This window comes from Paenibacillus sp. A14, from assembly GCF_036864815.1.
GTDB lineage: Bacteria > Bacillota > Bacilli > Paenibacillales > Paenibacillaceae > Fontibacillus > Fontibacillus sanfengchensis.
Genome location: NZ_JBAGJD010000008.1, coordinates 115,344 through 173,014, shown reverse-complemented (window position 1 = coordinate 173,014; position 57,671 = coordinate 115,344). Strand labels below are relative to the sequence as shown.

The 57,671-nt window shown below is 48.5% G+C and carries 51 protein-coding genes, 1 tRNA gene and 1 pseudogene (2 of these 53 cut by a window edge); 13 read left to right on the top strand and 40 right to left on the bottom strand.

From position 1 onward, the window contains the following. From V4U88_RS20305 to V4U88_RS20295, 3 genes are all read right to left on the bottom strand, one after another. Window positions 1–1,208 carry the 5' portion of an ABC transporter substrate-binding protein gene (locus tag V4U88_RS20305; RefSeq protein ID WP_334075072.1) on the bottom strand. The gene continues 154 nt to the left of window position 1, outside the view, so the window shows 1,208 of its 1,362 coding nt (coding positions 1–1,208); it begins with the start codon at window positions 1,206–1,208; the stop codon falls past the left edge of the window. A 335-nt stretch (window positions 1,209–1,543) separates the two neighbouring features. Beyond that, window positions 1,544–2,578: a LacI family DNA-binding transcriptional regulator gene (locus V4U88_RS20300; RefSeq protein WP_334075071.1), complete on the bottom strand. Its 1,035-nt coding sequence runs from the start codon at window positions 2,576–2,578 to the stop codon at window positions 1,544–1,546. 252 nt (window positions 2,579–2,830) lie between these two features. Beyond that, window positions 2,831–3,637, bottom strand: coding sequence for a copper amine oxidase N-terminal domain-containing protein (locus V4U88_RS20295; RefSeq protein WP_334075070.1), 807 nt, complete (start codon window positions 3,635–3,637; stop codon window positions 2,831–2,833). A 181-nt stretch (window positions 3,638–3,818) separates the two neighbouring features. Here V4U88_RS20295 and V4U88_RS20290 point away from each other — a divergent pair, with 181 nt between their 5' ends. Next, entirely contained in the window at window positions 3,819–3,998 is a 180-nt protein-coding gene (locus tag V4U88_RS20290) for a hypothetical protein (protein ID WP_334075069.1), read from the top strand. Between the two features lie 745 nt (window positions 3,999–4,743). Here the strand turns inward: V4U88_RS20290 and V4U88_RS20285 are convergent. The 6 genes from V4U88_RS20285 to V4U88_RS20260 all read right to left on the bottom strand — a co-directional run bounded on the left by V4U88_RS20285 (window position 4,744) and on the right by V4U88_RS20260 (window position 15,464). Then, window positions 4,744–7,158, bottom strand: coding sequence for a glycoside hydrolase family 3 C-terminal domain-containing protein (locus V4U88_RS20285; RefSeq protein ID WP_334075068.1), 2,415 nt, complete (start codon window positions 7,156–7,158; stop codon window positions 4,744–4,746). Between the two features lie 131 nt (window positions 7,159–7,289). Then, on the bottom strand, window positions 7,290–8,306 hold the full coding sequence (locus V4U88_RS20280; RefSeq protein ID WP_334075067.1) for a glycosyltransferase family 2 protein: 1,017 nt from the start codon (window positions 8,304–8,306) through the stop codon (window positions 7,290–7,292). Window positions 8,307–8,322: 16 nt separating this feature from the next. After that, entirely contained in the window at window positions 8,323–8,934 is a 612-nt protein-coding gene (locus V4U88_RS20275; protein ID WP_334075066.1) for a hypothetical protein, read from the bottom strand. Between the two features lies 1 nt (window position 8,935). Next, a complete protein-coding gene (locus V4U88_RS20270; RefSeq protein ID WP_334075065.1) occupies window positions 8,936–11,386 on the bottom strand; it encodes a beta-glucosidase family protein in 2,451 nt (816 codons plus the stop codon). Window positions 11,387–11,464: 78 nt separating this feature from the next. Next, entirely contained in the window at window positions 11,465–14,389 is a 2,925-nt protein-coding gene (locus V4U88_RS20265; RefSeq protein WP_334075064.1) for a glycoside hydrolase family 3 N-terminal domain-containing protein, read from the bottom strand. Window positions 14,390–14,582: 193 nt separating this feature from the next. Further along, complete coding sequence (locus V4U88_RS20260; protein ID WP_334075063.1) at window positions 14,583–15,464, bottom strand: LysR family transcriptional regulator; 882 nt, start codon at window positions 15,462–15,464, stop codon at window positions 14,583–14,585. Between the two features lie 178 nt (window positions 15,465–15,642). On the opposite strand from V4U88_RS20260, the gene glf reads away from it, so the two are divergent. Next, complete coding sequence (glf, locus tag V4U88_RS20255) at window positions 15,643–16,746, top strand: UDP-galactopyranose mutase (protein ID WP_334075062.1); 1,104 nt, start codon at window positions 15,643–15,645, stop codon at window positions 16,744–16,746. Window positions 16,747–16,973: 227 nt separating this feature from the next. Further along, complete coding sequence (locus V4U88_RS20250; protein ID WP_334075061.1) at window positions 16,974–18,521, top strand: flavocytochrome c; 1,548 nt, start codon at window positions 16,974–16,976, stop codon at window positions 18,519–18,521. Window positions 18,522–18,607: 86 nt separating this feature from the next. Here V4U88_RS20250 and V4U88_RS20245 read toward each other — a convergent pair whose 3' ends face one another. The 11 genes from V4U88_RS20245 to V4U88_RS20195 all read right to left on the bottom strand — a co-directional run bounded on the left by V4U88_RS20245 (window position 18,608) and on the right by V4U88_RS20195 (window position 28,638). Beyond that, the gene (locus tag V4U88_RS20245; protein WP_334075060.1) at window positions 18,608–19,585 is read right to left on the bottom strand and encodes an aldo/keto reductase; all 978 of its coding nucleotides are present in this window, start codon (window positions 19,583–19,585) and stop codon (window positions 18,608–18,610) included. 17 nt (window positions 19,586–19,602) lie between these two features. Further along, the gene (gene gtfA / locus V4U88_RS20240; RefSeq protein WP_334075059.1) at window positions 19,603–21,072 is read right to left on the bottom strand and encodes a sucrose phosphorylase; all 1,470 of its coding nucleotides are present in this window, start codon (window positions 21,070–21,072) and stop codon (window positions 19,603–19,605) included. Between the two features lie 11 nt (window positions 21,073–21,083). Then, window positions 21,084–22,043, bottom strand: a complete 960-nt coding sequence (locus tag V4U88_RS20235) for a carbohydrate kinase family protein (protein WP_334075058.1) — start codon at window positions 22,041–22,043, stop codon at window positions 21,084–21,086. Window positions 22,044–22,064: 21 nt separating this feature from the next. Continuing rightward, window positions 22,065–23,144: a Gfo/Idh/MocA family protein gene (locus tag V4U88_RS20230; protein WP_334075057.1), complete on the bottom strand. Its 1,080-nt coding sequence runs from the start codon at window positions 23,142–23,144 to the stop codon at window positions 22,065–22,067. A 21-nt stretch (window positions 23,145–23,165) separates the two neighbouring features. Then, window positions 23,166–24,005 carry a carbohydrate ABC transporter permease gene (locus tag V4U88_RS20225; RefSeq protein ID WP_213508147.1) on the bottom strand — a complete coding sequence of 280 codons (840 nt, stop codon included), beginning with the start codon at window positions 24,003–24,005 and terminating at the stop codon, window positions 23,166–23,168. Between the two features lie 28 nt (window positions 24,006–24,033). After that, window positions 24,034–24,918, bottom strand: coding sequence for a carbohydrate ABC transporter permease (locus tag V4U88_RS20220; protein ID WP_334075056.1), 885 nt, complete (start codon window positions 24,916–24,918; stop codon window positions 24,034–24,036). Window positions 24,919–24,996: 78 nt separating this feature from the next. Continuing rightward, window positions 24,997–26,295, bottom strand: coding sequence for an ABC transporter substrate-binding protein (locus V4U88_RS20215; protein WP_334075055.1), 1,299 nt, complete (start codon window positions 26,293–26,295; stop codon window positions 24,997–24,999). A gap of 263 nt (window positions 26,296–26,558) precedes the next feature. After that, window positions 26,559–27,632, bottom strand: coding sequence for a LacI family DNA-binding transcriptional regulator (locus tag V4U88_RS20210; protein WP_334075054.1), 1,074 nt, complete (start codon window positions 27,630–27,632; stop codon window positions 26,559–26,561). Between the two features lie 424 nt (window positions 27,633–28,056). Further along, window positions 28,057–28,194 (bottom strand): hypothetical protein, encoded by a 138-nt coding sequence (locus tag V4U88_RS20205; protein WP_334075053.1) that lies wholly within the window; start codon window positions 28,192–28,194, stop codon window positions 28,057–28,059. Between the two features lie 30 nt (window positions 28,195–28,224). Then, window positions 28,225–28,356, bottom strand: coding sequence for a hypothetical protein (locus V4U88_RS20200; protein WP_334075052.1), 132 nt, complete (start codon window positions 28,354–28,356; stop codon window positions 28,225–28,227). A 212-nt stretch (window positions 28,357–28,568) separates the two neighbouring features. Then, window positions 28,569–28,638 (bottom strand) — tRNA-Glu (locus tag V4U88_RS20195). Window positions 28,639–28,692: 54 nt separating this feature from the next. Between V4U88_RS20195 and V4U88_RS20190 the strand changes: the two genes are divergently transcribed. Beyond that, entirely contained in the window at window positions 28,693–29,820 is a 1,128-nt protein-coding gene (locus V4U88_RS20190) for an SDR family NAD(P)-dependent oxidoreductase (RefSeq protein ID WP_334075051.1), read from the top strand. A gap of 626 nt (window positions 29,821–30,446) precedes the next feature. Here the strand turns inward: V4U88_RS20190 and V4U88_RS20185 are convergent. After that, window positions 30,447–33,386 (bottom strand): glycoside hydrolase family 3 protein, encoded by a 2,940-nt coding sequence (locus V4U88_RS20185; RefSeq protein ID WP_334075050.1) that lies wholly within the window; start codon window positions 33,384–33,386, stop codon window positions 30,447–30,449. A gap of 165 nt (window positions 33,387–33,551) precedes the next feature. On the opposite strand from V4U88_RS20185, the gene V4U88_RS20180 reads away from it, so the two are divergent. The 3 genes and pseudogenes from V4U88_RS20180 to V4U88_RS20170 form a co-directional block, all read left to right on the top strand. Further along, window positions 33,552–33,749, top strand: a complete 198-nt coding sequence (locus tag V4U88_RS20180; protein ID WP_334075049.1) for a hypothetical protein — start codon at window positions 33,552–33,554, stop codon at window positions 33,747–33,749. 175 nt (window positions 33,750–33,924) lie between these two features. Then, window positions 33,925–34,926: a LacI family DNA-binding transcriptional regulator gene (locus V4U88_RS20175; RefSeq protein WP_334075048.1), complete on the top strand. Its 1,002-nt coding sequence runs from the start codon at window positions 33,925–33,927 to the stop codon at window positions 34,924–34,926. A gap of 91 nt (window positions 34,927–35,017) precedes the next feature. Then, a pseudogene (locus tag V4U88_RS20170) lies at window positions 35,018–35,125 on the top strand (CPBP family glutamic-type intramembrane protease); the annotation flags it as partial. A gap of 508 nt (window positions 35,126–35,633) precedes the next feature. On the opposite strand, the gene V4U88_RS20165 reads toward V4U88_RS20170, so the two are convergent. The 5 genes from V4U88_RS20165 to V4U88_RS20145 all read right to left on the bottom strand — a co-directional run bounded on the left by V4U88_RS20165 (window position 35,634) and on the right by V4U88_RS20145 (window position 40,911). After that, window positions 35,634–37,004 (bottom strand): helix-turn-helix transcriptional regulator, encoded by a 1,371-nt coding sequence (locus V4U88_RS20165; protein ID WP_334075047.1) that lies wholly within the window; start codon window positions 37,002–37,004, stop codon window positions 35,634–35,636. 303 nt (window positions 37,005–37,307) lie between these two features. Then, complete coding sequence (locus tag V4U88_RS20160; protein ID WP_334075046.1) at window positions 37,308–38,564, bottom strand: hypothetical protein; 1,257 nt, start codon at window positions 38,562–38,564, stop codon at window positions 37,308–37,310. Between the two features lie 26 nt (window positions 38,565–38,590). Beyond that, entirely contained in the window at window positions 38,591–39,004 is a 414-nt protein-coding gene (locus V4U88_RS20155) for a DUF6985 domain-containing protein (RefSeq protein WP_334075045.1), read from the bottom strand. 367 nt (window positions 39,005–39,371) lie between these two features. Beyond that, entirely contained in the window at window positions 39,372–40,355 is a 984-nt protein-coding gene (locus tag V4U88_RS20150; RefSeq protein ID WP_334075044.1) for a BtrH N-terminal domain-containing protein, read from the bottom strand. After that, the gene (locus V4U88_RS20145) at window positions 40,348–40,911 is read right to left on the bottom strand and encodes a PadR family transcriptional regulator (RefSeq protein ID WP_334075043.1); all 564 of its coding nucleotides are present in this window, start codon (window positions 40,909–40,911) and stop codon (window positions 40,348–40,350) included. The genes V4U88_RS20150 and V4U88_RS20145 overlap by 8 nt, the downstream gene beginning before the upstream one ends. A 202-nt stretch (window positions 40,912–41,113) precedes the next feature. Here V4U88_RS20145 and V4U88_RS20140 point away from each other — a divergent pair, with 202 nt between their 5' ends. Continuing rightward, window positions 41,114–42,226, top strand: a complete 1,113-nt coding sequence (locus V4U88_RS20140; protein ID WP_334075042.1) for an SMI1/KNR4 family protein — start codon at window positions 41,114–41,116, stop codon at window positions 42,224–42,226. 205 nt (window positions 42,227–42,431) lie between these two features. Here the strand turns inward: V4U88_RS20140 and V4U88_RS20135 are convergent, their stop codons facing one another. The 8 genes from V4U88_RS20135 to V4U88_RS20100 form a co-directional block, all read right to left on the bottom strand. After that, window positions 42,432–43,781, bottom strand: coding sequence for a sodium-dependent transporter (locus V4U88_RS20135; protein WP_334075041.1), 1,350 nt, complete (start codon window positions 43,779–43,781; stop codon window positions 42,432–42,434). Between the two features lie 181 nt (window positions 43,782–43,962). Further along, complete coding sequence (locus V4U88_RS20130) at window positions 43,963–44,670, bottom strand: DNA alkylation repair protein (RefSeq protein WP_334075040.1); 708 nt, start codon at window positions 44,668–44,670, stop codon at window positions 43,963–43,965. An 80-nt stretch (window positions 44,671–44,750) separates the two neighbouring features. Beyond that, complete coding sequence (locus V4U88_RS20125) at window positions 44,751–46,523, bottom strand: sensor histidine kinase (RefSeq protein WP_334075039.1); 1,773 nt, start codon at window positions 46,521–46,523, stop codon at window positions 44,751–44,753. Beyond that, window positions 46,520–47,200, bottom strand: a complete 681-nt coding sequence (locus V4U88_RS20120; protein ID WP_334075038.1) for a response regulator transcription factor — start codon at window positions 47,198–47,200, stop codon at window positions 46,520–46,522. The genes V4U88_RS20125 and V4U88_RS20120 overlap by 4 nt, the downstream gene beginning before the upstream one ends. An 81-nt stretch (window positions 47,201–47,281) precedes the next feature. After that, on the bottom strand, window positions 47,282–47,767 hold the full coding sequence (locus V4U88_RS20115; protein WP_334075037.1) for a DedA family protein: 486 nt from the start codon (window positions 47,765–47,767) through the stop codon (window positions 47,282–47,284). Beyond that, window positions 47,767–48,297 (bottom strand): CDP-diacylglycerol--serine O-phosphatidyltransferase, encoded by a 531-nt coding sequence (pssA, locus tag V4U88_RS20110; RefSeq protein WP_334075036.1) that lies wholly within the window; start codon window positions 48,295–48,297, stop codon window positions 47,767–47,769. Before pssA ends, V4U88_RS20115 begins: the two co-directional genes overlap by 1 nt. Window positions 48,298–48,765: 468 nt before the next feature. Beyond that, window positions 48,766–49,626 carry a hypothetical protein gene (locus V4U88_RS20105; protein ID WP_334075035.1) on the bottom strand — a complete coding sequence of 287 codons (861 nt, stop codon included), beginning with the start codon at window positions 49,624–49,626 and terminating at the stop codon, window positions 48,766–48,768. Between the two features lie 76 nt (window positions 49,627–49,702). Next, complete coding sequence (locus V4U88_RS20100; RefSeq protein ID WP_334075034.1) at window positions 49,703–50,623, bottom strand: copper amine oxidase N-terminal domain-containing protein; 921 nt, start codon at window positions 50,621–50,623, stop codon at window positions 49,703–49,705. A gap of 232 nt (window positions 50,624–50,855) precedes the next feature. On the opposite strand from V4U88_RS20100, the gene V4U88_RS20095 reads away from it, so the two are divergent. From V4U88_RS20095 to V4U88_RS20085, 3 genes are read left to right on the top strand one after another with little or no spacing between them, the layout of a single operon-like run. Continuing rightward, the gene (locus V4U88_RS20095; protein ID WP_334075033.1) at window positions 50,856–51,791 is read left to right on the top strand and encodes an ABC transporter ATP-binding protein; all 936 of its coding nucleotides are present in this window, start codon (window positions 50,856–50,858) and stop codon (window positions 51,789–51,791) included. A gap of 39 nt (window positions 51,792–51,830) precedes the next feature. Continuing rightward, window positions 51,831–52,574, top strand: coding sequence for an ABC transporter permease (locus tag V4U88_RS20090; RefSeq protein ID WP_334075032.1), 744 nt, complete (start codon window positions 51,831–51,833; stop codon window positions 52,572–52,574). 21 nt (window positions 52,575–52,595) lie between these two features. Continuing rightward, the gene (locus V4U88_RS20085) at window positions 52,596–53,450 is read left to right on the top strand and encodes a MerR family transcriptional regulator (RefSeq protein WP_334075031.1); all 855 of its coding nucleotides are present in this window, start codon (window positions 52,596–52,598) and stop codon (window positions 53,448–53,450) included. Between the two features lie 300 nt (window positions 53,451–53,750). On the opposite strand, the gene V4U88_RS20080 is transcribed toward V4U88_RS20085, so the two are convergent. Together V4U88_RS20080 and V4U88_RS27070 are read right to left on the bottom strand one after the other, a co-directional pair. Beyond that, window positions 53,751–54,368: a hypothetical protein gene (locus V4U88_RS20080; RefSeq protein WP_334075030.1), complete on the bottom strand. Its 618-nt coding sequence runs from the start codon at window positions 54,366–54,368 to the stop codon at window positions 53,751–53,753. 175 nt (window positions 54,369–54,543) lie between these two features. Next, window positions 54,544–54,627, bottom strand: a complete 84-nt coding sequence (locus tag V4U88_RS27070; protein WP_225038886.1) for a putative holin-like toxin — start codon at window positions 54,625–54,627, stop codon at window positions 54,544–54,546. 217 nt (window positions 54,628–54,844) lie between these two features. Between V4U88_RS27070 and V4U88_RS20075 the strand changes: the two genes are divergently transcribed. Beyond that, window positions 54,845–55,156 carry a hypothetical protein gene (locus V4U88_RS20075; protein WP_416367270.1) on the top strand — a complete coding sequence of 104 codons (312 nt, stop codon included), beginning with the start codon at window positions 54,845–54,847 and terminating at the stop codon, window positions 55,154–55,156. Here V4U88_RS20075 and V4U88_RS20070 read toward each other — a convergent pair. From V4U88_RS20070 to V4U88_RS20060, 3 genes are all read right to left on the bottom strand, one after another. After that, window positions 55,143–56,219, bottom strand: coding sequence for a hypothetical protein (locus tag V4U88_RS20070; protein WP_334075029.1), 1,077 nt, complete (start codon window positions 56,217–56,219; stop codon window positions 55,143–55,145). The genes V4U88_RS20075 and V4U88_RS20070 overlap by 14 nt on opposite strands. A 267-nt stretch (window positions 56,220–56,486) precedes the next feature. Continuing rightward, window positions 56,487–56,774 carry a hypothetical protein gene (locus V4U88_RS20065; RefSeq protein ID WP_334075028.1) on the bottom strand — a complete coding sequence of 96 codons (288 nt, stop codon included), beginning with the start codon at window positions 56,772–56,774 and terminating at the stop codon, window positions 56,487–56,489. A gap of 27 nt (window positions 56,775–56,801) precedes the next feature. Beyond that, a complete protein-coding gene (locus V4U88_RS20060) occupies window positions 56,802–56,987 on the bottom strand; it encodes an aspartyl-phosphate phosphatase Spo0E family protein (RefSeq protein WP_334075027.1) in 186 nt (61 codons plus the stop codon). Window positions 56,988–57,102: 115 nt separating this feature from the next. On the opposite strand from V4U88_RS20060, the gene V4U88_RS20055 reads away from it, so the two are divergent. Continuing rightward, window positions 57,103–57,372, top strand: a complete 270-nt coding sequence (locus V4U88_RS20055) for a helix-turn-helix domain-containing protein (protein WP_334075026.1) — start codon at window positions 57,103–57,105, stop codon at window positions 57,370–57,372. Window positions 57,373–57,441: 69 nt separating this feature from the next. Here the strand turns inward: V4U88_RS20055 and V4U88_RS20050 are convergent, their stop codons facing one another. Then, on the bottom strand, window positions 57,442–57,671 hold the end of the coding sequence (locus V4U88_RS20050; protein WP_334075025.1) for a CDP-alcohol phosphatidyltransferase family protein. Its footprint extends 310 nt past the window's final position; only the last 230 of its 540 coding nucleotides appear in the window; the start codon falls outside the window, past its right edge; the stop codon is at window positions 57,442–57,444.

Genomic DNA, 57,671 nt, shown 5'->3' with positions numbered 1-57,671 from the left:
GAAATATGTTCGCGGATCATATCAATGTCTTCCTGATTGGCGTAAATGCTCTCCATATAATCCTGGCCGGGATATTCCTCGGTAGGAGGGATATCGAAAGTTTCTTCATAGATTTGGTACACGATGCCCGGATCTTTCACACCTTTCGGAATGAATTTGGCGGACGCCGCCGTATTCGCATACGTTTGCTTCGGCGAGCCTTGCGGTCCGTTCGGAACCGGCACCACGCCGACCTCGAAGGTCAAGTCCTTCAGCTGCCATTCCGCCGCGATGAACATCGCCACATTGCCGTCCAGGAAGGTGTTCGTTTCCTCCCAGTTTGTTTTGTTGCCGGATTTCACCCGGACAACCTTATCCACGTTGTACAAGCGGTTCACAAATTCCGCCGCCTCGATCGTTCGCGAATCGGACAGCATTTCCTTGCCGTTCTCGTCATCGACGATTTTGCCGCCATTCGCGGCCGTAAAGTGCTTCACCGCATCGATGGCCCAGCCGGAGTAGCCCCACACATCCGTTTTCCCGTCATTATCGGTATCCTTTGTGCCTTGTTTGGCGACCTCCAGAAATTTGTCCCAGTTCCATTCTCCCTTATTGTAAAGCTCTTGCAGATCCGGAAGCCCGAGCTTCTTGAAAATATCGCGGTTGTAGTGGATGCCCAGCGCGGCGGTAACCGGATTGTCGAAAGCGTACTCCCCGCCCCCCAGGGCAGGGGATTTGACCATCAAGTCGCCTTTGCTGTTGATATTGTTCTTGTCGGTCGTGAACTCGCTGAGCGGAAGCAGCTGGCCCTTCATAATAGCGGGGAGCGCCGACTTATATTCCATTTGGACGATATCGGCGAACGGTTCGCCGGCCAGAACGCTCGTCGTAAATTTATTCATATACTCCTGGAAAGGAACGTTGACGAATTCAATTTTACAGTTGTATTTCTTCTCAACCTCGGCGATTTTCTCGAGGCGAGCCTTCTCCCCGGCGGTTGTCCCGGCGGGTTTCAGATCCCACCAGGCCGCTACCTTGATCACGCGGCCGCCCAAGTCGACGGCGGGTTCCCCGGTAGGTTCGGGTTCGGCCGTATTTTGCGGAGCCGTGTTCCCCGGTTCCGGGGTCGGCGCCGGTGAGTTTTCAGCCGCTTTGTTACCGCCGCCACAGGCGGAAAGCACAAAAATCAAACAGAACAAAATCAAAGAAAGCCCTTTCATTTTTCTCATGGATGAAACCTCCCCATTGTTCTATAGACCTTGTCTTGCCTTACCTCAAGCCTTGTCTTGCGTGTAACCCCGCTTGTCTTGCATCAGGATTTTCAAGTTTTCGCCGCTGTTTGTTTTTCTCAAATTTGCTAATAGTACAGAAAACTATGATAACAATTTGAATGAAATCATCACTCCTTGTTAGCTGCGTTTGCAAATAATATACCTCTACCTACAAACCACGTCAATAAAATTATGCTAACGCTTACATATTTATGCTAACTTGTACTGGCCGAAATAAAAAAAGCCCCGGCAATGCGCACATTGCCAGGGACTCCTATCCTAACAGCCTGTCTCTAAATTTCCGGTTCTTTTTGCGTTTTCTCCTTGAGGATAATCTCTGCCTGAATCAGCAGCTTCTCCGCGTTGGAATGCGGGTTGGCCATTCGCCAGATCAGCTTGTCGACCGCCCTCGCGCCCAACATCTCCTTGTCCACATCGACCGTGGCGAGGAGAGGCAGCGAGGCGTCGGTGTTGTCAAAGCCCGTAAGCTGCACGTCCCGGGGAACCTCGATTCCCTGCCTCTGCAGTGCCTCCATAACGAACTGCGCCGTCGTATCGTTGGCGCAAACGAATATCTCCGGCAACCGATGCTTTGCTATCACCCGGGGCACCGCATCGTGAATTTGAGCGATCTCCGGTCCGGTCAATTCGGGAATTTGCCGATGCTCCAGCTTGTAATCCTCCAGCACGGAACGAAATCCCAGCCAGCGCTCGTAATAGCTGGGGGCGTCCCCGATTTGTCCGACAAACTGAAAATTCCTGTACCCTTTGCTGATGAGCTTGATCATCATTTCCCGCATCGCGGACACATTGTCCGTAAACACCGAGTCGCATTGAAACGCCGGATCCTGGTGATCCACCATGACGACGGGAATTTCGAGCCTCCGGATCTCGAGCAGAATCTGCGTGGATACGGAGCCGACCGTAAGGATGCCGCCGATCGCTTTGGGATTGAGCAGCGAAAACATCGAATCGTCCGAGGGCTCCGTCAGCGTGAGTATATCCACCCCCTTCTGGTTCAGGCGGGCGGAGATCCCGTTAAATACCGGCCCCCAGTACAGGGAGTCGGTATTTTGATAGCGCACATTCGGAAAAAGCACCAGAATTGCGCCGGGCCGGGCTTCCCCTTCAACGTCCGGGGCTTGATTCCAGGCGGAAGAGCCTGATTTGCCCCCGTCTTTGAAGTAGCCGAGCTGACCCGCCGCCTTCAGGATCATCTCTCTCGTCTGCGCGCTAACCCCCGGTTTTCCCGAGAGCGCCCGAGATACCGCAAACTTGGAAACCCCGGTGAAATCCGCGATTTCCTGGATCGTTACTTTTTTCATCATATCTACCTACTTGAGTACAGATTTAATTGCTTCTTGCTTTAATAGATTTAAAGTCATCATTTGTTAGGTTCAGTTAGGTCAATTTCATAATAACATGGTTGGACAATAAACCCAAATCCCACTTGCGGACGAGCGCCGGGAAAGAACAATTTTTGATTATTTTATCATAAATCCCAACGATTCCGAATCGTAAGTCGTAGGCCGAATGCTCTGTAACGGGGTCCCATTTTAGTATGAATTCACTATTATCATTTACTGAGAAAATTCCCTTGCGACCGTTATAATATAATTGACTTCTTCCGCCGGAAAGGTTCGGGTTACAGCAATCTCTTGATCCTTCTTAATACGGGGAATAGCCGGATAAAAAGGACGACTGTATGAATCGGTAGCAAAACCTCCATAGTTTCCGCCAAAATCCACCAAAGGGTGAATATCCGCTTGGCCTTTCTCTATGTCCTTTCCGGATATATTAATAGCGTTGATGGTAAGTTGAAAAGTTTTATTCTTTTTCTGAGAAATCGTGAAATTATTTATACGAAACCTACCATCAGGATTATCGCTGTATAAGTCGTTCCCCTCAAAACTTTTAAAAGGTTCTCCGACAATGACCCGTTCGTCATCAATCACCAAGAGCTCCAGCTTTTTGTCCCAATGATACTTCATATCTGTTTGATCTAAAAATAGGCGAATCGGCAAAAACATAGCTCCCTCTTTCAGCACAGGAACCGTGTCCATCAACAGTTCTTCGTTATTTACCTTTGCCTCTTCCGACCCCACTGTAAACTGAAATTTTTGATCTAACCACTCTAAACTTGCTGTTTTCGTTGAGGTCTGATAAGTCACCTTTCCTCCGAACAGATCTTCATACGCCCTGAGCGGAATAAGAAGACGATGATTTTTATCGACAAATGGACCTGACGGTTTGGTGTAAAGAATGACGAACTTGTCTACTTTCAGATGAACCCCTGATTTTGATGGAAGTGCGTCTGCCGATGAATCCAATACTAAAAGGTTCGACAGCAACATTAGGCCCAAGATCATGGTAATAAATTTCTTCACAAATTCATCCCTCGGATTCAAATCGCCCTATTCGATCTCAGCCTATCCGGCATCGAGTTCGGCGCAGTGTTGGTTTTTTCATTCGTTATATATAAGCTTACTACTTAGGGCCAACAGAAGGAAACGACCCTTTTTTGTCGAAATTAGTCTAGGAAGATATCCTTAGAAAGGAGGTGTAATCATGGATAAAGCGATTGTACATAAACTTGTGGATGAAGTCATCAATGAAGTAACGGCGGCAAACCGGGAAGCTCTCGAGGCCGAAGGCATTTCCAAGTCCAGCGTCGAACTGTCTGTCCGCATGTCGGCCATGACGACGATTCGAATTCTTGAGAAACTGGAACTGATTGAGAAAGGCTGATCCCCCCCTTGCTGATGCCGACCTCCCGGGACCAAGTAAGTTCCCGGGTCGGCCGGTGATCCCCTAGCACCCCTCAGAATGTTACCAAAGTTGCCGGCAGCGAAAACTTCGACCGGGGGGCGGACCGGGCCAGACCGGGAACACGCCGGGGCCTTGGCCTAGGGCCGGACGAACTCCACGCGAGCACTTTAGCTCTAACGGACATCATAGACGCTATTCCGTGGAAATCCGTACTTTCGGAATCCTAACGGAACTAATAGCGCCTATTTGTCTACTTTCCCGCCGAATGACCTCATTTTACCAAAATAGCGGTTGCTGCGTCCGTTAGAATCCCAAGTCGCCCTAAATGGACGAAATAGCGGCTATGGCTTCCGTTAGAGTGAGAAAGCTTCGGCCGGGCCGAAACCGGTGCCGTTCCCACTGTCGGCTCAACATCGCCCCGGCTGCCTTTATCCCCCAACTATCGGCTCGGCACTCCCCCGGTTACCTTGATCCCCGCACCGCCCCCAGGCTCTCACTTGTTCTCCCCACCGGGCAGCAGCAAGCGCTATCCTCGCCCGATCCTCACGGCTCGCCCGGCCTCTTCCCGGAGCCGGCAGCATAAAAACGGACTTTCAGTCCGTTACTTCGACGAAATTCTCTACCGAAACAACCTCCCGAAAGCCCGCTATATACATATATCAACTCCGGCACGACCCGCCGCCAATGTTCCAGCCAGTGTGCGAGAGGGGTTCAGGGACCCCCGTTAAGCCCTCTCCGCCCTCAGTTTTAACCGCCTCTGTCTCAAAAAGTGGCGCAAGCCTTGGAAGAAGCGGCCGTTGACCATCATCAGAATGCCGTCCACCATCGGCATGTTCACGGCACCGCCCGTCATTCGGGCAATACCGCGGAACGGAAGATGATAGATGGACATCATGATCAGGTTCGCCGTACTCCGCTTGCCGATCTTTCGCAAAAACCAGTAGGCAAACACGATGCCATGGTAAGCCAGTCTGGCGATCGCCCCCTTGGCGTATTGGCACTGCTCGATCGTGTCGTTGTAGCCGAGCGGTCGGGACCGGTCCCAGTCGGCCACCGGAACGGGCCGGCCGATCAGCTTTTCGAATTCCAAGGCGCCGACATGCCGCACATTCCCTGAGTAATAGGAAGGCAGCTTGTCCTTGTCATAGGGCAAAGGCGCTCCCGTTCCTTCCACAAAAAGCGTATCCTCCAACCGGATATCCGCGCTGGAGGCTCCGATCATCATGCGATATTCCGCCTCTTCGACCTCCCAGGAATCGGTCTTTACGTTGAAATACCGGAAGGTTTTATCATCGAAAGGGATCGTGACCGTCTTGGATTCTCCGGCGTTGATAAACACTTTGGCAAATCCCTTCAATTCTTTGGCGGGTCTAAAGATCTCCCGCGAGTTGCAGCCGACATAAAGTTGAGCCACCTCCATGCCGGCCGTGGCCCCCGAATTGGTTAGTTTAAAGGTGACGCCCGTCCGGCTCACCCGGATATCCGAATATTCGAAAGTGGTGTAGCTGAGTCCGTAACCGAACGGAAAAAGCACGTCCACCTTCGCCGTATCGAAATACCGGTAGCCGATGAAGATGCTTTCCCTGTATTCCGCGGTAATTTCATTGCCGGGGAAATAAGGGGCCGATGGCGTATCTTCGTAACGGAGCGGGTACGTTTCCGCCAATTTCCCCGAGGGATTCACGTCGCCCGAGAGAACCCGCAGAATGGCCCGGGCCCCGGCTTGTCCACCCAAATACCCATGCAGTAATCCTTTCACTTTGCCGATCCAGGGCATCTCGACGGCGGAGCCGCAGGACAGGATCGCCACAATATTGGGGTTCACCCGATGCAGGGCGTCCAGCAAATCGATCTGGTTGTCCGGGATCCTCATATTTTGCCGGTCCAACCCGTCGGCTTCCGTCACTTCATCCAAACCGATATACAGCAGAACGACGTCCGCCTTCGCGGCCAGGGCGCAGGCTTTTTCGATTTCCTTCGGATTTTTCTTTCCGTAACGTTCGAATCCTTGCTCATAACCGATGCTGATAATGCCCGATTCCTCAAAACAGTCCATCGTATGATCAAGAATTGTGGGATTCACGATGGAGGAACCCGCCCCCTGGTATCTGGCATGCTGGGCAAACTCCCCGATCACCGCCACCTTTTTGCCGAATTTGAGCGGGAGAATGCCGTCTTCGTTTTTAAGCAGTACGATCGACTCTTCCGCCACCTTCTGGGATACGCGGTGATGATGCTCCACATTGAAGTCGATATGAGGTCTGCGATAAACTTCCTCCGTCGTAAAAATAAGCTCAAGCAGTCGGTCCACACACGCATCCAGCACTTCTTCCGAAAGTTCACCGCCGCGGACGGCAAGGACGATGTCCCGATTCGTCTCTCCCCCCGTCGTCGGCATTTCCAGTTCGTTGCCGGCCAGCAGCCCGGCCACCCGATCGTTGCTCCCGCCCCAATCCGTGATGACCGTCCCCTGATACCCCCACTCACCGCGCAAAATATCTCGCATCAAATGCAGGCTTTCGTTGGTGTACGTACCGTTCAGCTTGTTATAGGAAGACATGATCGACTTGGTCTTGCCCTCTTTCACGGCGATTTCGAACGCCGTCAGGTAGATTTCCCGCAGCGTCCGCTCATCGACGATCGCGTCGATCGACATCCGTCTTTGCTCCTGGTTATTTACGGCAAAGTGCTTCACGCAAGCGGAAATGCCCTGCGACTGAATGCCCCTGATATAGCTGGCCGCCATTTTTCCCGCCAGATAAGGATCTTCGCTGAAATACTCGAAGTTTCTGCCGCACAGCGGATTCCGCTTCATATTCACCCCGGGTCCGAGCAGAACATTTACCTTCTGGGTAATAGCTTCTTCTCCAAGATACTCCCCGACCTTTTCCCCGAGCTCCGGATTCCAGCTATTGGCCACCGTGGCCGCCGTAGGGAAGCAGGTCGCGGGCACACCGGCATTGAGCCCCAATTTATCCGCTGCCACAGCTTGTTTTCGGATTCCATGCGGTCCATCGGCAAGAAACATGCTGGGGATGCCCAGACGCTCGATATCCTGGGATTGCCAGAAATCCTTCCCCGACATTAAGGATGCCTTCTCTTCCAAGGTCATGCTCGCAATGAGTTCTTTATACTTCATCTCTATTCCTCTTTTATGGTCTAGGCGGTAAGTTCAAGGATGACCGCGTATAAAACATTCTACTATAGATTCCGGGGACATTCTAATATAAAGAAGCAGGAAACCTCATTCGGCTCCTGCTTCCCCAAGGGTTAATTGAACCCTACCAATCTTTGCGATAATTTGTAAGCACCGACAGAAATACTGCGGCCGGCACGTCCCGGCAAACTGATCAATCCGCCCATAATGCCATACTTCAGATGACGGTAGAGTCTTACATCCTTTTCCTTGATATACTTCCACAGCTCTTTTCGCTTCTGCAAATTTTCAACGGTGCCCGAACGGATCAACAGAATGGCCGAGACGACCGTTACTATCTCCAAATGCTTGAGCATATAGCGGCGCAGGTTTTCGTTCTCGACCTGCTCGAGATCCACCTGCTCGATCATCAGCTTGTTCACCTTCAACTGCTGATCGATTCTCTTAATCATGATGCTTTCCTGCACGGACTGGTCTTCCCGGCCGATATAGTACCGGTAGAAATCCACATTGAGATAGTACATCGTCTTCACATGCTCAAGCGGCGTATACACAAACAAATTATCGACGTAAAAAGTATGCTTCGGCAGCTCCAGACCGCAATCCCGCAACAACTGGGTCCGGTAGATCACGGAATGCATCAAAATGTACTGGCCTTTCCGGAAAGGCTTGACTTCATCCCAGGTGAAAACCTTCCCTTCCGGCAGAACATCGTTGTATTTCATGATCTTTCTGTACTTCGCGCCTTCTTTTTCGTACACAAAATTGCTGATCAGCATATCCACCGTTTTATGTTGGCTCGCCAGATCGGATAAGGCTTTTACTATTTTCAGATACGCGCGAATATCGACCCAATCATCACTGTCAACGACCTTAAAATACAATCCGGACGCATGCCGAATTCCCGCATTCACGGCGGCTCCATGACCGCCGTTTTCCTGATGGACCGCCTTCACGATCGTGGGATATCGCTCCGCGTACTCATTGGCGATGTCGGCGGTCTGATCACGGGAGCCGTCGTTCACGACAATCAACTCGACACTGTCCCCGCCGGGAAGCAGGGATTCGATGCAGTATCTCATATAATCCTGCGAATTATAGCAAGGGATAACAATAGATAATAGTTTCATATTCACACTACCTGTTCTACTTTTCGGATTCTTGTTTGAAAATAATTTTGAAAATCGGGAAAAATACCCAGAAGGAAATAGCGCTATTGATGATCATCGTGATCACGTCCGCGGTCGTTTCGCCCACGGAGCCCATCCCCCATGTGTTCATAAACAAGTTGTAAATCGGCGCTTTATAAAATCCTTGCGCGGCGGCTGCGCCGATCGTAATCACGATATAGGCGACGACATACCAGAAGGCCGCCTTCCAGATGTTGCTGTTCGACTTGAACGTGATGCTTCTTTGCGCGAAGAAATTAAGAATCTGCGCGATCGCGATCGTGATCTGCACGGCCAGGAAATAGGCCAGACCGCCCCCGCCGCCGGAAGAAAGCGAGCCTGCGGCATAATCGAACACATAATAAGGACTTCCGTCGAAGTTATGGCCGAACTGCAGCACTTGAAAATTCGAATGGATCAGGGCAGTCCCGGCAAACAGGCTTTTGAACACCGGCATAAGTACGAGCTGCAAGACGGTAATTCCGTTGCTCAACATAAAGAATACCAGAAATTGAGCCGTATTGGGGTGCTTTTCTTTGTACCTCGCCCAGAAGCCGAGCGGGCCCGATGTCGATTTTGGGTTGTTCATCCTATCTCTCCTTCGCTGCCGAAACACGCTGTTCTTTCTGTTTCGCAGCTTTCAGCATCTTGCTTCTTTCCTTTAAGAAATGGCGCAGGCCTTTAAAGAAACGACCGTTGACCATCATCAGAATCCCGTCGAGCATCGGTAGGTTCACGACGCCGCCGGTCATTCTGGCGACTCCCCGAAACGGCATATGGTAGACGGACATCATAATGATATTGGCCGTGCTCCGCTTGCCGATTTTCCGAAGAAACCCATAGGCGAATATCATAAGCCGGTAAGCCAGCCGTGCGGCCCAGCCTTTGGCATATTGGCACTGGGCGATGGTGTCGTTGTAGCCCAGCGGTTTCTTCCGATCCCAGGTCGATACCGGCACCTTGCGCCCGAGCAGCGTCTCAAACTCTTGTTTGCCGACCTTGTCGGCCCGGCCGGTATAGTAGGAAGGCAGTTCGTTCTTATCGTATGGCACCGGCGCCCCGGTCCCCTCCACAAAAAGGGATGCCGCAAGGCGGATATCCGCGCTGGATGCGCCCACCATGATTTGATAGTCCGCTTCCTCCACTTCCCACCGGTTGGTGTTTATATTGAAATAACGGAACGTTTTGTCGTCGAAAGGAATCTTTACGGTCCGCGTCTCGCCCGCGTTCAAGAATACCTTAATGAATCCCTTCAGCTCTTTCCGCGGCCGGAATACCTTACCGCCGCTGCACCCGGCATATAGCTGGGCAACCTCCATCCCCGCCCGGTTTCCGGTGTTCGTGATGTTGAAGGTAACGCCATCCCGGTCTACCCGGAGATCGGAGTACTCATAGGTGGTATAACTTAGTCCGTATCCAAACGGAAAAAGAACCTCTACATTCGCCGTATCGTAATAACGATAGCCAATGTACAGACCTTCTCTATACTCCACGCTGACCTCTCTGCCCGGAAATTGGTGGCAGGCCGGCGTATCTTCATACCGGAGCGGATAGGTCTCCGCCAGCTTCCCGGAAGGATTCACTTCGCCCGTCAAAACACGCAGAATCGCTTTGGCCCCGGCTTGACCGCTAAGATAGGCATGAACCAATCCTTTCACTTTGCCGATCCAGGGCATTTCAACCGCGGCCCCGCAGGACAGCACCACCACAATGTTCGGGTTGACTTGGTGCAAGGCGTGCAAAAGCTCGATCTGATTGTCCGGAATCTTCATGTTTTGTCGGTCCAAACCTTCCGCTTCCGTCGCTTCATCCAGACCGAGGTAGAGCAGAACCACCTCCGCCTTCTCCGCCAGGGCGCATGCTCTTTCGAGCTTTTTCCGGTTCTTTTTCCCGTACCGTTCAAAACCGGGTTCATACCCCAGGCTGACGATGCCGCATTCCTGCAAGCAGTCCAGCGTACGGTCCAACCGGGTCGGATTAACGATCGAGGAGCCGGCGCCCTGATATCTGGCTTCTTGGGCAAATTCCCCGATAATCGCCGCTTTTACGCCCGGGTTCAGCGGCAGGAGGCCATCCTCGTTTTTCAGCAGCACGATCGATTCTTCGGCCGCTTCCTGAGCCGCCCGATGATGCCGGTCGACATCAATTCCCCTCGGCCCGGCCCCTTTGTATACCTCTTCGGTCTTAAAAATCAGGTCCAGCAGCCGATCCACGCATTCGTCCAAGACCTCTTCCTTGATTTTTCCGCTCTTGATCGCTTGAATGATCTCTTCGTTGGTCTCTCCTCCGGTCGTCGGCATTTCCAGTTCATTGCCGGCGAGCAGGCCGGCCACCCGGTCATTGCTTCCGCCCCAGTCCGTCACGACCACGCCGTCGAAATTCCATTCCTCGCGCAGGATTTCACGCATCAAATGAAGATGCTCGTTCGTATATTCGCCGTTTAACATATTGTAGGAGGACATGACCGTTTGGGTCCCGCCTTCCTTCACGGCGATTTCAAATGCGGTCAAGTAAATTTCCCTCAGTGTTCGTTCATCCACGATCGTATCGATGGACATCCGCCGCTCTTCCTGGTTGTTCACGGCAAAATGTTTCACACAAGCGGAAATGCCGTGCGCTTGAATGCCTTGGATATAGGCCGCGGCCATTTTGCCGGCATGATACGGATCCTCGCTGAAGTATTCGAAGTTTCTGCCGCACAAGGGATCCCGCTTCATGTTGACGCCCGGGCCGAGCAGGACGTTTACTTTCTGGGCGACCGCCTCCTTGCCCAGATAATCGCCGATCTTCTTTCCGAGCTCCACATTCCAACTGTTCGCAACGGCCGCCGCCGTTGGAAAACAGGTGGCCGGAATGCTGGGATTCAGGCCGAGGTGATCCGCCGCGGCCGCTTGCTTGCGGATGCCGTGCGGCCCGTCAGCCAGAAACATGCTGTTGATGCCGAGCCGCGGAATATCCTGGGACTGCCAGAAATCCTTGCCCGACATGAGAGAAGCCTTCTCCTCCAAGGTCATTTGCTCTATCAAGTATTTGTGTTTCATCTCCCGATACCCCATCTTGCTTTTGAGCGGTAGCCTCACAGGCTACCGCCAAAGCATTTTCTATTTATTTTCCCGCTCTTACAACGCTTGCGTCTCGGTTACTTCCTTCTTTGCCTTGCTTCTCCTATGCGTCACTTTAAAGAATCCGAAGGTCAGCAGAGCCAAGAGAACGAGGTTCACGAGTCCGAGTCCCAATACCCAGAACGGATAAGGCGTTACATTCATTTCGAAGGCGTTGCTGTTCGCCACGGTATACAGAATGTTGTGGCTCGCTTTTCTCATCGCCTGTTTACCGGTATTGGTCTCCGTGCTCAATTTCGTTGGTTTTTCCCCGATCGTCGTCAGCATCAGATCGTTCCCCGCCCGAATCGCCCGGTCCGTATCCATATGCGGGAACAGATCCCAGTCCGTGATGACCATGCCTTTAAAGCCCCATTCATCGCGCAGTACGGTTGTGAGCAGTCCATAGTGCGCGCCCGCCCAAGTCGTTCCGAGTCGGTTAAAGGACGACATGACCGCGGTGGACTTCCCTTCCTTGACGGAAATTTCAAAAGGCTTCAAATACAGTTCGCGGATGGCTTGTTCATTCGACCAGACTGCAACCCCATCCCGGTTGGTCTCTTGGTCGTTCAAGGCATAGTGTTTGATATAGGAATATACACCTTTGGTGAAGGCCCCCTGTACGGCGGCAGCCCCCATTTTGCCCGAAAGCAGAGCGTCTTCCGAATAATACTCAAAGTTTCGGCCCGAGAACGGCGTCCGGTGAATGTTCATGGCCGGTGCGTACAATCCGCTTACCCCGTAAACAATCGCTTCGTTCGCCATGTACTCGCCCATTTTGTGCGCAAGGTCCACGTTCCATGTCGAGGCAAGGACCACCTCGCTCATAAACTGTACGCCGTTGATCCCGGTCAAGAGCGCGTTGACGCCCGCCGGACCGTCCAGATCCGTGGTCGCCGGTTTCTTGATCGACTCGATGGCCTGTGTCGCATATCCGCCAAAGCCGATCAATTGGGCCATTTCATCAATGGAGAGCTGCTCCAGCAACTGGACCCATTTCGGATCGTTATAATCCAGCCCCGCTACATCTTTCAGCTTCAGTCCATGGTCGGCAAACACAATATCCTGATCTTCTGGATTGTCGACAGGCTGCTTGTTCTCCAATGCCTGGATCAGCTCCGGAGAAGCTTCCTTGTCCGCGGTCCGTTCTTTAGGCATCGTGCCTTCCCAATCCGCCCGGGACACGTAGGTCAAGTCGCCTCTGGCTTCGTCAAACACATTCGTGGCTACCGTTTGATCCGTAGCGCGCTTATTGTCCTGGTTGTAAACGCTCTTGTCCTTCACTTCGTACGTTCGGGTATCGATGACGTCATGGGCGTTGCTCATCAGTTTGATGCCGTATACACCGGCCTCGAGGACATACCCTTTCTCTTTCCGGTCATCGTAGGAAGCCATCTCCTCCACCGGAATGTCGAGCTTGATCGTCTCGGATGCGCCCGGTTCAAGAACTTCCGTCTTATCAAACGCGCCCAGTACCACATGGGACTTCTCAATCCCGCCCTCGTAATAAGGCGGCGTGTAGTATAGCTGTACAACGTCTTTACCGGCTTTATCGCCGGTGTTCGTCACTTTTACCTCAACGGAAATCGTATCGTCCGAAGTCTGATAGTTCGTCATTTCCTGTTTAAAGTTCGAATAGCTTAAACCGTAACCGAACGGATACTGCACGGCTTTTTGGTAGGCGGCTTCATCCACCTGACCCGTCTTGTTGTCGACGTACCGTGTCTCATAGTAGCGGTAACCTACGTAAATTCCTTCGGCATAGTTGAGAAAAGCGTGGTACTTTTCGCTCTCCTTGCCGAACTTGTCGACCGCTTTGTGCTTGGTATTGGAATATCTGAAATTACCCGCATTAAAAAACGCCGGGGAGGTGGTGACATCATAAGCATAGGTGTCTACCAAACGGCCGGACGGATTCACCACGCCCGCCAGGATGCGGCCCACACTGTTATTCCCCGTTGCGCCGGGACCGCCGATCAGGATCGCCGCATCAATGCCTTCTTTCTCCAGGAAGCCCAGTTCCATCGCATTGCTGGAGTTGATCACCACAACCACCTTCTTGAAGTTGCGGGAAGCGACCAGATCGATCATTTTCTCTTCCGCTTCCGACAGCTTCAGATAGTGACGGTCCTTCGATCCGCCGTACTCCGAGGTTTCGAACGGAAGGTCGCCGCCCTCGCCGCCGGAACGGGACAATACGATCAGCGCCACATCGGAGAATTCCTCCGCCTTCTTCAGCAAATCCTCGCTAAACTCGCTGGTGGCCGGCTCGCTTAAGGTGTAGTCGCCGCCATCCAGATTAAAGTTGTCCTGTTTCTTCTTTTCCGGCGCATGCGTGTTATAGAAATCCGTCAACTCGCTGTTGACTTTGAAGCCCGCGTTCTCCAATCCCTGCTGGATGCTGACATTTGCGCTTTCATCACCCGATCCGGATCCGCTTCCTCCGTATACCATGCGGACGGACGCCTGGCCAAAAACGTTTACATTTTTCTCGCTGGCGCTATTCTGGTCGAGTGGAAGGACATTCCCCTTATTTTCCAGCAGGACGATCCCTTCATCCTCGATTTGTTCGACAACAGCTTTCGATTCCGCCGTTACTTTGGCTTTCTTATCTTCATCGATCTTGACTTTGGTCAAATACTGGTTAATGACGACCTGATAGTGACCGATGCCTACGTTAAGGGCAATGACGATAACGAGCCCCAAACTGAGACACGCCAGCCAAAACCTCCGCCAGCCTTTTTTCTCGGCCTGATTTCTTCTTGCCCAAACAAAACCGAATGCGGCGATGAGCACCGCAAGAATGATGACCGATACGAGCAGAATTTTCAGCGTTTCCGCGATGGATACCATTGAAACGGTTACAACAGTACCGATCAGCAGCGCCAAAAAGACAACCGCCCATACCCCGAATGATTTTTTGTTTCTACCAGACTTACTCACTTTGTTCCCCCTCCTATGTAAGACGCACATTTCCCGGCACAATCATGTTCGATCGCTCCCGTTGTATGTGCTTTCATGACTGCAAATTAAGGGTACCGTATAACTTTTGAAATAACTATCAACCAATCGTTAGGGGGAGGTAACTTTTAGTTTAGTATGCAAAAAAGCCGTTTTGATGGCCCCCTCCGGCCCATCAAAACGACTTGCATTTCTCTTTCACATAGTTTTGAAACAACGCGACCGCCTTGGATTGGACCCCTCTTTTTCTGTAGACCAGATAGATATCCTGCGGGATCTTTTCCTTCAGCCTGATCCATTTTAAGTTGTCATTCCGAAGCGATTCCTCAACAAAATCGATGGAAACCGCCACAGCTCCGTATTGTTCGCACAGCCGGTGGGCGGAGATCAAATTGCCGAATTCATGGACGACCTTAGGCGTAAATCCATATTCCAGGCATTTTTCGATAAACCCGCTTTCTTTCCCCTGACCCGCTGATTTCGTAACTAATTCTTCGTTAGCCAGCTCGAGGATCGAGATCTCATTCTGCCGGGCGAGCGGGTGTTCTTTGGAGACGACGACAACCACTTCGCCGCCGGCGAGCCGCTCGAACTCACATTCCTCCACTTCCGCTGTCCCGATGACCAGGCCGACATCCACTTCCTCCTCGAACATTTTGGAGATCGGATAATCATCCGGGTATTCCTTCAGTTTAATCTGGATATCCGGATGGTCTTTCGAGAATCGATACAATAGGTCGACCGGGAGCACGGAGGTGATCGAGTAGGTGATCAGAACGTTCAACAAACCTTTGCGGCCGCTGATAATGCTGATTTCTTTTTTGATATCTTCAATCAGGTAATGGATATGCTTGGCCCGGGCATGCAGCAATTCGCCCGCCTGGGTGGCCTCCATCCCCCGAGGGCCTCTGTAAAACAATTCAGCTTCCAGTTCCAGCTCCAATTGCCGGATCGTTTTGCTGATTCCCTGCGGTGTTATGTACAGGTCCTTCGCGGCCGCGGTAACGCTCTTCTTCTCATAGACTTTAATGAAATATTCCAGTGCCTCTGTATTCATGCTGGTTGAACCCCCTGATTCCATACCCTCCGAACCTGCGAACCGGATGGTATGGTTTAGTATAACATATTGGAAGGTTGGGGTGGTTTGTAGTTGATCGCGTTCGTTTTATGCTAAGATGTGAATGTGTTTCTGGATGCCGGCACAGACAATCACGAAAAATAAGGAGTTTCCCACCATGTACGATTACTTAATTGTCGGTGCAGGCTTGTTCGGCGCCGTATTTGCTTATGAAGCGGGATTGAGAGGCAAAACCTGCCTGGTCATCGATAAAAGAGACCATATCGGCGGAAATGTCTATACGGAGGAAATCGAGGGGATTCAGGTTCACAAATATGGAGCCCATATTTTTCATACGAACAGCAAAACCATTTGGGATTATGTGAATCGCTTCGCGGAATTCAACCGTTATACCAATTCTCCGATCGCCAATTACAAAGGGGAAATCTATAATCTTCCCTTTAATATGAATACCTTCAACAAGCTGTGGGGAACAGCTACTCCGGAGGAAGCCCAGCGAAAAATTGATGAGCAGCGAAAAGCGGCTGGGATTACGGAGCCCCAAAATTTGGAGGAACAAGCGATTTCTTTGGTCGGAACCGATATTTACGAGAAACTCATTAAGGGTTACACGGAAAAACAATGGGGAAGATCCGCAAAAGAACTGCCCGCGTTTATCATCAAGCGTCTGCCCGTCCGGTTCACGTATGACAATAACTACTTTAACGACCGCTATCAAGGCATTCCGGTCGGCGGTTATCGGGCCATCATCGAGAAGATGCTTGCGGGAGCGGACATCGAGCTGAATGTCGATTTTTTTGCCGTCAGAAGCGAGCTTGAACAGCGGGCCAGAAAAGTCGTTTATACCGGTATGATTGACCAGTACTACAACCACCGATACGGTGTACTCGAATATCGAAGCTTGCAGTTTGAAACGAAAGTGCTGGATACAGCCAACTTCCAGGGAAATGCCGTGGTTAACTACACGGACCGGGAAACGCCTTGCACCCGCATTATCGAGCACAAGCATTTTGAATTCGGCACGCAGGATAGAACGGTCATTACGGAGGAATATCCGACGGAGTGGAAGCCCGGTGATGAGCCGTATTATCCGATCAACAACGAGAAGAACAATGAAATCTACCAACAATACAAAGCGCTAGCCGAGGAGGAACGGAATGTCATTTTCGGCGGACGGTTAGCCACGTACAAGTACTATGATATGCATCAAATCATCGGAGCTGCTTTGGCGGCGGTCGATCGGGAGTTTGAAGAAAGCTAGGCCCGTCGGTAACAGAAGCGGGGCTTATTACTTGAAAAGCAAGACTCGCCAGGCCCTACGCTTGGCGCGGTCTTGCTTTTTTCTTGCACAGACAAACTTCACAACGGTTGTGAAATACTTCACAATAAATAAGATAAACCAGTGGTATAGTGAAAACGGTGAATTCGGAGAGCCGGATGCTCCCGGGTAGCCTAAATAACTAGAGATATTAAAGTGGAGGGTTCAACATGAAAAGGAAAGCATCAGCATCGCTCATCCTCATCCTCTCGCTTATGCTCGTGATCGCGGGTTGCGGCGGCGGAAACCAGAATCAAAAGGAGAGCCAAAACCAAGGTGGCGCGCAAAAGGAAGCCACCGCACAGGAAACGCAGAAGGCAGAAGCCGTTTCGGGCGCATCCGAGAAAAGCTACACCCCGTTCGACCAACTGAAGGACAGCTACGATATCATCATCGTCGGGGCGGGCGGAGCCGGAATGTCGGCCGCGCTGGAGGCTAAAGCCAGCGGCATGAACCCGGTGATTTTCGAAAAAATGCCGGTAGCCGGCGGGAATACAACGAAATCCTCGTCAGGCATGAACGCATCGCAAACCAAGTTCCAAAAAGAGCAGGGCATTGAGGACAGCAATGATCTGTTTTACGAGGAAACTTTAAAAGGCGGCCACGGCACCAACGACAAAGAAATGCTCCGCTTCTTCGTGGATCATTCCGCGGAAGCGATCGATTGGCTGGACTCTATCGGAATCCGCTTGAACAATCTTACGATTACGGGCGGCATGAACGAAAAACGCACGCACCGTCCGGAAGACGGCTCCGCGGTAGGCCAATACCTCGTCAGCGGTTTGGTGAAAAATGTGCAAGAGCAAGGCATTCCGCTCTTTGTGAACGCCGATGTCAAGGAGATTACCCAGCAGGACGGAAAGGTGAACGGCGTCAAAGTTCTTTTTAACCAAGCGGACGAGAAAACCATTACCGCAAAAGCCGTAGTGGTGACTACCGGCGGATTCGGCGCCAACATGGACATGATCTCCAAAGTCAGACCCGATTTGAAAGGATATGTAACGACGAACCAAATCGGCAGCACCGGGGACGGCATTCAAATGATTGAAAAATTGGGCGGAACCACGGTCGATATGGATCAAATCCAGGTTCACCCGACGGTACAACAGGAAAAATCCTATCTGATCGGGGAAGCGGTTCGCGGGGAAGGCGCGATCCTCGTCTCCAGCGAAGGCAAACGGTTCACCAACGAACTGGATACCCGCGATAAAGTGACCGCCGCCATCAACGGGCTTACTGAAAAATCAGCTTATCTTGTCTTCGATTCCGGCGTTAAATCCCGCGCCAAAGCGATCGCACAGTACGAAAAAATGGGCTTTGTTATCCAGGGAGACACCGTGGAAGCCCTGGCCAAAGCCATGAATGTTCCGGCCGATCAGCTGCAAAAAACGCTGGATACCTGGAACAGCGCCGTGAAGAATAAAAAGGATGCCGAATTCGGCAGAACGACCGGGATGGACAATGATTTGTCCGGCGCACCATACTACGCCATCAAAATCGCCCCCGGCATTCACTACACGATGGGCGGCGTGAAAATCAACACGAATACGGAAGTATTGAATAAAGAAGGCAAAGCGATCCCGGGCCTTTTCGCCGCGGGCGAAGTGACCGGCGGCCTGCACGGCCAAAACCGGATCGGCGGCAACTCCGTGGCCGAGATCATCATTTTTGGCCGCCAAGCCGGCATTAAATCGGCGGAGTTTGTGAAGGGGAAGTAAGAAAACAAGAACAAACGATGCAACAAAACAAAACGCTTGGGCCGGGTAGGCCCAAGCGTTTATCGTTTTTGATTTGTTATTTCAAGTCAAGGCAAGCCTACACCTCGAGAACTAACGTATAAGGTGTACCATTCATCACGGCTTAATACGATGTTTTCGGCTTCCGCACACGCCCGAATTCGCGAGGGGTTGGTTGTCCCGATGACCGGTTGGATGGCGGCGGGGTGTTTCATCAGCCATGCAAGCACGATCGCTTCCGGCGAAGTTTGCTTCTCTTCCGCCAGCCGTTTCACCAGCAAAGCCGTTTTCTTTACATTTTCGTCTTCATTCTCCAGGCTGGCTCCTGAGTATAAGCCTTTGGCCAATGACCCCCAAGCTTGAAGCTGAATGTTTTCCAACTGGCAGTATTCGAGCGTGCCCTCGGGAAAAATATTGCCCTTCGCCGCATCTTGATTTACATGGATGCCGGTTTCAAGCCAACCGATTTTGTGCAAGCTCAATTCCAATTGATTGACCACCAGTTTTTCACTGCAATGGGCTTGCAATAAACGAATTTGCCCGGCGCTCATATTGGAAACGCCAAAATAGCGGACTTTTCCCGACGCTTTGAGCTGATGAAAGGCCTCCCCTACTTCCCGCGCGTCCATGAGCGCGTCCGGTCGATGCAAGAGCAGAATATCCAGGTAGTCAATCCCCAGTCTGGAAAGAATCCCGTCCACACTCTCCAAAATGTAGGCCTTGGAAAAATCATAACGCGCCGGAATGCCACCCGCTTCATCCGGAAAGCGAATCCCTAATTTGGACTGAATGATCATTTTTTCTCTTAACTCCGGTTTTTCCTGCAACACCTGACCAAAGACGGTCTCGGCTTTTCCGAACGCGTAAATATCCGCATGATCGAACATATGGATTCCGCTGGCCAAAGCCGTTTCCACCGCTTCATGCGCCTGTTTTACATGTTCGGTTAGAATGGGATCCCGGCTCCAGCCTCCGCCAAGCCCCATACATCCAAAAATAAGCCGGCTTGCGTTCAATCCGTGATGATGAATTGGCAATACTGTCATCTTTAGCACATCCTTTGTTATACAAAATATTGTTTCATAGCTCCATGTTCATCCGTGTAATCGATCACCGACTGATTCGTTTTAAGATCAACGAACAAGGTGCACCGCGTTTCATCCTTTTGCCAGGAAAGCCGGATTTCATCCGCCGCGGAGTCAAGCACTTGGAACTCCCCGTTAAACGCCTCATGTTCATTGCGGAACCGGATCAGCTTCAACAATCTCTGAACCGCCGCTTTTTCCAAAGCCTGTTCGATTTCCCCAAGGGTAAAGTTGTGGCGGTTAATTTCCCGCCCTTCCCCGGTTTTTTTCACATTTTCCAGATCGTTTTCCCCGGCCAGCAGTCCGACATAATAGACCTGGGGTACGCCCGGCGTAAAGAACTGCAGCGCCCGGGCAGCCAAATAGGCATCGTCATCGCCATTCAGAACGGAATAATACGAACACCGAATTTGATGAACATCAAAACCATCCTCGGCTTTATGCTCGTCCGATAAAATCAGACTGAGATTCGCCCCTCTTTCCAGACAGGTATCGACTAATTTTCTCGCCTCTCGGGTATCCAGCATATCGTCCAAATCCGGCTTGACCGGAATGCCGTCATGGCAGTCCAACATCGTAAACTGTTTAAGCGGCCGAGTCTTCAAGTATTGCTTCAGCGATTCGCCGGATTTATCGATTAACGCCTCCAGTATGCGATAAGGCAAAATGAAATCGTAGATCCAATAGCCGTGTTCCGCCAGCTTGTACTGGATAGAGTAATGAGCGTGCACTTCCGGAAGCAATTCAATGTCCAGGGAATCGGCAAGCTCTTTGATCCAATCGAGAAATTCATAGATTTCCGGCTCCACGAAGAAGCAGCTCGTCCCCAATTTTTTAATGACATAACCGACAGCGTCGAGACGCACAATTTTTACATGATGCCTTTTAAAATGCATAAAGAAGTCGGTAAACAACTGCTTGACCTTCGGCGAGTTGATGTCCAAATCGATTTGTTCGGAAGGATCGGTTTTTCCAAATGTCGTCCACACCTTTTCTTCCCGGCCGGTTTCCTCGATGGTAAACGTTGAATACGGCAGCGGTCTGCGCAAGAACATTTTTTCAATATCCGCTTGTACCGGTTCTCCGTCTCGCCAGATCTTATCCAGCGTAATAAAATAATCAGCGTACTCGGACTTCCGGCCTTTTTGGAGAAAATCCTGAAAATACTCCGACTGCCGCGAAATATGATTCACCATCAAATCGACCAATACGTCAGACTTCTCGCCAATCGCCTTCACATCGTCCCAGGTACCGAAATTCGGATCAATTTCCAGATACGTAAGCGGAGCAAACCCCCGGTCTCCCGAAGAAGGAAACGGCGGAAGAATATGGACCCCGCCTTTAAAAACATCCGGAAAATACGTGGAAAGAACGCGGTTGAGCGTCTTTAAATCACCTCCTAACGAGTCCGGATACGTGATCAGCTGTACTTGGTTTTGGACGGTCACTTTTTCTCCTCCTATAATCCATACATGTTTTTTATGACTTCCAGCCTTGGCAAATCGACAATGGCGCCGGTATATTTCAACTTATAGGCGCTGACCGCAAACCCCAGGGCCAAGGCTTGTCTGATTGTATACCCTTTTACCGCCGCCGCGTAAAATCCCGACCAAAAAGCGTCTCCCGCGCCCGTCGTATCCGCCACCTCGGTGGCCAAGGTGTCGAAGCGGACGGTTTCCGTACCGTTGGAAACCATGGCGCCGTCTTTTCCCAAGGTCAGGATGACGAGTTTCGCGCCAAGCTTCAGAAACGTTTCCAGATAACGTTCTGGTGTTTGTTTTCCAAACAATCTTTCCGCATCGTCCTCGGAGGGTTTTATAATATCCACCTTCCCGATGATCGACTTCACATATCGGACGCCATCCTCACCGTCTTCCCACAACATCGGATGATAGTTCGGATCAAAACAGACCAATAAATTATTCATTTTGGCGGTTGTTATGATTTTTTCTATCGTGTCTCTCGCCGGTCTTCTGGATAAGGGCCAGCAGGAAAAATGTACAATTTTTGAGTTTTTCAAACCCTCTTCAAGCTCCGGGGTGTAAGACAGATGATAATCCGCGCCCCGGTAAAAAATAGGAATCGGTGTGGATCGACTTTTGGTTACGACAACCATGCTTGTGGAATAATCCTCCGCCCTTTGGACATATCCCGTATCGATTCCGGCGTTTTCTAATTCATGAATTAGAAAAGAGCCTAGCCCATCTTCCCCCGTAGTCGAGGCAACAACCGCCCGTATCCCCAATTTCTTCGCGTTCATCGCGATATTGGAGGGCGACCCGCCAAAAAAACGATGATAAGTACCGCTTGTAGAATCATCATTATAATCCGCGGAGATCATATCGATCAGAATTTCTCCCGCCATGAACAGATCGTTTACGTTGTTTTTAAGCTCGATGCGATGATCAAAATTAAACATGTCAGTCCCCCCGGAATCCGCCTACTTCGCCCATATTCTTGTTGAAGTTCTTACTTCTTGGTTCGGATTTTTAAGCACCGTGTCCATCATCAAAGAAATATAAGTATCTTGCAGCGCTTCTTTTAAAGAATAAAACTCGGTTCCCGTGGCCAGGTATTCACCCATCCGATCCAGGCATGTGGACACGGCAATTTCATCATCATTCAATCGAGCATTCGCAAACGGATTCCTGTACACGAACTCTTCACCCAACATGATTCCGTTGTGGGACCATTCCTGATTATTGTATTTACCTAAGTCGATACGGTTTAATTCCTGCGTTACCGGCACGTTGTCGGACGTAAGGTACCGAACGGTCAAGTCGTCGATCTCGCCTCTTACGCCTTGCACGGTCAGTTGGCGGGTACGGATAAACGAGTGGTATTGCGCCGGGTCGGAAAAATCAAAAAACGCGACTTTCCCGTGGTCGAATTCCAAAGTCAAACGGTCCCTGGTACAGGAAAAAATCTTCCCGTCAAAGTCCATACCTTCACGTCCGTAGGTTTCCGTCACATCGAAGGAAAACCTTTTCCCATAGATCATGCAGTTTTCAAATCCTGCGTTCAAATACTTCCTGATAATGCTGACGCCATGATACCCATGCAGGGACGATAGATTGATATTGCTGATTTCCCCGAGTTTACCGTCCTGGATCACTTTTAACCAAGCGGCATATAACGGTTGTACGAAGTATTGTTCGGCGATTTGAATTCTGGCGTTATACTGATTGGCTTGTTCCCACAGCTCTTCCAAGGCCTCCACCGTTTCTCCCGGCGGGGTCTCGCACAAGACGGGGATCCTCTTTTTAAATATATCGATTAGATAATCGGTAACAATACCTCTTTTGACGGATAACACCACGAAATCGGGCTCGTCCTTCATTAGCTCGTCCAGCGACTGGACGACGTTAACTCCAAACTTCCGCGCGAACGCTTCCCCTTTTTCCCGGCTGCGGATCAGCACCCCGGTTAATTCGAACCTCTCGGGAAGGGCCTTTGCGATACGAATGTAAAATTCGGCTCTCCATCCTGAACCGATAAGACCAAATTTAATTTTACTCATCCTCATTCTCCCTTTGCTGTTTTATCCTTTAATTCCCCCGGAGGTTAAGCCGGCGATGATTTTCTGCTGGAAGATTAAAACCAACACGATAAGCGGAACCGTGACCACAATCGATGCCGCCGCCATGTCACCCCATGGCAGTTCATAATTGCTGGGAAACAACGCGATCCCCACCGGTACCGTGCGCATGCTGTCATCCGTCATAAAAGTTAAACTATAAATGTACTCATTCCAGGAATTGATAAAAACCAACAGGCCTACCGAAAAGGTGGCGGGTTTAATGAGCGGCAGCATAATTCTGAAAAAAGTTTGCAGTCTGGAACAGCCATCGATGGTTGCCGCTTCTTCGAACCCCTTCGGCAGTTGACTGAAGAAGTTCGTTAATAACCAGATCGCCATAGGCAAGGCAAATGTGGTATAAGGGATAACTAACCCGGCATAAGTATTTAGCAGATTCATATTTTTCAAGATTAAAAATAATGGGCTGACTGTGGAGATCGTCGGAAACATGGAAATCGTCAGGATCGACAGCAGGATGACTTTTTTCCCTTTAAAGCGCAGTCTCGCCAAAGCATAGGATGCCGATGCGCCGATTAAAATGCTTACAACGGTGGTGATCGTCGCAACAACCGCACTGTTCAATAAATACCTGGCAAACGGATGTTTCTGGAATACATTAAAATAGTAATCTACGTTCATTGTGCTGGGTATCCATTTGGCCGGAATCGCCGATATCTCCGCAAGCGGTTTGATTGACGTTAAAAATTGCCAGATATAGGGCAGCAAAATGAAGGCTAAAAACAATAAAACCAGCACATATAACAAGCTTGACTTAAACGTTCTCGATACCTTAAGATCCACCGTAACCTTCCCCCTTTCCGAATATATATTAGGCAAGATTTTTGCCGATCGATTTCATATAAATTAAGCTAATGGCAAACACAACTAAGAAGATCAGAACGGACAGCGCCGAACCATAGCCGAAATTCAGGAACTTCATGAGGTGGGTGTAAGCATATAAAGATACGCTTTCCGAACCGTTTGCCCCGCCGGTCATGACGGAAACCAAATCGAATACCCTGAACGCGTCGATTGTTCTGAAAAGAAGAGCGACGAGCACGGTGCTCTTGACCATCGGTAAAGTAATTTTTACGAATGCCTGAAAAGAATTGGCGCCGTCGATTTTTGCCGATTCATACAAATCGCCGGGAATCATTTGCAGCCCCGCCAAGATAAGCAGCGCCATAAACGGAGCCGTCTTCCAGACATCCGCAATCACCAGCGCCATAAATGTACCGCTTTCCGTACTTAACCAAGCTCGGTAGCCATCGATCAGCCCAAGTCTGTAAAGCACATCATTAAACAAACCGTACTGGTCGTTATATATAAATTTCCACATCAGGGCCGATACGGTAGTCGGAATCGCCCATGGAATAAGAATCGCCGCTCTAACCAGCCCTCTGCCTTTAAACGTTTTGTTCATAATCATCGCCGCAGCAAAGCCCACGACTAATTCAAAAAAAACGGTCGCTATCGTAAATTTAGAGGTAAAAAAAATCGAAGCTCCCGCTCTCCCGTCCCGAAATATATCCGCGTAATTTTTAAAACCGACAAATGGATATCCTGAGCCCGGGTCTGTTAACACCATTTCATGCAGACTTAACCAAAAAGTCCTTAAAATCGGATAAACCGCAATGACCAATAAAATAATTAGCGCAGGGAACATCATCAGCCAGGCATCTCTAGTTTCCTTTCTTTGCTGTAAACTCTTCATCCCCTCATTAACTCCTTCTGATGACATGGGCTGCGGAACATCCGCTGCCATCCCGCAGCCCATGCCGGTTTAATTTCTTTATTTGCTCAATGCTTCAAGATCGCCTTGAATGTTGTCCAAAGCCGTTTTTACATCGATATGATCCGACAGTGCCGCATGGATGTTAGTTTGAATCGAATCGGAAACTCTGGAATATTGAGGAGACATCGGTCTTGCCTTCCCATTCATAATAATGTTATAGAAATCCGCGTAGAATGGATTCGCTTTCAAAACTTCGGGGTCTTGATAAACTGCTTTTAATACCGGTGGTTGCGCTGCGATCAAATTCATCTTCTTCTGTACGCTTTCGCTGGACAAATATTTGATAAAGTCGACGGCAGCTTCTTTATGTTCATCATCAATGTACTTATTGATTACCAGATTCAGACCGCCCAAGGTGGAATGCCCCTCAGTTCCCTTAGGACCAACCGGTAAAGCGGTAACGCCCACTTTATCCTTGACTTTGGAACCTTCCTTGTTGGCTTGGCTCCAGAATCCGGACCAATCCCGGATAAACAGCGCTTTGCCGTCCAGGAATACCTGTTCGCTTTCCGGTTCCGTATAAGTCGTTACCCCTTCGGGAGCATAGTTTTTGACCATATCAAGCATGATTTGGGTCGCTTCGATATTATTCTCCGAATTGACAACCGGTTTGCCTGATGCATCCAGGACCTCTCCGCCGTTGTTGGCTACATATTCAACCCAGTTGCATACCAACGCTTCGGACAGCGCCGCTTGAAAAACCCCTGTGTATTGAATATCGTTCTTCCCCTGCACTTTGCTTTGCAGATCCATCCAACCTTGATACGTAGTAGGCGGCTCTACCCCCAATTGATCGAGTACGTCTTTACGGTAAAAGAGAGCGCTTGCATTTGTGAACCACGGAAAAGCGACAAGCTTATCGTTGTATGTCGCCGTTTCAATCGTACCCGGCAAATATTTATCCTGCGTTGCCTGATCAAAATACGGGGTTAGATCGGTTAACCACTCGGCCGCCGCAAACTCCGCCACAAAGACCACGTCCAAAGCCATCACGTCCACGCTTTTATCGCCCGAGGCCAGTTTATTGACAAAATCATCGTGGACCACATTAGCGTCCTGCGGCAAGATTTTCGTTTTGACGACGTATTTATCTTGGCTTGCGTTATATTCATCGACAAGCGTTTGCGCCGGCTTTCCGATCCCTTGGTCAAACGAAAAAGTGATGGTCACCGGGTCCTTGGCGTTTGTTGATTCCGACTCCGACTCAGCCGAATTCCCGCCGCAACCTGCCAATGAAAAAACGAGAGAAGCTGCAATCAACGGCATCCATAATTTTTTTCCTTTTAAAATTGTCATGAAAAAACCCCCATTGAAGTAAAATTGTTAGTTCTCAACAAATAGAAGCGCTTTCTTAAATGACCAAAAAAATTATTCCCCCTTTAAATCATTCTTTAGGAAAACCTTTTCCCGTTAGACAAAAAAATCACCACACATTTTTACCTCTAATTCCCCCTTGTTTTAGTTAAAGTCTAGCTTTTTACTCCACATCGGGAAAACCTTTTCCCGATGTGGATATATTATACCCCGGAATTTTAGTGAAAATCAATAGAAATTATCCATTATATTTTTCGCACACTAATTCTTCTGATAATTTTATGGGGAATAAATTGGGTTTTCGGTATGGCTTGCTGTTTATGATGAATCAGCTTGAACAGGGTCTTGACCGCTTTAAGCCCCTCATCAAAATACGAAATCCGTACCGTTGTCAATTCAGGACTGAAGTACTTTCCGAACTCCAAGTCGTCAAACCCCATAATGGAAATATCGGCGGGCACCGAAACTTTTGCCGATTTTAAAAATCGTATGGCTCCGATCGCCATCACATCGTTGCACGCCATTACAGCGGTTGGCAGGGCACTATTTTCCTCATATATTTTTCTCATGCAATCATACCCGGAGTCGAAGGAAAAATTCCCATGTTCGATATAAGAAGCCGGAACTTCAATGTTGTGTTCTTTTAGAGCCAGCCTATATCCCTTTAAACGTTTCTGTCCGGATGAATAGTCGTTTTCCGGCCCGCCTATAAACGCTATTTTTTGATGTCCGTTTTCAATTAAAAAGGAAACCGCATCATACACGGCCTTCACATTGTCATGAGTGACCGTGTGAACGATATCTTCTCCTTCCGAAGCTTCTTGTGTCACCAATACGATAGGGTATCCTTGCCTTTTCATTTCTTCTACCAAAGCAGAATTAACATCAACGCCCGCAAACAAAACGCCATCTACCTTTTTATCGGCCAAAACGCCTAACAATTCAACTTCCTTCTCCTGCTGTCCCCCCGATTCACAAACCATTAAAGTATACCCTTTCTGTTGGCAAAAGCTGTTGATCCCCCTGGTCAATGCCCCGAATACCGGATTCGAAATGTCGGGAACGATGATCCCGATGATGTTTGTTTGATTCGTGATTAACCCTCTTGCCAAAGAATTAGGCTTGAAATTTCTTTTTTGAATCACATCATTGACTCTTTTTTTCAGCTCCGGACTGACCGCTTTGGAATTATTGATGACCCTTGAAACGGTCGCGACCGAAACCTGCGCCTCTTTGGCAATATCTTCAATCGTAACTGACATGACACCACTCCTAAAAACTCGCTTATCGTCTTGTCGCCCGGATGATTCCGAACGCAATCTAAACCTAATCTTGCCAATATTTTAACATTAAATCAACATTTATTCTTCTCCCCTCCAAAAACCAATGTCGAATGATTCATTTACGTTCCCTGCCGTCACTTTTATTATTTCCGGAATGCAGATGAATAGTGCCGTGAAGAATAAAAGAACCTCAAACGCCGACTTCAACTCAAACGTTTGGGGTTCTCGTTTGGGGTTCTTTTATGTGATGGCTTAAAGCCTACGCTGTCTAAAGATTCTCAGAAAAATGATTATTATTTTGAATCCAAAGCCTCCACATCACTTCTGAATGCTTCTTTATACTGTTTAAACAGACCGGTATCATACTCGTAGCTCTTATCCTCAGCTTTAGGCGGGTTCTCTTTCAGCTTGGCATACAGCAGCGTGTCGATTTCGCCGGAAAGCTTGGTCCATACCTGTTTTACATCACGAAGTCAATGTCCAAAGTCTCTCCGGTGCTGCCTGCCCCGCTGCTCGCATACCAGCTTAAGTTGACGAAACCTTCATTCCAGATATCGGAGGTAACAAAGTTCTGGATCTCGCTGAGTTTGGACTCCATGGTAGGGCGGCTCCTTTGGCCAGCGAAGTTTCAAGCGATTTCTGAATCGCTTCGGTCAGTTTTTTCTTCATCGGTCTTTTCCTTGCCCGCACATCCGGTAAATACCAGAGAAATCGCCAAGATCAAACCGATCCATAGACTCCCTTTTGCCTTTTTAAACACGGTCGACTACTCCCTCTCTGTTATACATTTCCTTATTTATTACCGGGTTCATTTTCTAAATTTTGGACATAATCTGGGCAAATAGCACAAAAAAAGCCCTCCATTCGATAGAACGAATGAAAGGCTTCTCCGAAGCATGAAATAGAAAGGTGAGGAGGAGTGGGACCTCCATCTCCCCCTTAGCGGGGGGGTGTTTTGATTAAACTATCACCCTACACAGGAAGGATTGGATACCTTCATCTCCTGCGTGAAAGGCAGGCGCCTTAATTAAGCCACTGTGTGGGAAAATTTTAACATATGCTATGATGGATGTAAATCTTTTCTCAAGGTGGTAAGATGAAGAACCCCGGAATGACAACCGAAAAAACCGAAAACGGCCGCAAACCTAGATGTTATATATGCAAAGAACCGAATCCGATCGTACACGACCACTATACCCGATTGTGCCGGGCCTGCGGGGAATTTAATGAAATGAAACGGACGGCCGTGCACCGATTGGATGCGTTCACCGCGTTGGTGACGGGCGGCCGCACCAAAATAGGCTACCATACGGCACTGCGTCTGCTTCGGGACGGTGCGCGGGTGATTTTGACGACCCGTTTTCCGTATGATGCCCTGCAGCGTTATATCCAAGAACCCGATTTCGACCATTGGAAGGATCGCATTCATATTTACGGGCTGGATTTTCGCCAGATCGAGAGAGTCGAGAGGTTTGCCCACTATATCGATCAAGAGTTCCCCTATATCGACATCATTATCAATAATGCCGCGCAGACGGTAAGAATGACGCCGGAAGAATACGAGACGTTGACGCTCCAAGAAGCGAAGCTTCAAAATCAACTTTCGGGTGGAGAGGAACGACTGCGGTTGCCCGACGGGATGGTTCTTCCCCGCATCGCCCTTCAGATCGGCAGCGAAGAAGCGGCGAAGCCGCCGATTCCGCAAATGCTGGAACCGGAGTCAAGCCCGGCGCTCTCCGTATCGCAATTGCAGAATTCGTGGACGGCGGAGTCCCATCAGATCTCTGTAATGGAGATGCTCGAAGTGCAGTTGATCAATGTGACCGCTCCTTTTTTGATCAATACCAAACTGAAGGAGGCCATGATGCGAAGCCCCCACCGCAACCGCTTCATCGTGAATGTGTCCGCCGCGGAAGGCCGGTTCCAGACGAAAAGAAAAGGCGGTTACCATGTTCACACCAACATGGCGAAGGCCTCGCTGAATATGATGACCCTCACCATGTCTAAAGAGTACAAGAAGGAGCGCATTTTCATGACTAGCGTGGACCCCGGTTGGGTTTCCAACCAATTTCCCGAGAAGGTGCAGACCCGCAAGGCGATCGAATTGCCTCTGGACTTCGAGGATGCCGCGGCCAGAATCTGTGACCCGATCTATGAAGGCAAAGACGCGGATCGCCCTTGGACCGGAGTATTTCTGAAGGATTACAGACCGGTGGATTGGTGAAGCGGAATGGCCCTAGCTTCCCGCACGCCGAAATAGCGGCCTTTTGGGACGCTGCTATTTCGGTCTAATTCGGCTCCGCGAGAGAAATAGCGGTCAAGAACGGCCTTATTTCGCTGCGACGAGCCCCAAAAGCAGGGTTATACCCGATTTTCCCCAAAATAAGGCCCCAAAAGGACCGCTATTTCCTACCGCACCGCAGGTTCTACAGTTAGGAAGTCTAACGGCCGTGAGAGCCGTTATGTTGCGATTGAATCACGTATTGGGATTTTAACGGTCGTGTGGACCGTTATTTACCTTCATTTTGACCAAAACAGCCATACTTATATGAAATAGGGGCCGTGGCGGCCGTTAGAATTTGGAGTCAGCGCAAACAGGGCAAATAACGGCTGTGGCGACCGTTAGCATGGTTTAGAGGCGGAGATGACGATCTAAGTTCGACATGTTGCTTGCCGAAGCGGCGGATTGGCCCCAAATGGGCAGCATCAAGGAAGGTTTGATGCAACGTCATTGGGCCCTTATCCCGAGGACGCCCAACCGCCGCACACCCCACACCCCACAAAAAGAACCCCGGACGGATTCCAAAAGAATCAGCCCGGGGTTCAATCATCCCTTATTCAGCAGGAGCTTTATGAAAATTGGATCTCGCTGATCGAGACCGCTCCCGCCAGGACGAGATACACGTCCTGCCGTCCGGCTACGCCGCTCAGTTCGCACGCGTAATCCTTCCACTCCCGAGAACCGCTCGTCGCGTTCGTGTGCATGGCCAGCTTGCCCGCAAGCGCTCCTTGCGGCGATCCCAGGCGCACCTCGACGGCGGAGTCCGCCGCGCCGACGGCCGCGCGCACGCGCAGCGCCCCTATGCCGCATCCGAATTCCGCGTCCGTAAATGCGATCCACCCGCTCGCGCTTTTCAGCTCAACCGCGCTGCCGCCTTCCGTGCCCTCCCCGATCAATACACCTTCGTAGTCGTCGTAATTGATCGCCTGGGTCGGCCGCTTCAGATCACGCGGAGGAATCGTCTCGCCGTCCACGGTCAGGCCGGCCGACAGCGGCAGATTCTCCGAGGAGGCACCGGCCATAAGCGTATAGGTGCCGCTTTCGATACAGTAACGCTCGCGCGTCACATCCCAGATCGCCAGCTGCGAGACCGGAATGGCGAATTCGACCTCGGCCGTCTCGCCCGGCTGCAGCATCACCCGGCGGAAGCCGAGCAGCTGTTTGCGCGGACGTTTTACCCGGGAACGGTTGGCGCGCCCGTAGATCTGCACTACTTCCTCGCCCGGGAGCTTGCCGGTGTTCGTAACGCGGCAGGTCAGGCGAATCTGCGCCTCCGAAGAACCGGAGGCATTCAGCCGCTCCTCGGCAAGATTCAGTTCGTCATAACGGAATGTCGTATAGGACAGGCCGTGGCCGAACGGATACAAGACTTCTCCCTCAAAATATTGATAAGTTCTTCCGCCCTTGATAATATCGTAGTCCATAAACTCCGGCAGCTGGTCCACGGATTTGTACCAGGTCATGTTCAGACGACCGGCCGGATTCGTATCGCCGAACAACACGTCCGCCAGCGCATGGCCCAGCTCTTGGCCGGCATGGGACGTATACAGGACCGCCGGCACGTTGGCGTCGACCCAGTTCAGTGCGAACGGATAGCTGCCCACCACGACGACAACCGTATTCGGATTCGCCGCATACACTTCCTGAATCAGCTTCTCCTGGGACTGTGGCAACGTGATATCCGGGCGGTCGATCGTTTCCTTGCCGTTGATCAGCGGATGGTTGCCGACGAACACGATGGCCAGTTCGGCCTCCGCCGCCGCTTCCTTGGCTGCTTGGAGCCTATCCGTCACTTTCTCCAGCTCGAACTCGTCAGCATGGATGACCTTGACTTCCGCCCCCAAGACTTCGGCCGCCCCCGCGACATTGATCTCGTTCGCCGTTTCCGCCGCCCGGCCGTCGCCGACCAGCAGTTCGCCCGTCTCCCCGTTCACCGTCAGCGGTGTTCCGTTCCAGGTCGAGAACGTCACGCACGCCGGTGCATCTTCATTTTTTTCCTTCGGTTGCACCAGGAATACTTCCTTCGTGAACCACTCCCAAATCACATCCGCCGAGGCCTTGACGATCTTGTCATCCGTGGTCCAGTAACGGCTATTCTCTTCCGCGATCAAGGTGTGGCTGCCCCAGCCCCAATCCGTTATCTCGAACACCGCGGCTTCTTCCGCCTGCTCGGCCGTGGCCGCAAGCGCCGCATGCTCGCCGGCCCGGACCGTCACGTAGCGGCCGGTCTTCTTCGATTTCAAGCGGACGCGGTCCGTTCCGGCGGCAAACCGGGTCTCGGCCTGCTTCCCGGCCGCCGACAATTTCTCACGGATGCCCTGCAGCGGCGTAATCGTGTAAGGCAGCGATCCGCTGTACCAGTCACGGTAGACAATGTCGCCAAGCGGTCCGATCACGGCCACCTTGCCCAGCTTGTCTGCCCGCAGCGGAAGCAGGCCGCGGTCATTCTTCAGCAGCACGGCCGCTTTCGCGGCGGCTTCCCGCGACAGCTCCGCGTGCTCCGGCCGCAAAATGACGGATTCGTCGATCGCGGCGTACGGATTTCCCTCCTCCGGATCGAACTCGCCGAGCCGGAAGCGAACGCGGAACGTGTTGCGCAGCGCGATGTCCAGGTCGCTCTCCGAGAGCAGCCCCTCTTCCAGAGCCTCGCGCAGCGCCTGCTTGATCACGGCCGAGTCATCCGTGATGCTGTCGATGCCGCCCTCCTTCACGGAGCGGGCGACCGCTTCTTTGTACGTATCCAGGTAGCCGTGATCCCGGACGGTCCCCGTCACATCAAAAGCATCGCTCACGACGAAGCCGTCCATCCCCCACTCCTGCTTCACGATCGCTTTGACATCCGGGCTCAGATTGGCCGGCACGCCGTTGATGGCATTGTAAGCCGTCATCATCGACTGCGCGCCGCCTTCTTTGAACGGAATCTCAAATGCTTTCAAGTAATATTCCCGCATGTTGCGCGGATCAATGCTGACCGAAGCGTCACCCCGGCCCACCTCATTGTTGTTGGCAATAAAATGCTTCAGCGTGGCAACCGCCTTCAAATAAACGGGATGGTCCCCTTGTATCCCCTGAATGAGTGCGGACGCCAGCTTCCCGGTGAGAATCGGGTCCTCCCCGTAGGCTTCTTCCGTGCGTCCCCAGCGCGGATCGCGCTCCAAATCCACCGTCGGCGCCCACAGCGTCAACCCGTTGATTTCGGGATTCCGGCGATAGAACCCTCTGGCTTCATCACCGATAACGCTGCCGATCCGTTTCATCAGCTCCGTGTCCCAGGTACAGCCCAGGCCGATCGGCTGCGGGAATCCGGTCGCCTCCCCAAGCCAGGCCATGCCATGAGCCGCTTCCGTTCCGTATTTATACGCTTTCACACCAAGCCGCTCGACAGCCGCCTGGTACTGAGGCATCAATTCCACTTTTTCTTCCAAAGTAAAACGGGAAACCAAATCATTTACCCGTTCCTTTAACGGTAAGGATGTATCTTGAAATGGATAGCCAGTTTGTGCTGACATCGTTATCATCTCCTTCAGGCGTATTTTAAGCCAGATCGGATTTAGGGGATACCCGCAAAATTAGAGGCGTTTTCATATAGAATTCATTGGTGAAGATTGGAGAAAAGATAGGTTTGGAAATACTATGCTTATACCATGCACCATGCCCGAGAGGAGGTGAACCCGATGGACAAACAAACCGAGAAAACCAAACAACGGCTTGAGCAGGCACGGGCCAAAGATTCGACCGATGAAGGGCGTAAAGGCGCGTTTATGACAAAAGACGCGTGGAACCAGGACGGCAATCCTGCCGCGGCTGTAGACGAATTCGGCCCGGAGATGGAACAGGAGCCCCCGCCTACGCTCAACGGCAAGCCGCTGTAACCCGCACGAATGAGGGGCATTTCCCGCCCCTTTTCCCCGTATTTTCATATACTCTTCTCGAACCTCCCTCCCCGCCTTGTTGACAAAACGAAAGTGACATTCTAAGATGTGGGGTAATCGTTTACGTTGTATCGCGGCGTAAGAACAAATTATGTAGTCTGTGGGGTCAAAAGAAATGAAACCAACCATTAAGGACGTTGCGGCGAAAGCAAACGTCTCTATTGCGACGGTATCCCGAGTTTTGAACAATTTGCCCGGGTACTCCGATAAGACCAGGCAAAAAGTGTACCAAGCCATTGAAGAGCTCGGGTATCAGCCGAACGCGATCGCCCGCGGTCTCATCAATAAACGCACGCATACCCTCGGCGTCATGTTTCCGAGCGTTTCCAGCGATTTTTCTTCCGAACTTCTCCGAGGGGTGGAGGATTTCGCGCAGGATAACGGTTATAGCGTGATCGTGTGCAATACGGATTTCGACGGCAAAAGAACGCTGAAATATTTGCAGGTCCTGCGGGAAAAGCAGATCGACGGGCTGATTTTTTCAAGTGAAGTGTTGAAAAAAGAGTATTACGAAGTCCTGGAAGACATGCAAATCCCCGTCGTCCTGGTCTCCACCGAGAGCAAGTACCGGGTCCCTTATGTCAAAGTCGATGACTTCCAGGCGTCCTTTGATGCCGTGGAGTACCTGATTCATTCGGGTCATCGAAAAATCGCCCTCATCAGCGGGACGAAAAGCGATAAGATCGCCGGAATTCCAAGGATGAAAGGATACAAGAAAGCGTTGGAGAAGCATGGAATCCCTCTAAACCCAGCCTATATCGCCTACGGAGATTTCATGTTTGAGAAGGGCTGCGAGGCGATGGAGACTCTTTTGCAGAACAACCCCGACTTTACCGCAGTCTTCGCCACCAGCGACGAGATGGCCGTTGCGGCCCTTAACACCGCTGCAAAGCATGGTATCCGGGTTCCCGAGGATCTGTCCATTCTGGGTTATGACGATCTGAAACTGGCCCGGATGGTCGTCCCTCCCTTGACCACGGTTCGTCAGCCGCTTTACGACATGGGGACCATCGCCACCCGGAAGCTGATTCGCATGATCGAAACCGGAGAAATGGAGAGCAGCCAAATCATCGCTCATTCCATTGTGGAGAGACAGACGGTGAAACCGGTTCTCTAGGATACGGTGGCCGGGTGGTCTCATTATTTTGGCTGATATTGGGGAGAGTCTCTTGCAGAAGCGCCTTTTCATCCCGGGGCTGTGAAGCGGCGGCGTTATTTTTGCGTTTGCCTACGAACGTACGGGTTCCATCTGGCCTTCCATTATCATTCACGGGGTAACCAACGGAATTATGGTTGTGTTGACGGTTATCGGGTAGGGGGAAACTAGCTCTAATCAGACATCATAGTAGGAGAAAATGAGAAAACGCCGCTTCAACTTAGGGCCTAGCGCACTTCCGACACTTCCAACTCCAAAAGATGCAAATCTGCAGGCATTTAGATCGATTCACGAGGGGATGCGAAAAAAGATGCTAATCTGCAGGTATTTCTAGCGATTTTAGAGAAACGAGCCGGTTTCGTCGAAAATTCCTGCAGATTTGCAGGAATTTTCAAATTTGGGGTCCGGACAAGAAAAAAACATGCAGATTTGCAGGAATTCGATGTTATCCAGGTTGTCTGATGGGCACCAGCCGCAAAAAATAAAGCCTATTAGACAAAGGCATGTCTAATAGGCTTTGGGTTGATGGAGTCATAATATCATTTTACACGCCACCATGCTGGTGGCCAGAAGTTGTAACAACTGTTGATGTAGGTTGGCCAATGTAACTTAGACTCGGGGTAACCAGTATTAGAGATAAACATACCGTTGCTAGAGCCATAATCATTCTATTTTTCATGATACCGACGCACCTCACTAACTATGTTTTTATATTGTGAACACAATTCTTCCGTTGCCATATGTCTTACCTGTTCAAATAGTACCATAAACTTAATAATGCTGTCTTCTTTATTAATCAAAACCGAATTTTCCAGGCCCTGTATTAGATAATTGAATCCGTTTTTATAATCACCTTTATGTGTATAATAGTAAGTAAGGTCGTATAAAAACTCGTTATAGTGATCAGGTACTACCTGATTCATATAAAAATCAAAGGTTTGCTGACGTTCATATGCTTCTATTTCCGAACTAAATTCTTGAAAGATATGATCCACATCCATTTGATATTTGTTAGCGGCAAACAGAATATTAAATATGCCCTGTGAAATCTCCTCTGGATGTTGACGGAGATACTCTACATAATCCGTGAGAACACCGATATCCCCGCTCAAAAGTTTATTTACATAAATATTAGCTTGTGACCATCTCTTAAATAAATCTAACCAGTACTTGGTATCTTCGTCCGTTTCTTTTACCCAACTTAAATCCGCGTATTCATAGGTGTACTGTAAGGCCTTTTCATAATCACGCCTGCCATCACATACATCCGCACATAACAGTTTTTCGTATGCAATGTAGACAAATAACGGCCTGCTTAGTTTACGCTGAATTTCCTGGAATTCCTCCTCGGACCGTTTATCGCTGTAATATATTATTTTTGCCTTATGTCCCATCTCTTTAGCTAGTGCTTCCACCCTATCCCATTCCTGTAGAGCACGATACAAGTTAGCCAGATCCTTAAGCGCATCCAATTGTAGAACTTCATCCAATCGGTCAACAAAGGGTTCAAATTGATGCGCAAATTTTAGATTTCTCACCTGGTCTTCGCCGATTCGAATTTTGAACAGCCTGTACTGACATAAGGCTAGCCGCTCAGAATACTGCTTTTTCTCGCTCATCGCCACATTTTCGTACAGTATTTCTGCCGCATCAAAATTACCATTTTTAAATAACTCTTCTGCCAGTTCAAATAAAGGGTTGGAGTACATTAAATCGTCCAGTAATAAACTAACGATTTGCCGAACACAGTCCAACTTGCCCAGCGTTGCACAGTTATGAAGGAAGGGGCCGATTCGGCGCCAGTCGGGGTTTATATCCTGCAAATATTCTTCGAGATATCTTTCATAGAAATGTCCTTTAGGAAGTCCCAATACCTCTGTCATTCGGTCCAAATGATCAACGGTTAGGGTGCGATTCCCGTTAATCAAATAACTGACTGTTCCCACATTAATATCCAGCTTCTTGGCAAACTGGCTGATGTTCAAGTCATTTTGTTTGATATATTGCGTAACTTCTGCAAGTATCGTAGATGAACTCAACCCAACCACCCCATAAACAATATTGTATATGATGGTATTTTCTGTATATCAAAACTATATCCTTTTTTTGTACCCCGGTCAATTTGCCGAAAGTCAAAGTTCCCTCGCAAGAAACAATTTTTCATCGCAGGCATGCGATTATCGTTTTTTCAAAACGAGACAGCAGGCGATCCACGAATGTGAAACATCACAATGGCCTCAAGATCGAGATTTGACCCGGTCCGAGGTTATCCAAGACTGGGAAAAGGTGTATAAAAGAAAATAAGCTCAAGCGTCGGTAAGGGAAGCCCGGCGCTTGAGCTTTTATTCTAGGAGATTCCGGATCTCCGGATTGCAATCATACTTTATCTCATCTCTTAAAGATGTGGGCAGGATGTGATTAGCGATCATGATCGCTACACAGCGCTTACGACAAATAGAACATAGCCCTCTTTGGTACAATTCGATTAGAATCTTTTGACATGAAGGGGTTGGATTCTTCTCGAAGATCTTCAATATACTGAAGCCAACGTTATGAAACGAGTCCTTGTTACGTCTTTTAAATACAACGCGCTCCAGTAACTGTAGATCGTCTTCCATAAAATTATGAATAAAAAGATTCAGCGCTTCAAGTTCTGTGCTTTGTTGACCCATAAGCTGGATAGCAAGCCTATGAATGCGCTCATCCTTCATATTGTGAAGTACGCGAATCGCCGCCGATCGAAGACGGGGATGCTTCGATTGTAGAAAATCCATTATTTTTTGGGGATCAAGCGGAAATACCCTGCCTCCAAATATATATAAATATGCTTCTAGCTTTTTCGTATTTTTCTCTTTCAGCAGATCATTAGCCGCTCTTAATAAGTCTTCTTCCGTGGCCTTCATGCCCCATTTAAGATAAGAGTACAGGGGACGCCATAAGTTTCCCAGGGATGCCTTCAACTCATCATAAGACGCTTCGTGAATCGGCTTTGAGGACAAATCCTCTTTGGGTTCCCGGGTAGCCGAACGCAAAAACGCCTGTATGTTCGCATGCTTCCGGCTCACCAGCAGCCCGTTTACGTTGTCTTTTCCCAAGTGCTCATAAGCAAATTCCAAAAGAAATTTATCCGCTATATAGTCCGAGGACAATATCCCCTTACCGATTTGTTCTGCTACAAATAAAAAGCCTTGCTCACCTCCAGCTTCAATAATCTCCTCACCGCCAAGGAAACCATTCCAGCCTTCGCGGTAACGGAACGCTTTTTTCATGGTTGCCAGAGCTGTCGGGTTGCCATTTAAAGCAAAAAGCTTTGCTAACCGATAAACCTGCAAAAAGTCCCAATCGTCTTCTTCAATATCGCTCTCCAACGTTCTAAGAATTCTTTCTTGCAATGAATCGGACGCTTTAGATAGCTGTATGGCCTCCCAAAGATAATTCTCCCTGCTAATATCACATTGGGGATCATAGGCCGTATTTTTTATGCAAGCCTCATATATAGCTTCAACGTACTTATCGGAAAGTGTCGGTGATTGCTTCAGATAAAGGATAATACTCCCCAAGCCTCGGGCCAAATCATGGCGAAATTGTTTGATATTCATGGATTCCTCGTAAAAGCACCCCCCCACTATTCCCTATAGTCGTCTTCATCCCAAATGGAATGTTCCCCGTAACCCAGAAACTCCCGCACCTCGAGAACTTCCTGGCCCTTAATCATTATTTCAATCCCGTCTTCATAATCCCATTCCATTCCGGCGGAAAGGACCGCTCCAAACTGGGGATCCTGTGGATCATAGGGATTTCTATAGATATGAATGTCGCTTATCGAAATAAAAGGTATAATACTCCTCCCCTGAGCCTCCAACAATCCCTCGGCTCTTCCCAAATTGGGATAAGTATCGGTCAGAATCTCATCTTTCCAGGCACACATCTTTTCGCATAATTGATCAATTGCCTCATCAGGCAGAGCATTTAACCCCTGTTCGATATACGACTCCGCTACCTCTAAGCTCATGTCCTCCTCTCTGAAATGGTACTCCACTCGATCATTTGTCAAAGCAAACTGGCCAAAGCCTGAAATTGCCTAACCATTTGGCGCGTAAATGTCTTCCTCTTTTCCGACACTCTCTAAATGAAATTTGCTGATGATGGGTATCCCCTCCCAAAAAGATGCGAATCTGCAGGTATTTAAGCCGATTTCCGTGATAAAACAAAAAAAGATGCAAATCTGCAGGTTTTTCTAGCGATTTTAGAGAAACGAGCCGGTTTCGTCGAAAATTCCTGCAGATTTGCAGACATTTTAAAATTTTGGTCCCGAACAGAAAAAAAAACATGCAGATTTGCAGGAATTCGTGATAATCAAGGTCGTCCGAGGCCAGACGGTACCTCTTGCCCAGGAACTCAGCCCTTTAGTTACATAATAATCCCATGGCTACGCGCTCTTTATCCGCAATCTCGAGCAAAAGCTTGGAAGCCTGGTTTAACTCCTGCTCGTTTCCCGTTCTACCCGCAAGGTCGATCAATGAAGAAACGTTAACCCACAATGGAGCGATTTCAGTAAACATCAGGTATGCCTGTTCTACTTTTGGGTCTCCGAACAGATCGACGCATTCTTTTAGAAAATCCCGATACAGATTTCGAAACAAAGCGCCGCCCGTTCCCGCTCTTTCCATCAATAACGCAGTCAAGCATAGATCATGCTCAAAATGGTTGCTGCGGGAAGGCCATTTCAGGATTTCTTTGCTCATTTTCATAATGCCTTTATTCCCCATATTTCGAATGGGCGGATTCAAATAGTCTTGGGCATTCCGGGTTAAGGATGAACGTATAGCGGGGATAAGCGGCGGAAGGGTGCCGATCGGCTCGATCGTAAAGGAACGATTCCTGGAGCTCATGGGTCCCTTTGCGTTTCTAGCCATCGCCAAATGAGCCAAACTCGTCTTCACAGGTCCTCCCTGTTGTCTAGTATCCGCCATGTACGCGTATTCGTCATCCATGCCATATATCACTGCATAGTGGGCGGCAAAGTACACTTTGTTCGTGAAATAATCCAAATAATAGGAGTCCAACTTAAGCCCCACAGGAATTCCGCTTTCGATGAAGCTCCGTACATTCCGCCACGCTTTTTCGACGGACGAGGTTTCTTGCGTCTTGACGGTGATGTTGAGCCGGGATGCTATGCAAGCAGTGATTTCATCCGGCTTCGCCCTTCCCCCAATAAAAGGAAAGTCCATTCCCTTCGAATCCCAATAAATGAATCCCAACCCTTGCCCAAGGCCGAATAACATCGGCTCCGATAGTCGGACTCCTGCAAATTGAAGTAAATTGCCCATGGTTGTCGTCTCGCAATGTTCCCCTTGAAAAGGGGTGAAACCTTCAATGATTTTAGTCATGATCTCTCGTCTCCTCCAACAATTCGTTGATTATTTTTGCAACGAACGCTTGCTCGCTCTCAATAAGACTCATCGGATGAAGGAATAGCGCCCTTACGTACAGCGGTAATCGAATGGAGCCTTGCGATTCGTACTTCTGTCTTATATGTTGTAAAGCCTCTCCAAGCACAACCTGCCGATTCCGCAATGCTTCAATCGCTTCATCCTTATCGATAAAAGGTAAAGCGGCAAGCCCGAGATCGAATCGGTTATCGCGCTCTCGCGAAGATGAAAGGCCGGCGATGATTTCATTCCTCAGCGTGGTCATCCCGGCTTCCGTTAGGACAAATCGGATCGGCATAGGTCCCTTGCCGGACTTCTCACCTGAATCCTCGGACTCGATCAATCCTTTATGGTTCAATTTCTTCAGTCCTGCGTAAACCGAAGTCGTGCCGATATTCGCCCATTCCCGATAGCCGCGTTGATCGATTAACTTATTAATGTCGTAACCTGACGCTTGATTGCATTCCGCGATAAGTTGCAGCAGCATAAATTCAACATTCGAAAGTTGGTTCATTGCGAGACCCCTCATAATTGGTATTTCATATGTGTAATATAACATGAGTGTAATATAAGAACAATCACGGCGCTTCCATATCGTGGACTTTATCATGGACTTTTTTAGACGAGGATATTTACTTGGAAAGGCCACAAGACATGTCCTGCCACGATCCTGTAAAATAAGAACTTAGAATATATACATAGGAGCGAGTAAAACCATGATGGATCATTTTAAAAGTTTATTCCGCAAAAACGCCGAACCGCCCCAGCCGAGTGAATTTATCCAAACCGTCAACATGCTGCTGAATGAGTATAAGGACTTGTATCAAGGGGAATGCCCTTATGTCCTTAATGAGGGATTATCGGAAAGCCAGGTTGAAGAGTTTGAGGCGGCGGCCGGCACCACACTCCCGCAGGACTATCGGGATTTTCTGATCCATATTGGAGACGGAGCCGCCAAGAAGCGGCAATTCCCCTTATCTCTGTCACATGCCAAGGATTGCATGGAATATTGCTTGCAGGAGAAAACGGAACTCGATTATATGAGCCGCCCTTTCAGTGCGGACAGCTGCAATAAGGCATTTCATGAGGACTACGAAGATTGGGATAGCGACATGGATGATGATGCGGCGGACGAGCACTATAACCGGCTCTATAGCAAAGCGCTGCAAGGCACGATTACCCTGCACCATGACGGATGCGGGTATTATATCGTGATGATTGTTTCCGGTGAATTGGCCGGTCAACTCTACTACATAGATACTTGTCATGGACAAGGTATCCATAAAGTCAGCGATTCTTTTTCCGAGTATTACCTGAAATGGCTGGGGCGCCAAATATTGGAGAGACGAGCGGAACTGGAACGGAATGATCCGTTCGATTGCGTGATCACCAAGGTCAAGCTGGGCGGCAACGTGAGGGATTTAACGGTAAAAAAAGCGCATCCCCCTTTTGAATTTCAATTTGAATATTTTTGTCCCGGGGATTTTGCCCTTGAAGGGGGACATACGGATCTGACCCGGGTTCATGACCGATTGGTCGTTTCCTTGTATATGGGGAATAGGACTTTCAGCCCTTTGGAATATAAAAAAATGGAGGGAGGCGCCGGTCCGCATATGAACCTCGTAGGAGACAGGTCCGAGCATATCGTAATTGGCCAAGTCCCGAGATTATTCCAGTATGATACGGGCGAGCTTGCCTTCCCTCTTTATGTGGACGAACTTGAACAAGAAATTCTGATCCGGGGACTGGACATTCCCGATTTGGCGGCAGGTGACCGGCTTCAGATAAAGGGCAGATTATGCGGAGAGGTGTATCGGATTCGGCGGTAGGCGGGCTGCTAGTCCGGCAAAGTAAACGTGTCGTTTCTTGCGGATGATATGAGGAATGGCAGATTGCCAGTCGATGTTCAGTATAATGAACTTTTGTAGGTGACACGGGTTTTGCTTGTGTAGAACAACAAGCCGGCTACACTTATAATCAGGCAACCGGCAGAAAAAGACCGCTCTCCATTTGCGTGGAGAGCGGTCTTTGTTACTAAAATTTAAGAATTCCGGTTGTATGCAGCAGCACCAGGAACACGAGCACCGGAGCAATATACCGGAGCATGAACAGCCATATCCGGAACCAGCCCGCTTTGAGCCCCGCGGCCTCCGCAGCATTTTTCCAGAAGTATCCAGTAAAAACAGTAGTGATAAGACCGCCGATCGGAAGTAGAATATTCGCTGTGATGAAATCGAGCCAGTCAAAGAAGTTTTTCCCACCCATATCCGTTAAGGCCGGCGCGATTCCAAAGGACAAGACGGAAGGAAGCCCGATCAACAGTACCAGCGTGCTGACGATCACCACGGACTTCACACGTCCCCATCCCCAACGGTCCATAACGTAGGATACCGGGACTTCAAGCAGCGATACCGCGGAAGTTAACGCCGCAATCGCCAGCAGTACGAAGAACAGCCCTCCAAAGAATGCTCCCAGCGGCATCGCCGAGAACGCGGCGGGAAGCGCTATAAAGACCAGGGACGGACCCGCATCGGGTTCAATGCCGAAAGAGGCGGTTGTCGGGAAAATAATCAACCCCGCAATGAACGCATAGATCAAGTCCCCGGCTCCAATCGCGAGGGTAGCCGTACCGAGAGATTGACGTTTGTCCACATAAGCCCCGTAGGTAAGCAGAATACCCATCCCGAGCGACAGGGAGAAAAAGGCATGTCCCAGCGCCACCAATGCGGCTTCCGGGCTTAATTTCGAGAAATCAGGCTGGAGAAAAAAGGATACGCCAGCTCCGGCTCCGGGCAAGGTTACGGCCCGGATCATCAATACGATTAGGAGAATGATCAGGCCGGGAATCAGCACCTTGTTGAATTTTTCGATGCCTCCGGAGATCCCTTTACCCACAACCCACGCGGTGATCAGGATAGCCACGATCTGCCAAACGATCGGCATGTAGCCTTGGGAAAACGAGCTGAATTGTCCACTATAGTCGGAATTGCTGTACAGACTTCCGTTAAAGGACTGCACGGCATAATGGAGCGTCCAGCCGGCAACGATGACATAAAAGGTTAGAATAAGAAAAGGTGCGATCACCTGCAGCAAACCGAGACGACCGAAAATTTTCGAGCCGCCGGCTTTTACAAACGACGTGGACGCACTGCCTCGGCCTGCTCGTCCGATCGCCAGTTCCGCCAAAAGCAAAGGCAAACCGATCAAGATCAAACAGACGATGAACAACAGAAAGAATGCGGCTCCTCCGTTTTCACCCGTAATATACGGGAATTTCCACATATTACCCAGACCCACGGAACTGCCGATGGCGGCCAATATAAAACCAGTTGAGGAAAAACGATCATTTCTTCCCTGCACTGGGTAATTTTGCGATGTTTGCATAGAATGGCTCCCCCAGTTTATTTTTATAAAGTTCTTTTTATTATATTTCAAATTACACAGGAAAGGGATATGAAATTTTTCCTAGCAAAAGTTCCTCTTAATACTCTTGAATGATGTGAGGATGAACCTCAAAGTCTTACTTTTGTGCATCTGGCGGTTGACCGAAGCGCTAACCTCCGGTTTAACACCGTACATATTTCCGTTTAAATCCAAGCTTCCCCCGGTCTAGGGTCTTCTGAATATTGTCGGAAGCCTGCAGGAAGCTGCTCTTTTTGTTGTCCCGTTTCATTTCCACCGGTCCGACGGCCTTGGCGGTCTCGACCGCCTGATGATGGAGCGGCAAGTACGATACGCCTACAGTGTATATAAAATTGTTCATTGCGGACTTCGTTCGTTCGGGAGCCCCGTGAATCGTCTTTTCCACAGTTTCAAGCATACGGGCAAGTTTGCTCTCGGAAAATTCACTATCCGGCCGGCTCCCCAACAGCCAGCAGTAACAGCTCCAGCCCGCCGACATTCTCAGCTCTTCGCCGCTGGCGATCCACTTGTCGGCAACTTCTTGGGCAATCTCCGTTTCCGCCAAGGTTACCGCCACCACATAGTCGGACAGCATATAGAAATAAGCCCCATCCATCCAGCGCTCAAAATCCGCTTCCGTCATCGCCTGCGGATCGGCAATGATGCCGGCAAAATACATCGCATCGTAATTTCCCGTAGCGTATAGCTGCTCGGCCAACGGCTGATTGATTTTGATCTTCTTGAAGAGAGGTTTCATTTCTCCTGTGGCCACGCCAAATAGCGGTTCACGAGCGCCATTGGATAAGTACATTTTTTTGAGCCGTTCCTTGCCGAGCGCTTCGAGTTCCTGCATCACCGATTCCAGATCCATCGTTTGATCACAAGCCTCCCTATAGTTCATTGATTCTTCATTAAGCTTACTACGCGAAGCCCCCTTGGCTCAAGTTAAGATCATTTCCAAAACTTAAGAGAAAACCTGACACCGCCGTCCCTGTTCTCCACCTGGTAATCACACTCATGCAGCTCCAAAATCCGTCTGACGATAGCGAGTCCGAGGCCCGTTCCTCCGCTTTTGCGGTCCCTTGATGGTTCTACCCGAAAGAATCGCTCCCAAATTCGTTTCAGGTAAGCGTCCGGAATCGCCTCGCCTTTGTTATGGATGGAATAGACACAGGCTTCGCCTTCTGCGAAGACGCGGATCTGGATGGTGCTGCCCTCTTCGGCATGGCGGATGGCATTGGTCAACAAATTCATCACAACCTGTTCCATCTTGGCGGCATCCGCCATAATTTCCCGTTCGCCATCCCGATTGACCCGGGCGGTAAGCCTCTTTTCCCGCAACTGATACACGAGCTTCTCCAGCATATCCTCCGTAAGTTCTCCGAGCAGAATCGGAGATTTGTAGAGTTTGACGGTAGGCGACTCCAGCCGTAACAGATCCAGCATATCCTGAACGAGTCGCTCCATTTTTTCGCTCTCCTCCAGAATTACGCTGACATAATGATCCTGCCGCCCCGCGCTGATTCCGTCCCGCAGGCCTTCCGCGAATCCCCGCACAATGCTGATCGGCGTCTTGAGTTCATGCGAGGCGTTGGCGAAAAAGTCTTTCTGCAGCTGTTCCAGCTCTTTGTTCTGTTCGATCTCCCTTCTTAAGCGGGCATTCGTATCATTCAGTTCCCCCAGCGTCCTCTCCAACTTGCTGGACAATTCAAATAGAGTATTAGATAGGCTGCCCAGTTCATCTTTACGTTGAATAGGCTTCCCCCCGGAAAAATTCAATTGCTTCATGTCCTCAGCCCGCTTGTTCAGCAGCAAAAGGGGACGTGTGAGCATACGGGAATAAAAGATGGAAAGCAGCATGATCAATATGAAACCGCCGAGGCCCAGATACCCATAGAACAGGCGCAGCGCGCTATTCGTCTCCTTGATCTCCTGCAGTGAAGTTACGAGGAACAGCACTTTTACCCCGCCGTCCGGACCGAGTACCGGCTGCATAATAATCCCATTTCGGCTCCCGGTCCACGGATCGGTCCACCTCTGCTCAACCGGTTCCATTCTCCTTAATTGTTCCGTATACGCTGTCGACAGCGGAAAAAATTCGTCCATGGCCGAATAGAGAACACCTAGACGTATGCCCGCTTTACTGAGATTGGGGATGCTAATCTTCTCCACTTTGCCTCTCACCACATCGGATTCCATACCTCCCGCCTCGATCTTTCCGATCTCTTGAAAGAGGGCCGCATTTCTTTCATCGATTTTTTTGAGATAATGCGGATAAAAGGTGATGCTGCCTGTACCCTCGACGAACTCTCCCCGTAACTCCACTTCTTCTCCAACATTAATGTTCATGCGCTTTAAATCTTGCCTGTAAGCACTGACGAAATAAGATAGCGAGACGTCAATCACCTTGCCGTCCTCGCGGATCATCCGCATACGAAAGGGGTCATCGATCGTCAAATTCCCCGCAAAATCCGTCAATGTAAAATCGGCTCCATTCTTGTGCATCTGAAGCCAAGTCTTCGAGTACGGCTCACGGGCCGCTTTCGGGTTCTTTTGGTATATCGCCGCTAACGACACCGCCGCCCGTTCCAACTTGTGCATCTTGCGGTGCTCATAAAATTCGGGGAAAACCAGGAGCTGGCATAAGAGCACGATCACATAAAAAAGAATAAAGATGACAGCCGTAGCGATAAAGAGCTTGGTTGTTATGCCGAATCGCTTCATGGAGCTTCCTCATAAATGTACCCGATCCCGAATATGGTCCGGATACAGTCTGCAGCCGGTCCCATCTTGCTTCTCAGCTTCTTGATGTGCGTATCCACGACCCTGATATCCCCTTCGTAATCCGGCCCCCAAGTGTGGCTCAAAATCGTATCCCGCGGCAGCACGATCCCCCGGTTGCGCAGCAGTAACTGCAGGAGTTCATACTCCTTAGGTGTCAGGTCGATCAACTCCCCGTCCCTTTCCAAGCGCCGATTATAAATATGCAGCATAACGCCGCAGCCCACCGGCGCATACGGATTGGGCGTGAGTTGGCCGTCGATTCGCTTCATCAGCACTTCAGCCTTCGAGACAAGCACTTTGGGGCTAAATGGCTTGGTGACATAATCATCCGCTCCCAATTCATAACCCTCGATCTGACGCTCATCCCCGGATACCGCAGTTAAAATAATGATAGGGACACCGGAGCGCCGTCGAATCTGGCGGCACAGTTCCCACCCGTCCATCTCGGGCATCATCAGATCGAGAATCACAAGATCCGGCATTTCAGTCTCGAACGCGTAAAGCCCCTCCTCGCCATCCCCCGCCTGGCACACCTCCCAGCTTTGGGCAACAAAATAATCGGAGATGAGCTCCCGGATTCGATGTTCGTCCTCAACAATCAGTACTTTCTTCGTCAAAACCGCGCTCTCCTTTCCGACGGCCCTTCTATTTTTCTTTGGCAACGCCGTTTATCCTAATATTAAAGATCCCTCTACCCGTTAGTGGGCAAACCCCAGAATTCTTCCCGCCATGATAAAAATCAAACACCAAAAAAAGGCGCCGATCGACGCGAACAGACAGTATTTTCGCAGCGGCATTCGGCTTATTCCGCACAAGTAGCAGGTGACATGCCGAAGTCCGGGAATAAAATAGCCGATCACGATGGAGAAAGGGCCGTATTTATTCATCCATCTTTCGACCTTGGCGATCCGGTGCGGCTTTAACCCCACCCATCTCCCGAAGCGGTCCAGAAAGGGACGGCCGGCTCTTTTACCGATCAAGTAGCTGATGAGCATGCCGCTCAGCGCGCCGACAAAGCTAAAGAACAGCGCATAGGGAAGCTTCATCGTACCGATTAAAGTCAAATATCCAACCGCGGTCATCAGCAGTTCATCCGGTATGGGCAAGCCGACGATCCCCAGCGTTAAGAGAAAGAGTATAGCAACGTACCCGTAATCCGACAGAAATTGAAGCGCCGATGCCATCAGCAATCCTCTGCCACTTCGGGCTTTATTTTTTTCAAGCTGGGAAAAGAAAGCCTGCTGACCATCAGCAAACTAAGCAGCAGCGCTCCGAACGCCACCAGCATCGGGTTTAGCGATAGGGTCAACAGCACAATGAGCAAGATGGCCGCCAGCGGGATCGGCATGCCGACAAAGCCCGGCATATGGCTCTGCGCCGTGTTAAAGCGCGCCAGACGCAGGGCACCACAGCAGACATATGCCAAGCAACTGGCCGCTCCCAATACTCGGATTTCATGCAGCGAAGTGACGTAGGCCAGTGCGGCGGGGGCGATGCCAAAGGTGACAAGGTCGGCCAGCGAATCAAGCTCCCTGCCCATTTCCGAGACGGCGTTCAGCTTTCTGGCGCAAAAACCGTCGAAAAAATCACAGAACAACCCCAGCAAAATCAGCATCATGGAAGCTGCGGTTTGACCCTGGTATATGAATAAAATAGCCGAAAAACCCAATAATAGATTGCCCAGCGTCAACACGGACGGAAATACTTTTTTCATTATAAATCACTCCATATCATTTCGGCTTAAACTCCGGCGTGTCCAATTTTTTCCGGCCGCTTTTGACAATTGTAGACAAAAGTTGTGTTCTTCTTGTGTTCTCGGCGAGGCCATGCAAAAAGGCCCTTCTCCGTCAAGGGAAGAAAGGCTTCAATATACTATAAAACACCCATCTTAAAAATAGAAGAGCTATCCGATGGATAGCCCTGCATACGTATACTTCCGCCTCATCGGACATCGTAGTAGGAGAAAATGAGGATACGCTGCTTCAACTCTGATTTGGAGGGAGGTCCTCGCTAAGTACGCCGTCTCACGCCATAGACATCCAAGTCGTTTTTAGCCCACGGCGATCAAGGTGCCTTGCGCACTTTCCAACCTTTTCAACCCTTCCAACTCCAAAAAGATGCAAATCTGCAGGAATTCAATGTGATCAAGTTCGTCTGACGGGGCACTACTTAGTTCTCCCCGCTACTTGCCTTTCGGCAGTACTTCAACCGCAATCTCCGCCACTTTCTCAGAGCTGTACGGCGATGACTCTCCACCAACGAATATGTTCATATTATGAATATCAATCAAATAACTACCAGGCTCGTGGATCACAATCGACTCGCTAAACTCCCTATTCTCGTTCATCTGAAAGACTGTTCGGTTGCTGCTTGTTTGATAGTCACCATTCTGAAACTTCATCAATTCCCATCCAAGACTCTGAATAGAATCCGTAATGACAGACCCGCTAACTTCTATGGCTTCTCCAGCCTGTACCCGAAGGCAGCCTTGTGTTGGTTTATTAAACACGAGATTATTCGCATACGTATCATGGGTATATCGGACAGGAATCAAGGATGGATCTTTAACAATTCGATTGACGATGATGTCTGCAGATGGATTGTCACTGGAGTAAATCCCCAGCGGATTCGGTCCTGGACGGAGATCAACGGAAAACTTAACCCGATTAAATTCACGATTTCCCATTTTAATCGGTTTGTCGTTGGTCTTTGACCCTCTACTATCTGGAACGGCTAACATTCCGGCAGGACCCAAGCTTTCCATTAAAAAAACATCTCCGTACCCCTTTTGAATCAATGAACTGAACGTGATACGCCCCGCTTCTGTCGTATAGACAGGGTGCAAGACCTTCGCTGACATCTCATTCCTCGTCAACTGCAAGGTTCCCTGGCTCCGCTTGTAGTTGATGTTCATCTTCGGCAACATTGAAACTGGAATGTACAGCGTATTGTTTTTCATAAACGGTGGCAGAATTTTCGCCGGACCATCGAACAGCTCAAGTTTACCGTTCGATTCAAAATATTCCGAAATGTTGCGGTGCAACTTAAATAAGAAAGAGCGATCAAAGTGATGCTTTCCTATAAATAAAAACACATTCAGTAGGATCAACGGAGTTCAATTAAAGGTCGTTCGGGACCTTCTGTATGATATCGGAATACACCTTATAGCCTGAATTTGTTATTGACTTCATTGACCTATGTTCCGTTTCGGGATCTTCCCAATAAGAAATCTCGATTATGGAAGTGTTCGGATGGCGATAAAAATTAACGCCAAACAAAAGTGGCTCTAAAACAGGGTCGGAGGTGTTCTTCCCGGTGATATTCCCGGCTTTGTGCGAAAAGTTGGACCGGTCGCCTATCGTATATTGACCTATGGCTATCGCTTTACCATCTTCAATTTTCACAATCGTATAAATATAACTATCAAAAAATTCATACATATCCGCCCTTCCCACTGGGAAAGTGTAGGAATGATAGTGCTTTGTTCTACCGAAATCAAGGATTTTAAAGTCGGTCGTTATCGGCAACGAAATCGCCGCTCTACGAGCAGCTACCAGATCGGACTGATCAGGATTACCGGGATTCGACGCATAGTCGGGGGAACGAACAAAGATGATATCCCGAATGGACTCATGCTGCACCTCATATCCCATACTTTCTGAAACAAAGCGGATCGGAACAAGCACTCGGCCATTCTTGCTTTGAGCAGGTACAGCCATTTCAATCGATTTGCCGTTTTTGGAGGCAATCTTGTTGTTCAAAGTAACGGTTAACACATCTCCTGCCGGATTCTTAATCGTCACGGTCTGGGAAGCAGCGTTCCAACTATACGATAATCCTAAAGGGGAAAGGGTACGGATCGGAATCAACAAACTTGAATGGCTTACAAAAGGCTGTACATCCAACGGGATAAAAGCTCCATCGAGGTTGATTTCATAGGAATTGTTGTTACTAGTTTTGGCAGCGTTAATAGGGGAGGCTCCTAGCAATCCCAAACCCAAACTAAACAACAATACGATTGCCGAAAGTTTTTTCTTCATATTGATCTCCTTTCCCACACCATTCAAGTGTTAAAATTCGGTCGAAAAGCAGACCATTTCCATATCTAAGCATACGCAAAACTAGTTTATAATTGGAAACCCGTTATTTTAGACGCTGGAGTTGGTAATTTGTTCCGTTTACTTAGCTTTCTTAGACAACATAGGCCCCTTGACTTTCCTATTGTAGGATAGTTTATGATCGCTTTGCATAACCAATAAGGGAGTGAAATCATTGGAAGCTATTACGGTGAGAGAACTGAATAAGACATTCAAAAACGGAAAAAAGGCTTTAAACCATTTCAACTTAACGGTCTCACAGGGAGAAATATTCTCCCTGCTTGGTCAAAACGGAGCGGGTAAATCAACATTGATTAACATTTTGACCACTTACATCTTACCGACTTCCGGGGAAATCACAATTATGGGGTATCATCTAAAGAAGGAAAGCCAAAGCATCCGAAACTGCATCTCCTGTGTCGCACAACATACATCCATAGACAAACATATGTCGCTTAAGGAGAATTTGCAGTTTCAAGGCAGACTGTTCGGACTGGACTCTGCCACGATCCAAGCTCGCAGTGAAGAACTAATTCAAGCCTTTCACCTAACTGAATATTGTGATTTTAATGTTTCCGAATATTCTGGAGGGGTGGCAAGACGGCTCGATATTGCCATGAGTATGATATCCCATCCCAAAGTTTTATTTTTGGATGAGCCAACCGTCGGTTTGGATATAGAATCAAGACAAATTTTGTGGCAAATGATGAAGACGATTCAAGAGAAGTTTAACACGACCATATTTTTGACAACTCATTATTTGGAAGAAGCCCAATTACTAAGCGATACCATTTGTATTATGAAAGACGGGCAACCCCTAATTCAAGGTAGTATGGAAGAACTTAGGAAATATTTCAGCGAACCTGTTATTCGAGTTGAGCTTAATACCGTTGATGATATTGCTGCGATCGTAGAACGTTTGAATGCTCAGGACGTTATCAAACACGTAAGAGTCGAGGAAAAGACATTATACATCTCTGTAGATGACAGCTCCGAAGGCTTCGCCAAAACCAATTTATTATTAACCGAGAATCATGTTGGATTTTGTGCCATAGAGATTCAAAATCCTTCGTTATCCGATATTTTCCTGAAATTCACTAGTCAGCCATAAAGATGAGCTTATAAATTGATTTGACGGGGAGGAAGTAGAATGAGAACCTTCAGCATCGTCTTAAGAAATGTAAAATGGCGGTTTAAAAATATGGAAACTATAATTATGACACTCATACAGCCGTTAATTTGGCTACTGTTATTTACTACGATGTTCCAATCGGAAACGTATGTTGGTGATAATTATTCGGCTTATACACTTCCGGGAATTCTCATTCTCGTAACGCTAACTTCATCCGGTATGAGCGGAATTTCTAACTACTCCTGGAAATCCGACGGGATTTTTTATCGAATATTCATCTCTCCTGTAAAAAGAAACTCTATTGTATTAGGGCATATTTTTGATGCAGCTATTTTAACTTTTATCGAAGTTTTTATACTCTTTATTTTTTCTTTTTTCCTGTCCGTCAAAATAGCAACTGGTGTGCTCGGGTGCCTACTTATTATTGGTTTAATTTTCTTAACCGTTTTTTTTGTAGCAAGCCTCTCCTATGCACTTAGTATGATTTTTAAAACGGAAAATTCCTTTTTGGCCATTGTCAATACATTGATACTTCCCATCTTTTTTGTTAGCACCTCACTGATGTCATATGAATATATCCCGGCTGCTTTCAAAATCCCGGTATCGTTAAACCCTTTCACCTATGTTATAAATTGTATAAGGGAGTTAATTTTACAAAGTTCTATTAACTGGAACTCTATACTAGGAACCTTCTTATTATTTCTGATCTTGGGCGTTTTGGCATTTCTGATCGCTTTACATGTATTAAAAACCAGAAATTAGACAATGTTAGGGAGGATTTCGGTGCTTAGAATTAGTGACTTTTCCATTCTATCGCAGTTAAGCACTAAGATGCTGAGGCATTATGCTGACATTGATTTACTTCCTCCAGGCTTTATTGATGAAAGTACAGGTTACCGGTATTATTATGAGCACCAGTTAGCAGTAGCTAACAAAATAAACATGTTGAAAACCATGGGATTCAGTCTGCATCTGATAAAAAAGATTTTATATGAATATGATGAGGACATTCATCTAATGAAGTTCTTGAATATGCAAGCGGCACAATTACAGGAGGAAATAAATGAGAAGCAAGGTAAAATATTGTTGATCAACTCTATGATTAAACATCTAAACGCTCAGAAAGATGCATCAAAATATACGGTTACGACGAAGAAGATTCCGCAAAGACGGGTGATTTATTTACGCGCACAGATCAAGCAGTATCAGGATGAAACCCTGTTATGGACAAAACTGTCCAGGATCATTCGTGCCCGGAATATACGGCTAAGCTACCCGCATTATAATACAGCGGTCTTTTACGAGGAAGATGTCCAAAATCAAAGAATTGATGTTGAAGTTCAAAAATGCATTTCAGGGGATTATGAAGATGTGCGGGAAGCAAATATTAAAACGGAAAATGAACAAACCGTAGCTTCATTTATTTACGAAGGACACTATAACAAACTTAGTGAAGTGAATGAAACGGTCGCTCATTGGATCTTAGATAATGATTATGAACTGAACGGCCCCCAATTTAATATCTATCATATCTCCCCTGAAGAGGCTAACGAATCTGCCAACTTATTGACCGAGATTTGTTTTCCTATCAAGAAAAAGACAAAGCCCATAGGACAGGATAAAGGAAGGTACCATTAAAGGTCGTTCGGGACTTTCTGTATGATAGAATTCCTGCAAATCTGCATGTTTTTTTCTTGTTTGGGCCCCAAATTTGAAAATCCCTGCAAATCTGCAGGAATTTTTGACGAAACCGGCTCCTATCACTAAATTCGCTAGAAATACCTGCAGATTTGCATCTTTTTTCGCATTCTCTCTGGAATCGGCTTAAATACCTGCAGATTTGCATCTTTTTGGAGTTGGAAGGGGTGAAAATGGGCTAAGCACCTGGATTGCCGTGGCCGTGGGCTAAATCCGATTTGGATGTCGGGTCGAAGTTCCCTATGAACTCTCGCCTAACCAAACATCTCCAATCTTCACATGATACACAGTGTCTTCACCATAACTAAATTTAACAGTTGAGGTCTTGTACGACCTGTATTTTATAGATTCTACTTCTTTTGCGGTCCTAATCCCTAGTTTGATGTCCTCCTGAAGTTCGGAGAGGCAATAATCAGCTGTCTCAATAACATGGTCCCATTTCCATTTATTTAAGCCAGGAACTGCTCCAAATTGTTGCGAAGGAAATTCTTTTTTATCATTGCTCTCATAAAAAATATGATCGTAGTAGTTTAAGCTTTCGCGAAAAGCCACTACCACCTGTGAGTTTATAAAATGGGGATAATACAGCCATAGCTTCAAATAAAATGGCTCATTTAATTTCTCCATCTGTCTACTCCACGATTGATAAACTTCTGTCATAGCCTCCAGCATTAATCTTGAATACCACATGGGAGGATCGCGTCTGATTAACCTATAGAATGGATCAATCCATAGCTTTACATAGTCTCTACCGTTACGACATAACTGTTCGATGTCCAAATCAATATGTCGCATTTTCCAGTGTTCAATTTGCCTAACTTTACGCTTCCAACCGCGGATTTTCTTTTTATTACGCATTGGAGTTGCTGATCTCCCCTCTGGAGTGGGTCTCATTATTCTTGAGGTATAATTTTCTATATGCTAAGATAAAACTATATAAGGGACCGGCTGCAACCGGCCCCTCTGCACAACTTCCGCTATAAGAGCGGTCGGCATCGGAACGACGGAATAGACCGTGTCCTACCAGGGCGGTCTATTTCCTTTTATGGAACGAAAGTATCAACACAACCAATGTCGCAAATGAAATCATCAGCGTCAAAGCTTGGTATACTTCCATGACATCACCTCCCTTCCGGGAGATTAGCCGACCGCCCTTACATCCGTTCAGTTGTACAACCTAAATAGTACCATAAATGGGATACCCCAAATAGTATGTGCATATAATTTTTTGGCGAATTATTTATAGAGAATGAACCCCCCCCTGTATATAACTGGATATTTTAAACACACTAAGATGACCGATTATATTCCACACGTACAGAGGAGCAGGGTGAATGAAAAATAAATGGTTCCCGATATGGCTGTTGACGTTCGCGCTTGTTTGCAGCATAGTGCAGCCCTTAACCGCGCACGCGATCACAAACACAAACGGGCAGAAAGAGGCGATATGTCTAAGCCCCAAAATGGTGCAGTTGAAAGGCGATATGCAAAAGGTTTGGATCGACCATACGATATGGACACGGAGCTACATTGTCAGTGCGATGTCGAATCGTGTGGATCAGAAGGACGTGCTGGATCGGCTTTTGCGGAACCAGCATTCAGCAGCCTCCATTGAGACGTCTGTTCCAAAACTCACTCTGCCGTAAACTCCTCCGTTGACGGCATATTATCCCAAACCTTCCCGTCAGAACGGTAATACTTTCTTACATGCGAATCGTCTGTTTTTGTATAGTCTATAACAAAAACTTGCCCTGTTTCTATCAGCATCGGATAGTTGTCATAAGGCAATACATCGCCTGTTTTTGACTTATCTTTGAAATCATTGTACGCATTCTCCAAACGCCAAAACTCCCGGTATGCATAATCTTCAAATCCGGTCAAATCTTGTTTTCCAAAATACGAAGCCTCATATTTTTTTTCGTTAACTACTATAGTATCCACTCTGCTCGGTTCGATATCTTTCGCTAACCCAATTAAGTCTTCCGAATAAATGTTGTTGCCGTAAACTTTTTTTAACTGATTTGCCATGCTGGGAACGGAACGCGTAGTGTAATCCATGCCGTCAAACCCGGTATGTGCTCCACCGTAAATCCCCATCACGCTTTCGCCACTTAGATTGTTAAACTCGCGGATAAAGTTCTCCGCCATTTTGTTTTCGCGATAAGCATCATCGGAATTTCCATAGTAATATTTACCTTGCTCAATAGCCTCCTGCGCCAGCAAGTATTGCTCAGAGCCTTCCATGTTGTTCTTTTCCAGATACTTTATAAATCGTTCTCCGATTGTATCGTACTGGTGGCCAACATCCGTACCATGAAAAATCGTTTTGGGACATTTGCTTTTTATCTTCTTATAGAACTCCTTAATATCAGGGTTATGCGACGCAGTATCAATCCAATCCTCATAGATCTCGTCTAAAATATCATCGCTATCCGACCGCATCCAAATGTTTAAAAACTCTGCGGTATAGTACGGAGTTTCAATAAATAAATGTCGCATATTTTTGTTGTTGTAGTAATCACTCCATAGTTCTAATTCTTTATCTAAAATTTTTTCTACGCCATGCTGTTCCCCATACAGATAAATCTGCCCTGATGGCTGCAATGAGGACGCAGGCTGATCAATCGGCGTGGGCTTATCTGAACAAGCAGCTAACACCGTCAGCAAGACCAACGCCACGACAAGCGCAATGTATCTTGTGCTTTTCACAAGCTATTCCTCCATCATTTTATTTCGGTTTCCGATTCTTTTTAGTTCAAATTGTGTTGCTTCCAACATCAAGATAAGCCTTACTTCATCATTTTTGTTCAAACCTAGCACATCCATTTTAAATAATCTATAAAAAAAGTCCTCGTTATAGCATATCGCAGTAATATCATGGAGTGGTCTTAAGTTCATATTAGTAAACATCATACCGCAAAAACTGAGGTCAAAAGACCGATCGCCTGTTTGAGCATACCGTATGGGGAAACGCCTTTAAGTCCTCCGACCATCATCACTCAGCAACGCAATCGCAAGCTGCACTCCATCTTTTACGCCTTGCATATACAAGCCTTCATTCTCTGCAGCTCTTCTGCAATGAAGCTTGTCCTCCCAATCCAGAAACTCCGGTATCTGTACCTTGTTCAAACCAGGAAACATAGCATCAAGAGCAGCATGCTCTTCGGCCTTAAGCTTTCGTAACTCGGGCTGACGTTCGATTTGAACCATAGCGTTGTTCACCCTCTCCTGAATCGCACTTTGAAACCATGACGGAATCTGCATTGCAGTTGCCCTCCTTCTCTCATTTCCCTAGCGCTTCAATTGTTGCGCAGATCGGCCTTTTTCGTATAATTGGACAATTAGTTGATCCACCTTTTTACTTTGGGTTTGGAGTGCGTTGTTTTGGTATAGCGGGATTCCTTGTTCAAAAGATCTGAGCCCCATCTCGTTTAATTTTCGTTTCTCCTTATCAAGAGCATAAAGTAAAGGCACCATCAAATGACCTCCTATTTCGATTTTAATTTATGTATAATATTTACATTTTGTTGAATACTTTATCTGTCGTGATTAGTATAACAAACTGATAATGGACTTAAAAGGGGAAATTTATTTGGACGATCATTCCATTATCATCAAGCAAATTATAGGGAGAACGGTCAAAGGTTTACGTATCAAACAAGACTTAACCCAAGAGGACCTGGCACATGAATGCCATGTGGATCGATCTTATATTTCCATGATTGAAGTTGGCAGAAATGAACCCTCTGTAACCAAAATATTTGAACTTTGCAATGGGTTAAAAATCAAGCCTTCCGACTTTTTTAAACTGGTAGAAAACGAATATGTGGAGCTGCAGAAGAAGGACAATGAGAACAAATAAAAGCGGGTATAGGCCTAAAGGCAGCCTTTCCCGCTCTTGTTGTTGTTTTATGGGCTGTTTACGATTTCCTCAGTGCCTTCCCGGCATGAACAAGCTTTTGACATCTCTTTGCAAAGTGCCGGATATCAGATGTAAGATCAGCTCTTCAATTGCCGCCAGACTGGCAACAATACAGATCGCCCATTCCAGCACTCGAAAATCGACGAAATGATAAAGTAGAGGAATGCAAAATAAAAGCCCGCCTGTGGCCTTATTGGCATAAGTATGAAGAACGGCAAAGGTACGATGCTTCCAATAAA

Coding starts and splice junctions, on each gene's coding strand:
- V4U88_RS20075 (WP_416367270.1), top strand. CDS start 54,845: ATGAAAAATAAATGGTTCCCGATATGGCTGTTGACGTTCGCGCTTGTT.
- V4U88_RS20250 (WP_334075061.1), top strand. CDS start 16,974: ATGAAAAGGAAAGCATCAGCATCGCTCATCCTCATCCTCTCGCTTATG.
- V4U88_RS27070 (WP_225038886.1), bottom strand. CDS start 54,627: ATGGAAGTATACCAAGCTTTGACGCTGATGATTTCATTTGCGACATTG.
- V4U88_RS20060 (WP_334075027.1), bottom strand. CDS start 56,987: ATGGTGCCTTTACTTTATGCTCTTGATAAGGAGAAACGAAAATTAAAC.
- V4U88_RS20290 (WP_334075069.1), top strand. CDS start 3,819: ATGGATAAAGCGATTGTACATAAACTTGTGGATGAAGTCATCAATGAA.
- pssA (WP_334075036.1), bottom strand. CDS start 48,297: ATGAAAAAAGTATTTCCGTCCGTGTTGACGCTGGGCAATCTATTATTG.
- V4U88_RS20270 (WP_334075065.1), bottom strand. CDS start 11,386: ATGAAACACAAATACTTGATAGAGCAAATGACCTTGGAGGAGAAGGCT.
- V4U88_RS20080 (WP_334075030.1), bottom strand. CDS start 54,368: ATGCGTAATAAAAAGAAAATCCGCGGTTGGAAGCGTAAAGTTAGGCAA.
- V4U88_RS20140 (WP_334075042.1), top strand. CDS start 41,114: ATGATGGATCATTTTAAAAGTTTATTCCGCAAAAACGCCGAACCGCCC.
- V4U88_RS20275 (WP_334075066.1), bottom strand. CDS start 8,934: ATGAACAACCCAAAATCGACATCGGGCCCGCTCGGCTTCTGGGCGAGG.
- V4U88_RS20260 (WP_334075063.1), bottom strand. CDS start 15,464: ATGAATACAGAGGCACTGGAATATTTCATTAAAGTCTATGAGAAGAAG.
- V4U88_RS20280 (WP_334075067.1), bottom strand. CDS start 8,306: ATGAAACTATTATCTATTGTTATCCCTTGCTATAATTCGCAGGATTAT.
- V4U88_RS20090 (WP_334075032.1), top strand. CDS start 51,831: ATGAGAACCTTCAGCATCGTCTTAAGAAATGTAAAATGGCGGTTTAAA.
- V4U88_RS20230 (WP_334075057.1), bottom strand. CDS start 23,144: ATGAGTAAAATTAAATTTGGTCTTATCGGTTCAGGATGGAGAGCCGAA.
- V4U88_RS20300 (WP_334075071.1), bottom strand. CDS start 2,578: ATGATGAAAAAAGTAACGATCCAGGAAATCGCGGATTTCACCGGGGTT.
- V4U88_RS20150 (WP_334075044.1), bottom strand. CDS start 40,355: ATGACTAAAATCATTGAAGGTTTCACCCCTTTTCAAGGGGAACATTGC.
- V4U88_RS20245 (WP_334075060.1), bottom strand. CDS start 19,585: ATGACAGTATTGCCAATTCATCATCACGGATTGAACGCAAGCCGGCTT.
- V4U88_RS20285 (WP_334075068.1), bottom strand. CDS start 7,158: ATGAAGTATAAAGAACTCATTGCGAGCATGACCTTGGAAGAGAAGGCA.
- glf (WP_334075062.1), top strand. CDS start 15,643: ATGTACGATTACTTAATTGTCGGTGCAGGCTTGTTCGGCGCCGTATTT.
- V4U88_RS20135 (WP_334075041.1), bottom strand. CDS start 43,781: ATGCAAACATCGCAAAATTACCCAGTGCAGGGAAGAAATGATCGTTTT.
- V4U88_RS20215 (WP_334075055.1), bottom strand. CDS start 26,295: ATGACAATTTTAAAAGGAAAAAAATTATGGATGCCGTTGATTGCAGCT.
- V4U88_RS20065 (WP_334075028.1), bottom strand. CDS start 56,774: ATGCAGATTCCGTCATGGTTTCAAAGTGCGATTCAGGAGAGGGTGAAC.
- V4U88_RS20145 (WP_334075043.1), bottom strand. CDS start 40,911: ATGAACCAACTTTCGAATGTTGAATTTATGCTGCTGCAACTTATCGCG.
- V4U88_RS20100 (WP_334075034.1), bottom strand. CDS start 50,623: ATGAAGAAAAAACTTTCGGCAATCGTATTGTTGTTTAGTTTGGGTTTG.
- V4U88_RS20190 (WP_334075051.1), top strand. CDS start 28,693: ATGAAGAACCCCGGAATGACAACCGAAAAAACCGAAAACGGCCGCAAA.
- V4U88_RS20160 (WP_334075046.1), bottom strand. CDS start 38,564: ATGAATATCAAACAATTTCGCCATGATTTGGCCCGAGGCTTGGGGAGT.
- V4U88_RS20220 (WP_334075056.1), bottom strand. CDS start 24,918: ATGAAGAGTTTACAGCAAAGAAAGGAAACTAGAGATGCCTGGCTGATG.
- V4U88_RS20185 (WP_334075050.1), bottom strand. CDS start 33,386: ATGTCAGCACAAACTGGCTATCCATTTCAAGATACATCCTTACCGTTA.
- V4U88_RS20180 (WP_334075049.1), top strand. CDS start 33,552: ATGGACAAACAAACCGAGAAAACCAAACAACGGCTTGAGCAGGCACGG.
- V4U88_RS20235 (WP_334075058.1), bottom strand. CDS start 22,043: ATGTTTAATTTTGATCATCGCATCGAGCTTAAAAACAACGTAAACGAT.
- V4U88_RS20175 (WP_334075048.1), top strand. CDS start 33,925: ATGAAACCAACCATTAAGGACGTTGCGGCGAAAGCAAACGTCTCTATT.
- V4U88_RS20125 (WP_334075039.1), bottom strand. CDS start 46,523: ATGAAGCGATTCGGCATAACAACCAAGCTCTTTATCGCTACGGCTGTC.
- V4U88_RS20130 (WP_334075040.1), bottom strand. CDS start 44,670: ATGGATCTGGAATCGGTGATGCAGGAACTCGAAGCGCTCGGCAAGGAA.
- V4U88_RS20205 (WP_334075053.1), bottom strand. CDS start 28,194: ATGGAGTCCAAACTCAGCGAGATCCAGAACTTTGTTACCTCCGATATC.
- V4U88_RS20115 (WP_334075037.1), bottom strand. CDS start 47,767: ATGGCATCGGCGCTTCAATTTCTGTCGGATTACGGGTACGTTGCTATA.